Below are 55,700 nucleotides of genomic sequence, written 5' to 3' on the forward strand. Positions count from 1 at the left end.
AGCGCAGCGATGCGTTGAGCTAACCGATACTAATGAACCGTGAGGCTTAACCTTACAACGCCGAAGCTGTTTTGGCGAAGAGACAGACAATCAAATTTCAGCCTGATACAGATTAACAGAATTTGCCTGGCGGCTTTAGCGCGGTGGTCCCACCTGACCCCATGCCGAACTCAGAAGTGAAACGCCGAAGCGCCGATTGTAGTGTGTGGTCTCCCCATGTGAGAGTAGGGAACTGCCAGGCATCAAATTAAGTAGTAAGCCGGTGCATTAATCCGGTGGTTACAGAAGTATTCGGTGGAGCGGTAGTTCAGTCGGTTAGAATACCTGCCTGTCACGCAGGGGGTCGCGGGTTCGAGTCCCGTCCGTTCCGCCACTTATTAAAAGCCCTGAGCTAACGCTCAGGGCTTTTTTCTTTTCTGTCGTTTAACTATTGCGAAATTAGCAAAAATCCTCTGCGTTTTACGATCTTTTTCGACATAACAACCACAGCGATAATCCTCCTCAGTTTACGAACATAACGATTGAGGAATGATATGACTATCCCTGCACTGGGTCTGGGCACTTTTCGCCTGAAGGACGACGTTGTTATCGCATCTGTTAAAACCGCACTCGAGTTGGGCTATCGCGCTATTGATACGGCGCAGATTTATGACAACGAAGCTGTCGTAGGTCAGGCTATCGAGGAGAGCGGCGTACCGCGCCATGAGCTTTTCATCACCACCAAAATCTGGATTGAGAACCTCAGCAAAGACAAGCTGATCCTAAGCCTGAAGGAAAGTCTGAAAAAGCTGCGTACTGATTATGTTGATCTGACGCTGATCCACTGGCCATCACCTGGCGATGCCGTCTCCGTAGAAGAGTTCATGCAGGCGCTGCTGGAAGCAAAAGAGCAGGGCTTGACGCGTGAAATTGGTATCTCGAATTTCACTATCCCATTGATGGAAAAAGCCATTGCCGCAGTGGGTAAAGAGAATATTGCTACTAACCAGATTGAACTCTCTCCTTACCTGCAAAACCGCAAAGTTGTGGACTGGGCGAAACAGCATGGCATTCACATCACCTCGTACATGACGCTGGCATATGGTAAGGCCCTGAAAGATGAAGTGATTGCACGCATCGCTGAAAAACACAAAGCAACAGCTGCACAGGTGATCCTGGCATGGGCGATAGGTGAAGGATATGCCGTGATCCCGTCTTCAACCAAACGTGAAAACCTGGCAAGTAACCTGTTAGCGTGGGATCTCCAGCTCGATGATGAAGATAAAAAAGCGATCGCTGCACTGGAATGCAACGATCGTCTGGTCAGTCCCGAAGGGTTAGCACCTAACTGGGATTAATAAAAACCCTCCCTCTGTACCCTTAAACCCTCACACAGCTCCTCCGGGAGCTGTTTTTATATGTTCGCTAAGGAAGTCGATAAAAGCGCGTATGCGCGTACTTACTGCTCTGTCACTGTAATACACCGCGCTAAAAGGCATCTCTACAGGTAAGCGTTTGTCAGCCATTAGCTCAACTAGCTGGCCCGCAGCTATTTCCTTATCAATCATATAGTCTGATAAACAGGCGATCCCATTTCCTTCAAGACACAGCTGTTTCAGCGTTTCCCCGCTATTAGACGAAAGTCCGCAGGTGATCTCATGAAGTTGTCCGTCATGACAGGCCACGGGCCAGGTGTTCAGCGAGACAGGCTCCGTAAAGCCCAGGCACAGGTGCTGCTTCAGCTCCTCAACGGTCTCAGGTTTGCCATGCTCTGCAATATATTGCGGTGACGCGATAATTTTGCGGTAGCTGGTGAACAGAGGGCGAGCGCGTAAACTTGAATCCGTCAGGGTTCCCGCGCGGATCGCCACATCAACTTTACGCTCAATCAGGTTAATAAACGTCTCAGAAGAGACCAGAGACAGGGTCATCTCCGGGTAGCGTTCGCGGAAGGGTTTAATCAACGGCATCAGGAAATGCAGCACGACCGGCGTCGCCGCATCTATGCGCAGCAGCCCACGCGGCGTGCTGCGTGATTCCATGATTTCCGTTTCTGCTGCCGCCATCTCCTGCAAAACGGACTGCACGCGTCGAAAATAACGTTCACCTTCTTCCGTCAGGCTGAGCTGCCGCGTTGTTCTGTTGAGCAGACTCACCCCGAGCTTCATCTCCAGCTTTTTCACCGAGCGGCTGATGGCGGAGTTCGCCTGTCCGAGCTGTTCGGCAGCACGGCTGAAGCTGCCGCTTTCAACAACGGCAACGAAGACAGTCAGTTCTTCCGATGTGGCTTTCATTATTGCATCACCTGCAAAATTATATTGAGATTCTAACCATTTTTGTTATTTAAACACTGGCGCATACTGCCTGTCATCTTAATCCTGAAGAGACGGAGTATTTTATGCCACTGGCGCTTCTTGCCCTGACGATCAGTGCCTTCGCAATTGGCACGACCGAATTTGTTATTGTAGGACTTGTTCCTACCATTGCTGAACAACTCGCTATCTCGCTGCCTTCTGCCGGGCTGCTGGTATCTATTTACGCGTTAGGCGTCGCTGTTGGGGCGCCTGTGCTGACCGCACTGACTGGACGCTTTCCACGTAAACAACTGTTAGTTGCCCTGATGGTACTCTTCACCGCCGGCAATATTCTGGCGTGGCAGTCACCGGATTACTCCACGCTGGTCATTGCCCGCCTGCTGACAGGCCTCGCGCACGGTGTCTTCTTCTCCATCGGTTCCACGATTGCAACCAGCCTGGTGCCAAAAGAGAAAGCGGCGTCAGCCATTGCGATTATGTTTGGTGGCTTAACCGTCGCGCTGGTCACCGGCGTGCCGTTAGGAACGTTTATCGGACAACATTTTGGCTGGCGTGAAACCTTCCTCGCGGTATCGCTGTTGGGCGTGATTGCTCTGGTAGCCAGCCTGCTGCTGGTGCCCTCCAGTATTCCAGGGCGCGCGAGCGCCAGCCTGAGCGATCAGGTTAAGGTTCTGACACACCCGCGCCTGCTGCTGATCTATGCCGTTACGGCCCTGGGTTATGGAGGTGTGTTCACTGCGTTCACCTTCCTTGCACCGATGATGCAGGAACTGGCTGGTTTTTCTCCGGGCGCGGTGAGCTGGATTTTACTGGGCTACGGTATCTCCGTCGCAATCGGCAATATCTGGGGCGGCAAGCTTGCGGATAAGCATGGTGCGGTACCGGCGCTGAAATTCATCTTCGCCGCCCTGGTTGCCCTGCTGATGATTTTCCAGTTCACCGCATCGATGCAATACGCCGCGCTGGTAACGGTGTTGGTTATGGGGATATTCGCTTTTGGTAACGTGCCGGGATTGCAGGTATATGTTGTGCAGAAAGCCGAACGTTATACGCCTAATGCGGTGGATGTCGCATCTGGGCTGAATATCGCCGCATTTAATATCGGTATCGCACTCGGTTCGGTTATCGGTGGGCAGGTGGTTGAACATGTTGGATTAACCCAAACGCCATGGATTGGTGCGGTAATTGTGCTAATCGCTTTCCTCCTTATTGGTCTCAGTGGACGGCTTGATAAACCCGCTCGCGTTGCACTTGGATAAGTATCAATAAGTGCTTGCTTACAAAACTGGAAAGCGGTTTCTCAGTAATTGCGTTGAAAGTGTGACCTAAAATCCCTATAACATTAGAACCAGTCCGTTTTCCGGGCTGGTTAATGTTACAGAGGCCGTTTCCAAAAGTGCGAAAAAATACCTATGCCATGCGTTATGTTGCCGGAATGCCTGCGGAGAGGATCTTGCCTCCGGGGTCGTTTGCGAGCCTTAGCCAGGCATTACCAGCGGGCACTCCATTAAGCAGTGACGAAAAAATTCGCGTACTGGTGTGGAACATCTTTAAGCAACAGCGTGCGGAGTGGTTATCCGTACTTCAAAATTTTGGTAAAGATGCGCATCTGGTTCTGTTACAGGAGGCGCAAACCACGCCTGAACTGGTCAGGTTTGCAACGACGAACTATCTTGCAGCCGATCAGGTGCCTGCCTTTGTTCTGCCACAGCATCCTTCCGGGGTGATGACCCTTTCAGCCGCACATCCGGTCTATTGCTGCCCGCTGCGTGAACGTGAGCCGATCCTGCGTCTGGCAAAATCAGCGCTGGTCACGGTCTATCCGTTGCCCGACACCCGTCTGCTGATGGTGGTAAACATTCATGCGGTGAACTTCAGCCTGGGTGTTGATGTGTACAGTAAGCAGTTACTTCCCATCGGCGATCAGATTGCTCATCACAGTGGGCCGATCATTATGGCCGGGGACTTCAATGCCTGGAGCCGTCCGCGTATGAACGCGTTGTACCGCTTCGCGCGTGAAATGTCGCTGCGTGAAGTTCGTTTTAACGATGACCAGCGCAAGAAAGCGTTTGGTCGTCCTCTCGATTTTGTCTTCTATCGGGGTTTAAGCGTGCACGACGCCTCCGTTCTGGTGACGCGCGCCTCCGATCATAATCCTCTACTAGTCGAATTCAGTCCCGGCAAACCTGATAAATAATGGTGCGTCAGGTCTGCCGTGGGGCAGGCCTGTGCGGGTGCTGCCCTTTATTTTTTAACCCATAAAAGGACAGCAACATGACAACAACACACTCCCATCATGACAACGTCGAAAAACAGTTTGGTTCTCAGGCAAGTGCCTACCTGAGCAGTGCCGTACATGCCTCTGGCCGCGATCTGGTACGTCTCGGCGAACGGCTCGCCGCGTTTCCTGACGCGCACGTGCTGGACTTAGGCTGCGGGGCGGGGCACGCCAGTTTTACCGCCGCACAGCAGGTTGCTCAGGTGACGGCGTATGACTTATCGAGCCAGATGCTGGATGTGGTTGCTGAAGCGGCGAAAGCGAAAGGGCTGAATAACGTCACGACGCGCCAGGGCTACGCTGAATCTTTACCCTTTGAGGATGCATCCTTTGAGGCTGTGATTAGCCGTTACTCTGCACACCACTGGCATGATGTGGGGCAGGCATTACGGGAAGTGAAACGCGTGCTCAAACCGGGCGGAATATTCATCATCATGGACGTGATGTCTCCCGGGCATCCGGTACGGAATATCTGGCTCCAGACGGTTGAAGCGCTGCGTGATACCTCGCACGTGCAAAACTACTCCAGTGGAGAGTGGCTTACGTTTATCACCGAAGCTGGCTTGATTTCACGCTCATTGATAACCGACCGTTTGCCGCTGGAGTTCACGTCATGGATTGCACGGATGCGCACACCGGAGGCATTAACTCAGGCGATCCGATTGTATCAGGAGAGTGCCTCTGCTGATGTCAAGGCGTACTTTGAATTGCATGACGATGGTTCGTTTACCAGCGACACCATTATGGCTGAAGCGCAAAAAGCGGGATAAACAAAAAAGGCACCGAGGGGAATCGGTGCCTTTTTAATAAGCGATCGTACTATCAGGAATCTGGCGTAGCGCTGTTTTTCACAAACAACGTCAGCTGGTCGCCAGGTTGCAGGTTGTCAGTATCGTTGTTCCAGCGCATCACATCTTTGATGTTTACGCCGTGACGCTTAGCAATACTGGACAGCGAGTCGCCTTTACGTACGCGATAGGTAATGCTATCGCTGTTTTTAGCGAGACGCTGTGCGCTGCTACCTGCACCTACGGTCAGCGTTTGACCCACTTTCAGACCGGATCCGCGCAGATTATTCCACTGCTGGAGATCTTTCGTATTCACGCCAAGACGTGATGCAATACCTGAAAGCGTATCACCTGAACGCACCTTATAGCTGCGGCTGCTTACAGGCGACGTATCAGCAATCAGCGTAGACTGAACGGCTGCAATTTCACCCGAAGCTAAAGACTCACGTAACTGCTCCGCGTGTTTCTGCGGAACCATCACATAGCGCGGGCCGCTTGCACCCAGCGTGGAGCCTTTAACACCTGCATTAAAGGTTTTAAGCTTACTTACCGACATACCCGTCATATCGGCAACCTGTTGAATATCAACAGGGCTGCTGAGGCGGACACGCGCCAGTGCACGACTTTCGTCTGGTGTTGGCAGTTGTACACCGTAACGTTTGCTGTTCTTGAGAATGTCACTCAGTGCCAGCATTTTCGGTACGTAAATCTTTGTTTCCTGTGGCAGTGAGAGCGACCAGAAGTCTGTGGATTTTCCACGCGCTTTATTCGCTTTCATTGCCTTCAGTACACGACCTTCACCACTGTTATACGCCGCGACAGTCAATAACCAGTCGCCGTCAAACATCTTGTTCAGACGTTGCATCATGTCGAGAGCGGCTGTCGTTGAAGCGACAACATCACGACGCGCATCGTAGTTGCGGGTCTGCTTTAAACCATAATTTCGCCCTGTGCTCGGAATGATCTGCCAGATGCCTGCTGCATTGGCGCCAGACGTCGCGTGCGGGTCAAAAGCGCTCTCCACTATGGGTAGTAGTACCAGTTCCATAGGCATGTTACGTTTCTTAACTTGCCCTGCTATCCAGTACATATACGGCTCTGCCCGTAATGTTACATCGTGGAGATAGCTCTTATTTCTCAAATACTTCTGTTTCTGTTCGCGAATCCGGCTGTTTTCCGGAATTCCCATCTTTAGCTCGTCGCCAATAGAGGCCCACAAGTCTTGTTCCTGCGCGAAGGATGTCCCATCGTCCAACCATCGCGCCTGACTCGTAAACTTCCCTGCTTCCCCTTGACCAGCCGCAGAAAGGCTCTGTGCGTGCTGTTGTACGTTGCTGCCGTTTTGTGACTGGCAACCTACAAGCAGGACAGAGGCGAGTAATATCGCTTTTGCCTTCATGTGTGTGTCAATAGTTGCTTAAAAGACGAGCGATGATAACGGCGAAATTTTGAAAAGGCAACCCGCAATTATCTGAAGTTATCTTTCTTTGACCTTAACCATGCAAATCGCGCTTCAGGTTGTAACAAATTTGTTTCTTGATTAATTTTATTAATTAAATCAACGTCATTCGTTCTTAAAAATAAATTTATTTGTCGCTCATTTTTCAGAATTACGGGGAGTGTTTTTTGGTTTTTTGCACGTAACTCCTTCACTTTCTGGTAATAATCCTGAATCGCCCGATCCTCTGGTAGTACGCTTGCAGCAAACTTCATATTCCCTAATGTATACTCATGTGCGCAACAAATTACGGTGTCGGCTGGCAGCGCATTAATTTTTTGTAAAGATTGATACATCTGTTCTGGCGTGCCTTCAAACAGCCTTCCACAGCCGCCGGAAAACAGCGTGTCGCCACAAAAAAGATAAGGTTTGCTGTAGAAACAGAGATGACCGGAAGTGTGACCTGGCGTAGCAAATACGGAAAACTCGCACCCGAGGATGAGGATACTTTCGCCTTCTTCGACAACTTGCGTCGTACCCTTATCCTGTGTCTCTGCTGGTCCGTAGACGGGAATATGGGGATAGCGCGCAAGGAGATCGGGAACACCGCCGACATGATCGTGATGGTGATGGGTAAGTATGATCGCTTCAGGCTGCCAGTCGTTTTCTTCTATCGCGTGCAGGATCGGTACGGATTCGCCGGGATCAACAATGATGCATCTGCGATCGTCATCGACTAAAACCCAGATGTAATTGTCCTGAAAGGCGGAAATACTGATAAGATTCATGCATTACCTCTTATAGCGTGGCGGGTGTTTTGATGAAACCGGCAAGGATACCTCAGACTGTCGCACCACCGGAACGTTGGGCAGAGTTGCCCTGGGGTGAATATTATCGCGAGGCCTTAGAACTTCAGCTTAAACCCTGGCTCGCGAAAATGTATGGTTTTCACCTGCTTAAGATTGGCAATCTGAGCGCAGAAATCAATACCGAAAGCTGCGCTATCTCGCATCAGGTTAGCGTATCGCTTAATGGCTCCCCGGTTCAGGTGAAGGCTGATCCGCTGCATTTGCCGTTTGCGGAAAAATCCATTGATGCCTGTCTGCTCGCCCATACGCTGCCCTGGTGCAGCGATCCCCATCGTCTGCTGCGGGAAGCCGACCGAGTTTTGATTGATGACGGCTGGCTGATCCTGAGCGGTTTTAATCCGCTGAGTCTGATCGGGCTACGTAAACTGACGCCCGTTCTGCGCCGCACGGCGCCATATAACAGCCGGATGTTTACCATGATGCGCCAGCTGGACTGGCTTTCATTGTTAAATTTCGAAGTGCTGAGCTACGGGGGGTTTCAGGTCATCCCCTGGACGCGTAAAGGCGGGGTCTTATTAAGCACCCATTTACCCGCGCTGGGCTGCATGCAATTTATTGTCGCGCGTAAGAGGACGATCCCACTTACGCTCAACCCAATGAAGCAAAGCAAATCAAAAACGCGGATCCGCCAGACCGTGGGTGCCACGCGGCAGTACAAAAAACCGTGATCAGGATTCAGGTTGATAACCTGCATCCTCATGGGTTGGGTTTGATGCCGCCGCGCGAGCCAGCTCGTCACAGCGTTCGTTTTCAGGGTGACCGGCGTGCCCCTTTACCCACTCCCATTTGATTTCGTGCTGACCGAGGGCGGCATCAAGACGCTTCCAGAGATCGACATTCTTGACGGGTTTTTTCTCTGCCGTTTTCCAGCCGCGCTTTTTCCAGTTGTGGATCCATTGGGTAATGCCCTGGCGAACATACTGGCTGTCGGTACTCAGCACCACGTCACAATGTTCTTTTAAGGCTTCCAGCGCCACGATGGCCGCCATCAACTCCATGCGGTTGTTGGTGGTCAGGAAATAGCCTTCACTAAATGTTTTTTCATGCTGGCGATAGCGCATAATGGCGCCATAGCCGCCGGGCCCTGGGTTACCGAGACAAGATCCATCGGTGAAAATTTCTACCTGTTTACGCATCTCTGGTAGACTTCCTGTATTTGAAACGTTCAGTAAAACGATAAGTCTGACATAAATGACCGCTATGAGCACTGCAATTACTCGCCAGATTGTTCTTGATACCGAAACCACCGGTATGAACCAGATTGGCGCCCACTACGAAGGGCACAAAATCATTGAGATTGGTGCCGTTGAAGTGGTGAACCGTCGTCTTACGGGCAACAACTTCCACGTTTACCTCAAACCCGATCGGCTGGTGGATCCGGAAGCGTTCGGCGTTCACGGGATTGCCGATGAGTTTTTGCTGGATAAGCCCACCTTCGCCGATGTCGCGGATGAATTTCTCGACTACATCAGAGGTGCAGAGCTTGTCATTCATAACGCGTCGTTCGATATCGGCTTTATGGACTATGAGTTCAGCAAGCTCAACCGCGATATTCCAAAGACCAATACGTTCTGTAAAGTCACGGATAGCCTGGCGCTGGCAAGGAAGATGTTTCCCGGCAAGCGTAACAGCCTTGATGCCCTGTGCTCTCGCTATGAGATAGACAACACCAAGCGAACCCTGCACGGCGCATTGCTCGATGCCCAGATCCTGGCCGATGTTTACCTGACCATGACCGGCGGGCAAACGTCGATAAAATTCAGTATGGAAAATGAATCCCAGCAGACGCGGGATGAAGGCGGCATTCAGCGTGTCGTGCGCCAGGCTAATCGCCTGCGGGTTGTTTTAGCCAGTGATGAAGAGCTAATGAACCACGAATCTCGCCTCGATTTAGTGCAGAAGAAGGGCGGAAGCTGTCTGTGGCGTGGATGAAAAAAGGCGGAAACGTTTGTTAAATCGCCGTTTGGGTGATTTTTGCAGCAAACGATTCAAAACCTGAGAAAAAGCGTTGACGAGTTCAGAGGCAAACCGTAATATTCGCCTCGTTCCCCAAACGGGAACAGTGGAGCGGTAGTTCAGTCGGTTAGAATACCTGCCTGTCACGCAGGGGGTCGCGGGTTCGAGTCCCGTCCGTTCCGCCACTATTCAGAAAGCCTGAATCAGAAATGATTCAGGCTTTCGTCGTTTTATACCCCCTAAAAACTCACCTATTCTCATTCTATTTTTATTAACAAAAATTTAATAAACAAAGTGCAACTTATTAACAAATGCACATTATTGGTGCGTAATTCGCACTGTTATTGTGCATTATGTCTCCATCTCACCTTCTGCCCTCATGTTGATATGTAATAATTATGTAAAAATAACTCATAAGAAATCATTTAGTTACCTGTCATTCTTCAGAAAACTCATGAACCAATACGCTATTGGTTCGCTTATTGCTTAATCATTAGCACGATAAGTAGTCCGTCATATCAATAACTTATCGTTAATAAAAATAAAGTCATGATGAAAGCGAGCGAACCAATATGGAAAAACCTTCACGGGTTTTAGCAAATTCCAGCACCGCGCTTGACCAGTTGCGCGGGCTTATCAACCAGCACGAGTCAACACCAGGCACTCCGCTGCCCACTGAACGTGAGCTATCGGAAACACTCGGCGTAGGACGACGCGAAGTGCGTCGCGCGCTGGACGTGCTGGAAGAAGAAGGGCGGATCTGGCGCAAGCAGGGCAAAGGTACCTTCATTGGTCCGGCTGCCCCTGTTGAGCCGTTGGCGCTTCAGGGATTGGTTCAGCAAACCAACCTGCTGGAAGTCATGGAAGCTCGACTACAGCTCGAACCCGGGTTAGCCCGACTTGCGGCACTGCGTGCCACCAGGGAAAACCTCGCGCTCATGCAGCGCATGCTGGAACGCATTGACAAGGTCAGCCCGGATGACCGCGATCTTAACGAACTGTGGGATAGCGCCTTTCATCGCGCCATTGCGGAAGCAGCCGGCAACCGCCTCATGCTAGGGCTTTTCGATGCGATAGATGCCGTCCGCCGGGAGCCCGGCTGGCAGTATTTACGCGAGCTTGCCCGCACCCCCGAACGTGTCGACAACTATAACGACCACCATCACAAAATCATGTCAGCGATTATTCATCGCCAGCCTAATGAAGCAGCCGCCGCCATGCGCGAACACCTGCTCAGCCTGCAAACCGCCCTGATTCAGGCTATCCACCTTGAGGACGATTCCACGCTATGACGACGATACCCTTTAAGGACTCCATGCCCGTACTGCGGCTGCAAAACCTCAACGTTAAATTCGCGGGCTCGCCGGTAAGCGTGCTCGAAGACATCTCGCTGACGGTCAGGGCGGGAGAGACGCTGGCGCTGGTGGGCGAGTCCGGCTGCGGTAAAAGCATCACTTCCCTGGCGCTGATGGGGTTATTGCCTGCCAGCGCCAGGATCGTCAGTGGGGAGATGCACTTCCGCCGCCACGATCTGCGCAAGCTCTCGCCGCGCGAGTATGCCAATCTGCGCGGCAGCGAGCTGGCGATGATATTCCAGGAGCCCATGACCTCGCTCAACCCGGCTTTCACGCTTGGCGATCAGCTCAGTGAAGCGGTGATGCGCCATCAAACGATCTCCCGGGCTGAGGCGATGACGGTTGCGCTACAGATCCTGGAGAAGGTGCAGATCCCGGCCGCAGAGATGCGCCTTAAGGCTTACCCGCATCAGCTTTCCGGCGGTATGCGCCAGCGCGTGATGATTGCGATGGCGCTGATAAACCATCCCAAATTACTGATCGCTGACGAACCCACTACCGCTCTGGACGTGACCATTCAGGCGCAAATTCTCGCTCTGCTCAATACCTTAAAAGAAGAAACGGGCACGGCGGTGCTGATGATCACCCACGATTTAGGCGTGGTGGCCGAAGTGGCACAGCAGGTGGCGGTGATGTATGCCGGCCAGGTAGTAGAGCAGGGAAGCGTCGAGGCGATATTTGCCGACCCGCAGCACCCGTACACAATTGGCCTGATGGGCTCGATCCCCTCCCTTGGCGTACGCAAGGGCCAGCTTTCCACCATTCCCGGATCGGTCCCGCTGCCGGAATCTATGCCTCAGGGCTGCCGCTTCGCCACCCGGTGTCCCTTCGCGCAGACGCGCTGTCATGCTGAAAAACCACCGCTCACTATGCTCGGCACGGGTCATCAGGTTGCCTGCTTCCGCGTGCCGCTGGAACAACACATTGCCCTGGGAGAAATTGCATGACCACGCCCATTCTTGAAGCCCGGGATCTGAGCAAGCTTTTCCCCGGCCCGAAAAAACTGTTTACGCCGGCCCGCTTTGTCACAGCTGTTGACCGCGTTTCACTGTCGGTGCTGCCAGGCGAAACGCTGGCTATTGTCGGCGAATCAGGTTCCGGGAAATCCACCCTCGGCCGTCTGCTGCTGCGCCTGCTGGGCGCCAGCGAAGGGCGCGTATTTTATCAGGGTGAGGAGATCACCCACGCCTCAGGCGCACGTCTGAACCAGCTCCGGCGTGAGCTACAGATCATCTTTCAGGATCCCTTCGCCTCGCTGAACCCGCGCATGACGGTAGAACAGATTGTCGGTGAGCCGCTGTGGCTGCACCAGAACATGAAAAAAGCGGATCGCCAGTACCACGTCGCCGAGCTGCTCAGGACGGTCGGCTTGCCCGCGGCCTGGGCCGGACGTTATCCGCAGGAATTTTCCGGCGGGCAGCGTCAGCGTATCGGCATTGCGCGCGCGCTGGCGTCAGGCCCAAAGCTGCTGCTGGGCGATGAACCGGTTTCCGCACTGGATGTTTCCGTCCAGGCACAGGTGGTCAATTTACTGGAAAGCCTGAAGCACCAGTTGGGGCTAACGATGGTGATCGTCGCCCACGGTCTGGCAGTTATCCGTCATATGAGCGACCGCGTGGCGGTGATGTATCTTGGGCAAATCGTCGAGCTGGCCACCGTCGACGATATCTTCGACGCGCCGCTGCATCCTTATACCCAGGCATTAATTGCCTCTGCGCCGCAAATGCAGCCAGGCGTAGCGCGGGATGCGCCGCTGTTGCAGGGTGATTTACCGAACCCGGCTAATCCGCCCTCCGGCTGCCGTTTCCACACCCGTTGCCCCTATGTTAGCGATGAATGTCGTCAGGTTGAGCCGATTCATCAGGTAATCGACGGCGGACGTCAGGTCGCCTGCCACCGCTGGCAGGAGATTAATCGCGATCGCAGTGTTATACAGATCGCACCGCCATCCGCCGCATTTTTGCGCCGCCGCGCGCTGTTTGAACACGCGGCTACTCACTCCTCCCTTCCTTCAAGGAACTCATGATAATGACAATGCGTAATTCTCTTTTGACCGTACTGGGAAGTGTTATGTTGCTTGGTGCGGCGCTGCCCGCCCATTCTGAAAGCGTGCTGCGAATCGGCCTGGGTGCAGATCCGGACATGCTGGACCCGCATCTGGCGCGTACCTATTATGGCCGCTTCGTCTTTGCCTCCCTGTGTGACCGGCTGGTGGACGTGGACGAGCACCTCAAGGTGGTGCCGGGACTGGCGAAATCCTGGGCGTGGAGCGATGACGGCAAAACGCTGACCCTGGATCTCCGTGAAGGCGTGGCCTTCCACGACGGTGAAAAATTCGATGCCGCCGCCGCGAAATACAACCTCGACCGGGCCCTGACGCTAAAAGGCTCTTTGCGTAAAAGTGAACTCTCTTCTGTTGAGTCGGTGGAGGTCACCGGCCCGATGCAGATAGCCCTGCACCTGAAAACGCCGGATGCCGCACTTCTGATGCAGCTCACCGATCGCGCAGGCGCAATGATGGCGCCGGAAGCCGCGAAAAAAGCCGATTTTGCCGCCCATCCGGTCTGCTCCGGCCCGTATAAATTCGACAGCCGCGTGTCGCAGGACCGCATTGTGCTGACCCGCTTCGACAACTACTGGAACAAAGACGCCTACCACTTCGATAAAATTATCTATCTGCCGATCCCGGATGCCTCCGTGCGCCTGGCGAACCTGCGCGCGGGCGATCTCGACCTGACCGAAGGCATTGCCGCCAGCGACGTCAAAACCGTCGAAGCCGACAGCAAGCTGGCGCTGGCGAAGGTGACGGGCCTCGGATACCAGGGTATCACCTTCAATATTAACAATGGCAAAGTCCCGGCGAACGATCCCTTCAAAGATGCCCGCGTGCGTGAAGCATTTTCCCAGGCCATCGATCGCGATGCTTTAAACCAGGTAGTGTTCGAAGGGCTTTACACTCCGGCAAACCAGGCGTTTTCGCCGGTAAGCCCGTATCACGTCAATTTCCCGGTTCCCCCGCGTGACGTCGACAAAGCCAAAGCGCTGCTGAAAGCCGCAGGCGTCACCGCACCGCTGACCGTCAATCTACTGGTGCCGAACAACCCAACCTCGCAGCAGGTGGGCCAGGTATTGCAGGCGATGGTGGCAGAGGCGGGCTTTAACCTGAACCTGCAAATGACCGAGTTCGCCACGCTGCTGGATCGCCAGCAGAGCGGTGACTACCAGTTGAGCTTCTCCGGCTGGTCGGGTCGCCCGGATCCAGATGGCAGCATCTTCGGCTTTATCAACAGCAAAGGCACCCTCAACGACGGCCGCTACAGCAATGCTCAGGTGGATGAATGGCTAACGCAGGCGCGTCAGAGCACCGATCAGGCCGCCCGCCAGCCGCTGTATGACAAGGTTGTGAAGCAGCTTCAGACCGATATGCCGATTGCATACCTTTACTTCGAACCGCGCATTTTTGGCCTGAACAAGCGCGTGCAGGGCTTTAAAGCGTACCCGGACGGCATTGTGCGTCTGGCTGGCTTAACGCTGGCGAAATAAAACTCCTGAGGAGAACCCATGCTGGAACTGATTTGCAAACGTCTGCTGCTGGCTATACCCACTCTGCTGCTGGTGAGCATGATGGTGTTCGGCCTGCAAAAGCTGCTGCCTGGCGATCCGCTGATTGCCATGGCCGGGGAGGAGCGCGATCCGGCGGTGATCGCCCAGCTGCGTGCTGAGCTGAATCTGGACGCGCCGATCCCCGTGCAGTATTTCAACTGGCTGACGCGCGCGCTGCAAGGCGATCTGGGTGTCTCCTTACGCACTCATGAGCCGGTCACGCAACTGATTGCCAGCAAGCTGCCGGTCACGCTGGAACTGTCGCTGCTGGCGATGATTATCGCGCTGGTGTTTGGTATCAGCATGGGGATCCTCGCGGCGGTGAACAAAAACAGCTGGGTCGATCACGGGGCGAACTTTGTGGCGATCTCGGGGATCTCAATACCGCACTTCTGGCTGGGGATCCTGCTGATTCTGGTCTTTTCAGTAAACCTGCAATGGTTGCCTGCGTCCGGTTATGTGCCGTTCAGTGAAGATCCGATCCAGAACATGCGGACATTGCTGCTGCCCGCGTCCGTGCTCGGAACCGGCCTGGCGGCGACGCTTATGCGCCATACCCGCGCGTCGATGATTGCGGTGCTGAAAGCGGATTACATCCGCACCGCGCGCGCTAAGGGGCTGCTGCCGAAAGCGGTGATCCTGAAGCACGCCTTTCGCAATGCGCTGGTGCCGGTGATCACCCTCACCACGCTGCTGTTCGGCGAGCTGCTGGGCGGGGCGGTGCTGACCGAGCAGGTGTTCACCATTCCGGGCTTCGGCAAAATGATCGTCGACTCGGTGTTCAACCGCGACTACGCGGTGGTGCAGGGCGTAGTGCTGATCGTGGCGATCGGTTTCCTGATGCTCAACCTGCTGGCTGACGTGCTCTACGTCCTTATCAACCCGAAAATGCGAGGTTAATCATGGCGGAACTGACGACGCAAACCGTGGCGCCCGCGCTGCCGCGCGCGCAAAACCGGGTGCTGAAAAAATTCCTCGCCAATAAAAGTGCGGTGATTGGCGCGATTGTGGTGGGCTTTTTTGTGCTGGTGGCGCTGCTGGCGCCGTGGATCGCGCCATTTGACCCGGTCAAAGCTAACTTCCTCGCGGTGCGCAAAGCGCCATCGGCGATGTACTGGTTCGGCACCGACGAGCTGGGGCGCGATATCTTGTCCCGCATTATCTGGGGGGCGAGAACCTCGCTGATGGCGGGCTGTATGTCGGTGGCGATCGCGGTTGTCATCGGCGTGCCGCTGGGGCTGGTGGCGGGTTATTTCCAGAAGATGTGGGACGGGGTGATCTCCCGCTTTATTGAGGCACTGCTGGCCTGTCCATTCCTGATCATGGCGATCGCGCTGGGGGCATTCTTAGGCCCAAGCCTGACGAATGCCATGATCGCTATTGGACTCTCGGCAATGCCGATCTTCGCCCGCCTGACGCGCGGCCAGGTGATCGCCATTCGCAACGAAGAGTACATCGACGGCGCGCGGGCGATTGGCCTGCCGGACCGCTGGATCATCATTAAATACGTTCTGCCCAACGTGATGTCACCTATCCTGGTGCAGGCCACGCTGGCCATTGCCTCGGCGATTATCGCCGAAGCCAGCCTTTCGTTTTTAGGGTTAGGCCAACAGCCGCCGAACCCATCCTGGGGCTCCATGCTCAACACCGCAAAAGGGTTTCTCGAACAGGCGCCGTGGATGTCGGTTTTCCCCGGCGTGGCGATTTTCCTTGCCGTTCAGGGCTTTAATTTACTCGGCGACGGGCTGCGCGATGCGCTCGATCCGCGCCACGACTAAGGAGTCATGATGACCAAAGCGCTCGATTTTACAACCGGTTACGATTCACGACGCCCGCCGATGATGGGCCATAACGCCGTTGCCACCTCGCAGCCGCTGGCGGCACAGGCGGGAATGAAGATGCTACAGCTGGGCGGAAATGCCGTTGATGCGGCGATTGCAACCGCCATGGCGCTGACCGTTGTCGAGCCGACCGGCAACGGCATCGGCAGCGATGCTTTTGCCATTGTCTGGGACGGTGAAAAACTTCACGGTCTGAATGCGTCCGGTCGTTCGCCAGCCAGCTGGCATGCGGATCTGTTTGCCGGAAAAACCGCCGTACCGGAAATCGGCTGGGACGCGGTGACCGTGCCGGGTGCGGTGTCGGGCTGGGTGGCGCTGGCTGAACGTTTTGGCACGCTGCCGCTGACCACGCTCGCGCAGCCAGCCATTGATTACGCGCGTAACGGTTTCCCGGTCTCGCCGCTGATCGGCCATCTCTGGCAGCGCGGCTACAACAAGCTGAAAGATCAGCCCGGGTTTAGTGCCTGCTTTGCGCCGGAAGGCCGCGCGCCGCGCGTGGGGGAGATCTTCCGTAACCCGGCGCAGGCGAACTCACTGGAGCTGATCGCCAAAACCAACGGCGACGCGTTTTACCGTGGCGAACTGGCGCAGAAAATTGCCGCCTTCGCCAAAGCACATGGTGCACACCTGACCGAAGCAGACCTGGCGAATCACCGTGTGGACTGGGTGGAACTGCTATCGCGCGACTTCGCGGGCGGTTCGGTGCAGGAATTGCCGCCAAACGGTCAGGGGATCGCCACCCTGATTGCGCTCGGCATTCTGGAGCAGTGCGGCATCGAGAAACATCACCCGGATTCCGTGCAGGGGCTGCACCTCTCTATAGAGGCAATGAAGCTGGCGCTGGCGGATCTCGATCGCTACGTTGCGGATGAAGAGCATATGGAGTTTGCCGCCAAAGCGCTGCTGAGCGACCATTATCTGAAGTCGCGCGCCGCGCTTATCAACCACGATAAAGCCTCTGATTTTGTGTACGGATCGCCGACGCAGAGTGGGACGGTTTACCTCAGCGCAGCGGATTCCAGCGGGATGATGATCTCCTTTATTCAGTCTAATTTTATGGGCTTCGGTTCAGGGATCGTGGTGCCGGATACGGGGATCAGCCTGCAAAACCGCGGCTGCGGCTTTGTACTCGATCCCAAACACCCGAACGCGCTGGCGGGCAGCAAGCGTCCTTTCCACACCATCATTCCGGGCTTTGCGATGGACGGTAACGGCAAACCGCTGATGTCCTTCGGCGTGATGGGCGGCCCGATGCAGGCGCAGGGGCACATGCAGATGGCGCTTCGCATTATGCTGCACGGGCAAAACCCGCAAGCGGCGATTGACGCCCCGCGCTGGCGCGTGGTGCAGGGCAGGGAAGTGGTTGTTGAATCGACCTTCGATCGCAATACCATCGCGGCGCTGCGCGAGCGCGGACACCAGATAGTGGTGGAAGATCCGCTCCAGGATTACAATTTTGGCGGCGCGCAGGTGATTTACCGTATGCCGGAAGGGCACTACGTGGCTGCGACGGAGAGCCGCAAAGACGGGCAGGCGTTGGTGAGTTGATTTGTAGGCCGGGTAAGGCGCAGCCGCCACCCGGCTTTTTCTTATCCAATGCTAAATGGATCTGCATCCTGCCAGGCCGGAAACTTCTCCCGATACTCCTTTAACGCCGTTAACGAGATCTCAGCGTCAATTCGTGTCGCCTGATGCGGCTCGGCGGTGGCAATAATCTCACCCTGCGGACTGATCACCCGGCTGTCACCGCGATAGTGATGCCCGTTGCCGTCCGTTCCTACGCGGTTACAGCCAACGACATAAGCCTGATTTTCAATCGCGCGCGCGGTCAATAAAGCCTGCCAGTGCAGGGAGCGTGGGGCGGGCCAGTTGGCGACGTACAACGCCAGGTCATAATCGTTGCGGTTGCGCGACCACACCGGGAAGCGCAGGTCATAGCAGACCAGCGGCAGAATACGCCAGCCGCGCCATTCAAATACCACGCGTTCGTTTCCGGCTTCATAATGTTGATGTTCATTCGCCATGCGGAACAGGTGGCGCTTATCGTAGAAATGGACGTTTCCTTCCGGCTCGACCAGCAGGAAGCGATTGACCGGCCCGCGCCCGGTCTGGAGCGCGACGCTGCCAGCAATCAGCGCGTTTGTTTCCTGCGCCCTGGCGTGCATCCAGGCCACCACCTCGTCCTGCGGCATGGACTGTTTTGCTGCCTCCATCGCGAAACCTGTGGTGAACATCTCCGGCAGGACAATCACATCGCGTCCGGTAATCTCTTCCAGCTGGCGATCAAAATGGCGAAGGTTGGCGGGGCCGTCCATCCACACTAAAGGTTGCTGCAAAACAGAAATCTTTAAACCAGGCACGATACAGGCTCCTTAATAAACACTTTTTGACACTGTAGCACGTCATTACCAGAAAATGTGGCAATAAAAAACCCCGCGCGGGGCGGGGTTTGTGAGAGCAAAATACCTTATGCCGCTTCAGGTTTGCGGTGCTTCTCTGGCAGCTTTACCGGCTGAGTCGCCAGCTCTTCTGGTTCGAAATCATCCACGTTAATACTGCGCAGACGGCTCTCTTCGGCTTTCACCAGAATCGCAGCTTCGCTGTTGTCGATGATGCCACCCGCCAGCGCCTGTTTTGCCAGCTCATCCAGTCGTGTAAACGGCAGGTTTTTGCCCAGCTGTTTGCAGATCTTCTGGTGAATCGGGTCGGCGGCCATCACGTCAAGCAGCGCTTCTTCCAGCAAACCTACCGGGTTATGCGGGGTAGGTTCCAGGTATTGACCACGGCCAATACGGGAACGGGTTGCGCTTGGTACCTGGAGGATCTTCGCCACTTTATGATCCAGCTTGTCAGACGGTGCCAGATGGTGACGACCGGTCGGGAAGATCACCGCGCGCAGGGCGCCCGCCACGAAGCGGTTCGGGAAGTTTGCCAGCAGGTCGTCAATCGCCTGTTCCGCCTGATACATCGCATCCTGCACGCCCCAGTGCACCAGCGGCAGATCCGCTTCCTGACGGCCTTCATCGTCGTAGCGTTTCAGCACCGCAGAGGCCAGGAAGATCTGGCTCAGCACATCACCCAGACGGGCGGAGATGCGTTCGCGACGCTTCAGGCTTCCGCCCAGAACGGCCATGGAGACGTCAGACAGCAGCGCCAGGTTAGCGCTCAGACGGTTCAGGTGTTGGTAGTAACGTTTGGTTGCATCGCGGGTCGGCGTCGCGCTGGTCAGCCCCCGCGTCAGGCCGAGCCAGAAGCTGCGAACTTCATTGCTGCCAACGTGACCGATATGTTTGAACAGCAGCTTGTCGAAGGCATCCACGTCGTTATTCTGCGCGGCGGCCATCTCTTCCAGCACGTACGGATGGCAACGAATCGCCCCCTGGCCGAAGATCATCATGCTGCGGGTCAGGATGTTTGCCCCTTCCACGGTGATGGCAATCGGTGCGCCCTGATAGCCGCGCGCCAGGAAGTTGCCTTCGCCAAGCATAATGCCTTTACCGCCTGCGATATCCATTGCATCAATAATTGACTGCTGTGCGCGGTGGGTACAGTGGTACTTCACAATCGCCGACAGCACGGCAGGTTTTTCGCCCAGCATAATACCGTAGGTAATCAGCGAGGCTGCGGCGTCCATCACGTAGGCATTGCCCGCAATACGCGCCAGCGGCTCTTCGATACCTTCCATCTTGCCGATGGAGATTTTGAACTGACGGCGGATATGCGCGTAAGCCCCAATCCCCATCGCCACCGATTTCAGACCGCCGGTAGAGTTCGATGGCAGTGTAATGCCGCGGCCCACCGACAGACATTCCACCAGCATACGCCAGCCCTGACCGGCCATTTTAGGTCCACCGATGATGTAGTCAATCGGCACAAAGATATCCTGACCGCGAGTCGGGCCGTTCTGGAACGGTACGTTCAGCGGGAAATGACGACGACCAATTTCAACCCCCGGAGTCGAGGTTGGGATCAGCGCACAGGTAATGCCCAGATCTTCTTCACCACCCAGCAGTTTTTCCGGGTCAGAAAGTTTGAACGCCAGACCGAGTACGGTGGCGATAGGCGCCAGGGTGATATAACGTTTGTTCCAGGTCAGGCGCATGCCCAGCACCTGTTCGCCCTGCCATTCGCCCATGCAGACCACGCCAGTATCCGGGATCGCACCGGCATCAGAACCGGCTTCCGGGCTGGTCAGCGCGAAGCACGGAATTTCCTGACCACGCGCCAGACGCGGCAGATAGTGATCTTTCTGCTCTTCCGTACCGTAATGCTGTAACAGCTCGCCCGGGCCTAAGGAGTTTGGCACGCCAACGGTGATCGCCAGGATCCCGGAAACACCCGCCAGTTTTTGCAGGACGCGAGCCTGAGCGTAAGCGGAGAATTCCAGACCGCCGTACTCTTTCTTAATGATCATCGCGAAGAAGCGATGCTCTTTCAGATATGCCCACAGCTCAGGCGGCAGGTCGGCCATTTCGTGAGTGATGGCAAAATCGTTCGCCATGCGGCAGGCTTCTTCCACCGGGCCGTCAATAAAGGCTTGTTCTTCGGCGGTCAGACGCGGCTGCGGGTAGTTGTGCAGCTTTTTCCAGTCCGGGTTGCCCTGGAACAGATCGCCTTCCCACCAGGTCGTGCCCGCATCAATCGCCTCTTTCTCCGTGCGCGACATCGGCGGCATCACTTTACGGAATCCCTTGAACACCGGCGCGGAGATCATCGACTTACGCATCGGCGTCAGGTTAAACGGCAGCAAAATGATTGCCAGGGGAACAAGTACCCAGATATTCCACAGGCCAACGACGCCAAGTGCAGCCGTCCAGGCCAGAAGAATCAGGCTACTCAGGAATAAACTGACACGGTGATAGAACAACACCCCGAGCAGCACAACGGTTGCGAAAATGCTCAAAATCATCATAAAGAAAAGCTCCCTTGCTTGTAGGAGGTCTGACCACTTGTGATGATATGGTTGTAGTTGATGTCATTTCCTTTAGCAATGTGTTTACAAAATAATTACAACCTGGTTCACATTGTTCGCGTTTTAGCCGGCACAAAAAATCAAAACGCCGGACGATTCGCATGGCTTTAGCTTCTCGCTTTTACTGCTATCCGGTACACTCCACTGTGTTATTTCATCAATACTGAAGGATTATCCTCATGTACCAGGATCTTATTCGTAACGAATTGAACGAAGCGGCGGAAACGCTGGCGAATTTTCTGAAAGATGATGCCAATATTCACGCTATTCAGCGCGCGGCGGTCCTGCTTGCCGACAGTTTCAAAGCCGGCGGTAAAGTGCTCTCCTGCGGTAACGGCGGTTCCCACTGTGACGCCATGCACTTCGCCGAAGAGCTGACCGGACGCTATCGCGAAAACCGTCCGGGCTACCCGGCGATTGCGATTTCCGACGTGAGCCACATCTCCTGTGTAGGCAACGACTTCGGTTACGACCATATCTTTTCCCGCTACGTTGAAGCCGTAGGCCGTGAAGGCGACGTGCTGCTGGGGATCTCCACGTCCGGTAACTCCGCTAACGTGATCAAAGCGATCGCCGCCGCGCGTGAGAAGGGCATGAAAGTGATCACCCTGACCGGGAAAGATGGCGGTAAGATGGACGGTACAGCGGACATTGAAATCCGTGTACCACACTTCGGTTATGCGGATCGCGTTCAGGAAATTCACATCAAAGTGATCCACATCCTGATCCAACTGATCGAAAAAGAGATGGTTAAGTAAGACTTCGCTGGGGGGCGCCGGTGCCCCCCGCAGTTGTGGAGGTGTTCTATGTGCGAACTGCTCGGGATGAGCGCCAATGTGCCAACCGATATCTGCTTTAGTTTCACCGGGCTGGTTCAGCGCGGTGGAGGAACCGGGCCGCATAAAGACGGCTGGGGCATTACCTTCTACGAAGGCAAAGGATGTCGCACGTTTAAAGATCCACAGCCCAGCTTTAACTCACCCATTGCCAGACTGGTGCAGGACTATCCTATTAAATCCTGTTCGGTGATCGCCCATATCCGCCAGGCCAATCGCGGCGAAGTGGCGCTGGAAAATACCCATCCGTTTACCCGTGAACTGTGGGGACGTAACTGGACCTATGCGCACAATGGGCAGCTCTCGGGCTATAAATCACTGGAAACCGGTAATTTTCGTCCTGTCGGTGAAACGGACAGCGAAAAAGCATTTTGCTGGCTGCTGCACAAGCTGACCGAGCGCTACCCCCGTACGCCCGGCAACATGACCGCAGTATTTAAGTACATAGCGTCACTGGCGTCTGAGTTACGCGAGAAGGGCGTGTTTAATATGCTGCTGTCTGACGGACGCTACGTGATGGCATTCTGCTCGACGAATCTGTTCTGGATCACCCGACGTGCGCCGTTTGGCGTCGCCACGCTGCTCGATCAGGATGTGGAAATTGATTTTCAGAAGGAGACCACACCGAACGATGTGGTCACTGTCATTGCAACGCAGCCGCTGACGGGCAACGAAACCTGGCAAAAGATCATGCCAGGCGAGTGGGCGCTATTTTGTCTCGGGGACCGCGTAATTTGACGCCAGCTGAGGCTGAACCACTTCATGGCTGAGCGGTTTACTCACCACGTAACGGCCATTGACGATGGACACCACCGGCGGCTTATGGGTCTGCTCGAAGTAGTCATAACCCGGTTTTAGCTGTTTCCAGAAATCTGTGTAAACAGAGTACTTATGGCGCGCCATGTTGGCATCCGTCATACGGAACGGATAGATGCTGACCTGAACATTCGGCTGGCCGAAGACCAGTGCGCCCGTGACAAACTGGAAGATTTCATCAATGCCGGAATCCGTCATCGCATAACAGCCGACAGACACGCAGGCGCCGTGGATCATCAGGTATTTCCCTTCGTAACCGTGCGCACGGTCGAAGGCATTGGGGAAACCGATGTTAATCGCTTTATAGAAGCGGCTGTCCGGTTTTAGCTGGTTACGCTGAACGTTGTAAAACCCTTCCGGACTTTTGAAGTCACCCTGGCGCTGTTTCGGCCCCAGTCCGCCAGAATAGTTACAGATTTTGTAGCTATCGAGCAGTTGATACGTCTCGCCCATTTTGACAAACAGATCGAGTGTGCGCTCTTCCTTGAAGATTTGAATATAAACAGGGGATCCCATCAACTGCTGTTTATACTCTTTGCTGACCGGCGTCGTTGAACTATTACTGCCAAGCAGCCCGGCAAACGACATGCACGGTATCAGAAGCATCGCAATGAACAATGCGATTTTACGCATACTACTGGTTCCTTGATAAAACAATGACCAACTTGCCAGAACGGCAAAAGACACCCGAAATCAGACTAATCTGGACAGGAGCGCTCACATTAGCACCGATGGAGATTTTCGCAAGAGCCAACCTTTGCGTTTACAAATTAGTTTTACTTTATAACCCATTCATATTGTCCTGACTCCAGGAACTTTGCGCAATAGCTCGCATTTCGGCGCGCCAGACGGCGGATTTACTGCCCTTGGCAGGGCCGAAAATGGTACACTCCGGCCTCTCTGGATTGTTGTTCATGGATACCTGCTAACCACATGTTTAGAATCAGAAAAGGACTCGATCTGCCAATCTCTGGCGTGCCTGAACAGCACGTAACGACCGGCGCCAGTATTCATCATGTCGCTATTGTGGGTGATGATTACGTGGGCATGCGCCCCGCGATGCTGGTACAGGAAGGCGATCGTGTAATAAAAGGCCAGGCACTCTTCGAGGATAAAAAAAATCCTGGCGTTATGTTTACAGCCCCTGCCAGCGGCACCGTTGCCGCCATCCATCGTGGTGAGCGTCGCGTTCTGCAATCGGTAGTTATTCAAATTGAAGGCGATGAGAAACGCGAGTTTGCGCGTTTTGACGCCGCCGATCTCGCTACCCTCAGCCACGACGCGGTGCAGACGCAACTGCTGGAGTCAGGACTGTGGACGGCGCTTCGCACGCGTCCCTATAGCAAAACGCCCGTACCTGGCACTGTGCCAGCCGCTATCTTCGTTACGGCCATCGACACCAACCCGCTCAGCGCGGATCCGCAGCCTCTTATCCTGGCGGAACGCAAAGCTTTCGATGCCGGCCTCACCGTGTTAACGCGCCTGACGCCGGGCAAAGTGCATGTCTGCCAGGCCAGCGGCGGTAAGCTGGGCGGGCATCCTCAAGGGCAGGTCGCCTTTAATGAATTTGCCGGCCCGCATCCGGCCGGACTGGTGGGAACGCATATTCATTTCCTGGAGCCGGTAAGCCTGACGAAACAGGTCTGGCATCTTAATTATCAGGACGTGATCGCTATCGGTAAGCTCTTCACCAGGGGGGAGCTGTGCGCAGAACGCATTATTGCCATCGGCGGCCCTCAGGCAACCCAACCGCGTCTGGTTCGCACGCTGCTTGGGGCAGACCTGACGGCGCTGTTGGCTGGCGAAACGAAAGAGGGTGAGAACCGCATTATTTCCGGCTCGGTGCTGAGCGGCAGACACGCGACAGGCCCGATGGCCTGGCTGGGTCGTTTCCATCTTCAGGTGAGCGTGGTGCTTGAAGGGCGCGAGAAAGAGCTGTTCGGCTGGGTGCTGCCTGGCGCAGAAAAATACTCGGTAACCCGTACCACGCTCGGCCACTTTTTGCGTCGTAAGCTGTTTAACTTCTCCACCAGCACCAACGGCGGTGAGCGCGCCATGGTCCCGATTGGCAACTACGAACGCGTGATGCCGCTGGATATTCTGCCCACTGTGCTGCTGCGCGATCTGCTGGCCGGCGATACCGACGGTGCCCAGGCGCTGGGCTGTCTGGAGCTGGACGAGGAAGATCTGGCGCTGTGTACCTATGTGTGTCCAGGTAAATACGAATATGGACCCGTATTGCGCGAGGTGTTAACCCGCATTGAGCAGGAAGGATAACCATGGGCTTAAAACACCTCTTTGAAAAAATTGAGCCGCACTTTACCGAAGGGAAGCTCAAAAAGTACTACCCGCTGTATGAAGCGACAACGACCATTTTCTACACGCCGGGTCTGGTGACGAAAGGCGCGGCGCACGTTCGCGACGCCATCGACCTCAAGCGAATGATGATTCTGGTCTGGTTTGCGGTCTTCCCGGCCATGTTCTGGGGGATGTATAACGTTGGGTTGCAGACTATTCCGGCGCTGCACCATATGTACGATGCAGAGCAGCTGGCGCAGGTGATTCAGTCTGACTGGCACTATCGTCTGGCGCAGTCGCTGGGGGTGAGCTTTGCGGCAGATGCAGGCTGGATCAGCATGATGACGCTGGGCGCTGTCTTCTTCCTCCCCATCTATATGACTGTCTTTATTGTGGGCGGTTTCTGGGAGGTTCTGTTCGCTATTATTCGCAAACATGAGATAAACGAAGGCTTCTTTGTTACCTCTATTCTGTTTGCGCTGATTGTTCCGCCAACGCTGCCGCTCTGGCAGGCGGCGATGGGGATCAGCTTTGGCGTGGTGATTGCCAAGGAGATCTTCGGCGGGACCGGACGCAACTTCCTCAACCCGGCACTGGCAGGGCGCGCGTTCCTGTTCTTTGCTTATCCGGCGCAAATCTCGGGCGACCTGGTGTGGACGGCAGCAGACGGATTCTCCGGCGCGACGCCACTTTCACAGTGGGCGGCAGGTGGCGGCGAAACGCTGGTTAACAATGCAACCGGACATCCTGTCACCTGGTTTGATGCGTTTATTGGCAATATTCCAGGCTCCATCGGTGAAGTGTCTACCCTGATGATTTTGATCGGCGGAGCCATCATCCTCTTTGGCCGCGTGGCGTCCTGGCGCATTGTCGCTGGCGTCATGCTTGGGATGGTCCTCACCGCCACGCTTTTCAATTTCATTGGTTCAGACACTAACCCGATGTTCTCCATGCCGTGGTACTGGCACCTCGTGCTGGGAGGCTTTGCGTTTGGCATGATGTTCATGGCCACCGATCCCGTCTCGGCTTCGTTTACCGACAGAGGAAAATGGTGCTACGGCGCGCTCATTGGGGTGATGTGTGTACTGATTCGCGTGGTCAACCCGGCCTATCCGGAAGGGATGATGTTGGCCATTCTGTTTGCCAATCTGTTTGCGCCGCTGTTCGACTATCTGGTCGTGCGCGCCAACATTAAGCGGAGGAAGGCGCGTGGCTGAGATCAAAAATAACGACAGTATCAGCAAAACGCTGCTGGTGGTGCTGGTACTGTGTCTGGTCTGTTCCATTGTCGTGGCCGGTTCTGCCGTAGGGTTGAAACCGCTACAGCAGGAGCAACGTGCGCTGGATAAACAGCGTAACATCCTGGCTGTTGCCGGGCTGATGCAGGAAGGCATGACGAAGGATGACGTCGCAGCGGTGTTTGCCGAACGCATTAGCGCACGGCTGGTGGATTTAAAAACCGGGGAGTTAATGGATAAAGACCCGGCGAAATATAACCAGGCGCTGGCGCTAAAAGATCCGCAGATGAGCACCATGCTTGACGCCTCGCAGGATCCGGCAGGCATTAAGCGCCGCAGCAATGTCGCGGAGATTTACCTCGTCCGCGACGAGCAAAAGCGCATCCAGGAAATCGTGTTGCCCATCTATGGCAACGGTTTATGGTCAATGATGTACGCCTTTGTGGCGCTGGATACCGATGGCCGTACGGTCAAAGGCATTACATATTACGATCAGGGCGAAACACCAGGGCTGGGGGGCGAAGTTGAGAACCCTAACTGGCGGGCACAGTTTGTCGGTAAAAAAGTGCTCGATGACAACGGCCAGCCTGCGCTGAAGGTGGTGAAAGGAGGAGCGCGTCCCGGTGATGAATTTGCCGTTGATGGCCTTTCCGGCGCTACGCTCACCTCTAATGGGGTGCAGCACAGCTTTGATTTCTGGATGGGTGAACTGGGCTTTGGTCCCTTCCTGAAGAATGTACGTGAAGGAGCGCTGAACAATGGCTGATACGGGTGAACTGAAAGAAGTTAAAAAGGTGCTGATTGGCCCACTTTTAGCCAATAACCCGATAACGCTTCAGGTGCTGGGCGTATGCTCGGCTCTGGCGGTAACCACTAAGCTGGAAACGGCGGTGGTTATGACGCTGGCGGTAACGCTGGTGACAGCGTTTTCCAGCATGTTTATCTCAATGATCCGCCACCACATACCCAACAGCGTGAGGATCATTGTCCAGATGGCGATCATCGCCTCACTGGTGATCGTGGTTGATCAGCTTCTGCGCGCCTTCGCTTATGAAACCTCGAAGCAGCTTTCGGTGTTTGTCGGCCTGATTATCACCAACTGTATCGTGATGGGGCGCGCTGAAGCCTATGCGATGAAAATGCCGCCACTGGCGAGCTTTATGGACGGTATCGGCAACGGGCTGGGTTATGGCGTGATCCTGTTGACGGTTGGTTTCCTGCGCGAACTTATTGGCAGCGGCAAACTGTTTGGCATTCCGGTGCTGGATACGGTACAGAACGGCGGCTGGTATCTGCCGAACGGTTTGTTCCTGCTGGCACCAAGCGCATTTTTCATTATCGGTTTGCTGATCTGGCTGATTCGTACGCTGAAGCCTGAACAGCAGGAAAAGGAGTAACCGACAATGGCTCATTACCTGAGTTTATTTGTGCGCGCGGTGTTTGTTGAAAACATGGCGCTCGCTTTCTTCCTGGGCATGTGTACGTTCCTTGCTGTTTCTAAGAAGGTATCGACGGCATTCGGTCTGGGTGTGGCGGTCACTGTTGTGCTGGGGCTTTCCGTTCCGATTAACAACCTGGTGTTCAACTTCGTGCTTCGCGATGGCGCGCTGGTGGAGGGCGTTGATCTTAGCTTCCTGAACTTCATCACCTTTATCGGGGTGATTGCGGCGCTTGTTCAGATCCTGGAGATGATCCTCGATAAATACTTCCCGTCGCTGTACAACGCACTGGGGATCTTCCTGCCGCTAATCGCGGTGAACTGCGCCATTTTCGGTGGCGTCTCATTTATGGTTCAGCGCGATTACAACTTCAGTGAATCGGTTGTGTATGGTTTCGGTTCCGGTATCGGCTGGATGCTGGCAATTGTCACCATGGCGGGGATCCGTGAAAAAATGAAATATGCCAACGTACCTGCGGGGCTTCGTGGCTTAGGGATCACCTTTATCACCACCGGCCTGATGGCGTTGGGCTTTATGTCCTTCTCCGGTGTGCAGCTATAAGGGCTAAAAGATGGAAATTATTCTTGGCGTGGTGATGTTCACGCTGATAGTACTGGTGCTGTCAGGGCTGATCCTGGCAGCGCGTGCGAAGCTGGTGAATTCCGGGGATGTGATCATTGATATCAATGACGATCCGCAGAATCAGATCCGTACCCCGGCAGGGGATAAGCTGCTTAACACGCTCTCCGGCAACGGGATTTTTGTCTCGTCTGCCTGTGGCGGCGGTGGCTCCTGTGGACAGTGCCGTGTGACGGTGAAAGAGGGAGGCGGTGATATTCTGCCAACAGAACTGTCGCATATCACGAAGCGTGAAGCGAAAGAGGGCTGCCGTCTGGCGTGTCAGGTCGCTGTGCGCCAGAACATGAAGATTGAGCTGCCGGAGGAGATCTTCGGCGTGAAAAAATGGGAGTGCGAAGTTATCTCTAACGATAATAAAGCCACGTTCATTAAAGAGCTCAAGCTGCGCGTTCCTGAAGGGGAGAGCGTCCCGTTCCGTGCGGGTGGGTATATCCAGATTGATTGTCCGGCACACACCGTGGCGTATGCTGACTTCGACGTGCCCGAGGAGTACCGGGCCGACTGGGATAAATTTAACCTCTTCCGCTTTGTTTCCGAAGTAAACGAGCCCGCGCTTCGCGCTTATTCCATGGCTAACTACCCGGAAGAGAAGGGCATTATTATGCTCAACGTGCGTATCGCCACGCCGCCGCCGAATGTGCCTGATGCACCCCCTGGCGTCATGTCGTCCTATATCTGGTCCCTCAAGCCTGGTGACAAAGTGACGATTTCCGGCCCGTTCGGCGAATTCTTTGCCAAAGACACCGACGCGGAAATGGTCTTTATCGGCGGCGGTGCGGGTATGGCGCCGATGCGTTCACATATCTTTGACCAGCTCAAACGCCTTGGCAGCAAGCGCAAGATCAGCTTCTGGTACGGGGCGCGTTCACTGCGCGAAATGTTCTATGACGATGAGTTTGAACAACTGGCACGTGATAACCCTAACTTTACCTTCCATGTGGCGTTATCCGATCCGCAGCCGGAAGATAACTGGACAGGTTATACGGGCTTCATCCACAACGTGCTGTATGAAAATTACCTCAAACAGCACCCGGCACCGGAAGATTGCGAGTTTTATATGTGTGGCCCGCCAATGATGAACGCTGCCGTGATTAAGATGCTAAAAGATCTTGGCGTGGAAGATGAGAACATCATGCTCGATGATTTCGGAGGTTGATTATGCTGACCTTTCTGGCGACCTTTGCGGTGTTTGTACTGGTGATATTCGGGATGTCCTTAGGCTGGATCATCAAGCGTAAAAGCATTCAGGGCAGCTGTGGAGGTATATCTTCCATCGGAATGGAAAAAGTGTGCGATTGTCCGGAACCGTGCGATGCGCGAAAAAAACGGATGGCTCGCGAGCAGCAACGCATTATTTAGTCTTGTATGTCGGGTAAGGCAACGCCGCCACCCGACAATTCCCACGCATACTTCTCAACCCTCATTTGTTTACTGTATACTTATCCAGTAATGAGTGAGGGCTTACTATGCGCAAAATAATCCATGTCGATATGGACTGCTTTTTTGCCGCAGTGGAGATGCGTGACAACCCGGCGCTGCGGGATATTCCCATCGCCATTGGCGGCAGCCGGGTTCAGCGCGGTGTCATCAGCACCGCCAACTATCCTGCTCGCAAATACGGTGTGCGCAGCGCCATGCCGACAGCGATGGCGCTGAAACTGTGCCCGCATCTCACTCTTTTGCCCGGACGTTTTGATGCCTATAAAGAAGCATCGAGCCACATTCGGGAGATCTTCTCCCGCTACACCTCTCTGATTGAACCGTTATCGCTGGATGAAGCCTATCTGGATGTCACCCACAGCGTGCACTGCCACGGCTCCGCCACCCTGATGGCGCAGGAGATCCGCCAGACTATTTTTAACGAGCTGAACCTGACGGCATCGGCAGGCGTCGCGCCGATAAAATTTCTCGCCAAAATCGCCTCCGATTTAAATAAGCCCAACGGCCAGTACGTCATCACCCCGGAAGAGGTTCCGGCGTTTTTAAAGACGCTGCCGCTCAGCAAAATCCCCGGCGTGGGCAAAGTCTCCGCCGCAAAGCTGGAAAGTATGGGGCTACGCACCTGTGAAGACGTTCAGCGCAGCGATCTGGCGCTGCTGCTTAAGCGTTTTGGTAAGTTTGGCCGCGTACTGTGGGAACGCAGTCAGGGCATTGATGACCGGGATGTGAACAACGAACGGCTGCGTAAATCGGTCGGCGTTGAACGCACGCTGAGCGAAGATATCCATGACTGGACAGAGTGTGAAACCATTATTACGGAACAACTCTATCCTGAGCTTGAACGACGCTTACTGAAGGTCAAACCAGATCTGCTTATTGCCCGGCAGGGCATCAAACTGAAATTTAACGATTTTCAGCAGACGACGCAGGAACACGTCTGGCCACGCCTCAACAAAGAGGATCTTATTGCGACGGCAAAAAAGGCATGGGAAGAGCGGCGGGGCGGACGAGGGGTAAGGCTGGTGGGGCTGCACGTCACATTGCTGGATCCTCAGCTGGAGCGTCAGCTGGTGCTGGGACTGTAGATTAGGCTAATCGTAGGCCCGGTAAGCGAAGCGCCACCGGGCATCAAACGGCTTATTACTTAACAGGGATTGCTTTCAGCAGCTCAGTCAGCAGCGTCCAGTAGTGACCGACGCTTTCAATGTGAACCTGCTCATCCGGGGAGTGTGGCCCCGTGATGGTCGGCCCGATGGAGACCATGTCCATATCCGGATACGGTTTCTTGAACAGACCACATTCCAGACCCGCGTGAATAACCTGAATGTTCGGGGTGCTGTTGAACAGTCTCTGATAAGTTTCACGCACCAGTGCCATGACCGGAGAACTTGCATCCGGCTGCCAGCCAGGGTAGCTGCCTTTTGCAGACGTTTTCGCGCCCGCCAGGGTACCCAGAGATTCCAGCATGCTCACAACGTACTCTTTACCGCTGTCGATCAGGGAACGGATCAGGCAAATGATCTCTGCGCTGTCGTCGCCCATGGTCACTACGCCCACGTTCAGGGAGGTTTCAACCACGCCTTTTGCGACGTCAGAATTGCGGATCACGCCGTTTGGCGTTGCGTTCAGCAACTGGACGAACGTGTCACGAGACTGAGTGGTCAGCGCGGCTTTATCCGTTGTAACGGACTCCAGTACCACCGTCAGGTTTTTCTCTTTCTCAGACAGCTCGTTTTTCAGGGTATCCAGATACAGGCTGGAGAGGTTTTTCAGCTCTTCCGCTTTCGCCGCAGGCACCGCCACGGTCGCGAAGGCTTCGCGAGGGATCGCGTTACGCAGAGTGCCGCCGTTGAAGTCCACCAGACGCAAATCCAGTTCAACTGCATGGCCCGCCAGGAAACGTGCCAGCAGTTTGTTGGCGTTGCCCAGGCCCAGATGGATATCGCCGCCGGAGTGACCGCCTTTCAGCCCTTTCAGCGTCAGCTTAAAGGTTTCGAATCCGGCAGGAATCGCTTCGCGGGACAGCGGCAGGGTAGAGATGAAATCGATCCCGCCCGCGCAGCCCATGTAGATCTCACCTTCTTCTTCGGAGTCGGTGTTGATCAGAATGTCCGCTTGCAGCCAGTTTGCCTGGAGACCGAACGCGCCATCCATGCCCGCTTCTTCAGTCATGGTCAGCAGTACTTCCAGCGGACCGTGTTCAACGCTGTCGTCAGCCAGCACGGCCAGCGCGGAAGCCATACCAATACCGTTATCTGCGCCCAGGGTCGTGCCGCGCGCCTTCACCCACTCACCGTCGATGTACGGCTGAATCGGGTCTTTTGTGAAGTCGTGAACGGTGTCGTTGTTTTTCTGCGGAACCATGTCCAGGTGCGCCTGCAATACAACCGGCTTGCGGTTTTCCATACCTGGGGTGGCAGGTTTGCGGATGAGAATATTGCCAACCTGGTCGCGCTCAGCGTGCAGACCTTTTTCCTTTGCCCAGCCCATAATATGTTCGGCAAGCTGTTCTTCGTGATAGGAAGGGTGCGGAATGGAGCAGATTTTGGCAAAAATATCCCACAGCGGCTGTGGAGATAATTGAGACAGTTCAGACACGATAGGTCTCCTTGTCGTTGCGCTGCAAAACAATGTTGCAGGTCACTGGGTTAGCAGGTTAATCGTTACCACAAGACGGGCTTGCGAGATGCATCTGAGAATACCACTTTCTCCCGTGGCTGGTAGCATTAAGCATGTAAAAACTCAGGCTCATGGCGCGTAACACTGGTTTTTAGTGCGTCAGATCTCTATAATCTCGCGCAACCTGGTTCACCCTCATTTTTTTAAGCCGTATATAAACAGGCTGGGACACTTCACATGAGCGAAAAATACGTCGTCACCTGGGACATGTTGCAGATTCACGCACGCAAACTGGCTGCGCGTCTGATGCCTTCCGAACAGTGGAAAGGCATTATTGCCGTCAGCCGTGGCGGTCTGGTACCGGGGGCGCTGCTGGCACGTGAGCTGGGTATTCGTCATGTCGATACCGTATGTATCTCCAGCTATGACCACGATAACCAGCGTGAGCTGAAAGTGCTGAAGCGCGCGGAAGGCGACGGTGAAGGCTTTATCGTTATCGACGATCTGGTGGACACCGGCGGTACCGCTGTGGCTATCCGCGAAATGTATCCAAAAGCGCACTTCGTCACTATCTTCGCGAAACCAGCGGGTCGTCCCCTGGTTGATGATTACGTCATTGATATCCCGCAGGATACCTGGATTGAACAGCCATGGGATATGGGCGTGGTCTTCGTACCGCCTATCTCTGGCCGTTAATTTCAGTACGTAACTTTACACGCCCGGTTATGCCGGGCGTTGTTCTTTTTGGCCTGCCACGCGTTACAATGGTCTCCAAGTGATGTATCCATGGAGGCAACGCAATGGCGCAGGCGAATCTCACCGAAACTCTTTTCAAACCCCGTTTCAAGCACCCTGAAACCTCGACGCTGGTGCGTCGGTTTAATCCGGGGACCATGCCTGCTGTACAGTCAGCGCTAGATGGTAAAAACGTGCCCCACTGGTATCGCATGATTAATCGCCTGATGTGGATCTGGCGCGGTATCGATCCACGTGAAATCCTCGACGTGCAGGCGCGTATCGTGATGAGCGAGTCTGAGCGCACCGACAGCGATCTCTACGACACGGTAGTGGGCTACCGTGGTGGGAACTGGATCTACGAATGGTCAAAGCAGGCCATGCTCTGGCAGCAAAAAGCGAGCCAGGAAGAAGATGCCACTCTCAGCGGCAAACACTGGCTGCATGCGGCAAACCTTTACAGCATCGCTGCATACCCGCATCTGAAAGGAGACGAACTGGCGGAGCAGGCCCAGGCGCTGGCAAACCGGGCTTATGAAGAGGCCGCCCAGCGGCTGCCTGGCCGGATGCGTGAAATTGAGTTCGCCATTCCCGGCGGTAGCCCGGTGACTGGATTCCTGCATATGCCGGAGGGGGAAGGCCCGTTCCCGACGGTTCTGATGTGCGGCGGCCTGGATTCGTTACAAATTGATTATTACAGCCTGTATGAGCGCTACTTTGCCCCAAACGGGATCGCCATGCTGACGCTCGATATGCCATCAATTGGTTTTTCATCCAAATGGAAACTTACGCAAGACTCCAGCCTGCTGCACCAGCATGCATTAAAAGCGCTGGAGAATATCCCCTGGGTTGACCATACCCGGGTAGGTGCGTTTGGCTTCCGCTTTGGCGCTAACGTCGCGGTACGGCTGGCCTACCTTGAATCTTCCCGCCTGAAGGCCGTCGCCTGTCTTGGTCCGGTAGTGCATGCACTGCTAAGCGAGCCTGCGCGTCAGGGTAGCGTTCCTGAAATGTATCTGGACGTGCTGGCGAGCCGACTTGGCATGCATGATGCTTCAGATGAAGCGTTGCGCATTGAACTTAATCGGTATTCATTAAAAACGCAGGGCTTGCTGGGCCGCCGTTGCCCAACCCCGATGATGTCCGGTTTCTGGAAGAACGATCCATTTAGCCCGGAAGAGGAGTCACGCTTAATCACCTCGTCATCTTCGGATGGCAAATTGCTGGAGGTACCCTTCAGCCCGGTGTACCAGAATTTTGACAAAGCGCTTAAAGAGATCACACGCTGGATCACGCAGAGATTGTGTTAATAGTTTGCTAAATTTCGTTGGTTTGGTAAAACAGTGCTTCACAAAAGGAGATCGCAATGACGTTACCGAGTGGACACCCGAAAAGTAGACTGATTAAGAAGTTCATGGCTCTTGGCCCGTATATTCGAGAAGAGCAGTGTGAAGAGAATCGCTTTTTTTTCGACTGCCTGGCTGTTTGCGTCAACGTGAAGCCTGCACCCGAAAAACGTGAGTTCTGGGGCTGGTGGATGGAAATGGAAGCACAGGAAAACCGTTTTACCTATAGCTATCAGTTTGGCCTGTTTAATAAAGACGGGCACTGGCAGGCGACGAGCATCAAAGATCAGGAAGTGATCGATCGCCTGGAGCATACGCTAAAAGAATTTCACGGCAGAGCTCGCGACCTGCTGGCAACGCTGGATCTGAAGCTGGAGCCTGCGGACGATTTTTCCAGCGAAGCGGTGAAACTGAGAGCCTGATGATGTCACAGCGCCGGGTGGCGGCTACGCCTTACCCGGCCTAAAAACGTATTACTCCCCAGGTCCGGTAAGCACAGCGTCACCGGGCACAAAAAAACCGGCTCAGCGCCGGTTTTTTTATTACCACAACATCAGAACTGGTAGGTCATGCCCAGCGCAACGATATCATCGCTGCTTACGCCCAGTTTATTATCGTCATCGATCTGGTTGATTTTATAATCAACAAACGCAGACATGTTTTTGTTGAAATAATAGGTCGCACCTACATCGATGTATTTCACGATATCTTCATCGCCGATGCCTTCGATATCTTTGCCTTTAGACTGCACGTAACCCAGAGATGGGCGCAGACCAAAGTCAAACTGATATTGCGCAACCACTTCGAAGTTTTGCGCTTTATTTGCAAAGCCACCGGAAATAGGGGCCATATTGCGGGTTTCAGAATAGAGAGTGGCCAGATATATATCGTTGGCATCATATTTCAGACCGGTCGCCCAGCCTTCTGCTTTTTTACCTTCGCCGCGTGCCTGAAGGTTTTGCTCATTGGTGCGATCGGAGCTGGCATACGCACCAATCACAGAGAAATCGCTGCCGCCGAAGTCATAGCTCAGGGAGGTACCGAAGCCGTCACCGTTTTGCTTCTTCACGTCGCGGTTTTCATTTTTACCCTGGTATTGCAGGGTCATATTAAGACCGTCAACCATGCCAAAGAAATCGGTATTACGGTATGTAGCCAGACCGGAAGCGCGTTTCGTCATGAAATTATCGGTCTGCGCCAGGCCGTCACCGCCGAACTCCGGGAACATATCGGTGTATGCGGCGACGTCATACAGCGCACCCAGGTTACGACCGTAATCAAAAGAACCAAAATCTTTCAGTTTAATACCCGCAAATGCCAGGCGCGTTTTTTGAGAAGAGTCGCTTTCTGCTTTGTTACCCGCGAACTCTGCTTCCCAACGTCCGTAGCCCGTCAGCTGATCGTTAATCTGCGTTTCACCCTTAAAGCCAAAACGAACGTAAGTCTGGTCACCATCCTTCGCGTCATCATCACTGAGGTAGTGCATTGCTTTTACTTTGCCGTACACGTCCAGTTTATTACCGTTTTTATTATAAACTTCTGCTGCGTGAACAGATGTGGATGCAACTACGCCCATTACCACTAATGCCAGAGTGCTCTTTTTCATTTTCAATCCTGATTTTATAAAAACGCGCTAATATTCGCTGAGCAATAAGATTCAACTTATTACCCCGTGAAAAACAGGAAGGGTTTTATCGTTAGTGGGTGAACGTTTTATGACAAAGTAAGAATATGTCTAAAAAAGTATGTTTTAATTTTTCGGTAATAAAATTGTCAAAATCTGCCGCTACGCTTCCTGATCCCGCGCAACAAAGTGACGGGTGATGTGCTAAGGCAGTTGGCAACGGGGCTGACACCTGTTAAAACGTCTGACTGACATCATTTTCCCTTATTGTTGAACGGCAGAGAATCATGAGTGACAGCCAGACGCTGGTGGTAAAACTCGGTACCAGTGTGTTAACAGGCGGATCGCGCCGCCTTAATCGTGCCCATATCGTTGAGCTTGTACGTCAGTGCGCTCAGTTGCATGCCGCAGGGCATCGTATTGTGATTGTGACCTCCGGGGCGATTGCCGCCGGGCGTGAACACCTGGGCTACCCCGAACTCCCCGCGACGATCGCCTCCAAACAGCTGCTGGCCGCCGTAGGACAAAGCCGACTCATACAGCTCTGGGAACAACTGTTCTCCATTTATGGCATTCACGTCGGGCAGATGCTGCTGACGCGTGCGGATATGGAAGACAGAGAACGTTTCCTGAACGCCCGCGATACGCTGCGCGCGCTGCTGGATAACCATATCGTTCCGGTCATCAACGAAAACGACGCTGTTGCCACCGCTGAAATCAAAGTAGGCGACAACGATAACCTCTCTGCGCTGGCGGCGATCCTGGCAGGGGCCGATAAGCTGCTGCTTCTGACCGATCAGCAGGGGCTGTTTACCGCTGACCCGCGTTCCAATCCACAGGCAGAACTGATCAAAGACGTTCACGGCATTGACGATGCGCTGCGTGCCATTGCGGGAGACAGCGTTTCTGGTCTTGGGACAGGCGGTATGGGCACCAAGCTCCAGGCTGCGGACGTGGCGTGCCGGGCCGGTATCGACACCATCATTGCCGCGGGCAGCCGTCCGGGCGTGATAGGTGATGTGATGGAAGGCATCTCTGTGGGCACACGCTTCCACGCCCAGGCGTCCCCGCTGGAAAACCGCAAACGCTGGATCTTTGGCGCGCCCCCGGCTGGTGAATTGACCGTGGATGAAGGCGCGACCGCCGCTATTCTGGAAAGAGGAAGCTCGTTGCTTCCAAAAGGAATTAAAAGCGTGACAGGCAACTTCTCGCGTGGTGAAGTGATCCGAATCCGTAACCTTGAAGGTCGCGACATCGCTCATGGCGTAAGCCGTTATAACAGCGACGCGCTGCGTCGGATTGCTGGCCACCATTCCCAGCAGATCGACGCCATCCTGGGCTATGAATATGGCCCGGTTGCCGTGCATCGCGACGACATGATTATTCGTTAAGGAGCCAGAACATGCTGGAACAAATGGGCGCAGCCGCGAAAGCCGCCTCGTATAAACTGGCGCTCCTTTCCAGCCGCGAGAAAAACCGCGTGCTGGAAAAAATCGCTGATTATCTGGAATCCCAGTCGCAGGAAATTTTGCTCGCCAACGAGCAGGATCTGCTGGAAGCGCGTCGCAACGGCTTGAGCGAAGCGATGCTCGACCGTCTGGCATTGACCCCGGCGCGTCTGAAAGGTATCGCCGACGACGTCCGTCAGGTGTGCAACCTCGCCGACCCGGTAGGGCAGGTGATTGACGGTGGGGTGCTCGACAGCGGGTTACGCCTTGAGCGTCGTCGTGTGCCACTCGGCGTCATCGGTGTGATTTACGAAGCGCGTCCAAACGTGACGGTGGATGTTGCCTCCCTGTGCCTGAAAACCGGTAACGCCGCTATCCTGCGTGGCGGGAAAGAGACCTGGCGCACCAACGCCGCCACGGTGAACGTCATTCAGCAGGCGCTGGAAGAGTGCGGCTTACCGGCGGCTGCCGTGCAGGCGATTGAAAGCCCCGATCGTGCGCTGGTGAACGAGATGCTGCGCATGGACAAACACATCGACATGCTCATCCCACGCGGCGGCGCGGGCCTGCACAAGCTGTGCCGTGAGCATTCCACCATTCCGGTCATTACCGGCGGTATTGGCGTATGCCATATCGTGGTGGATGACACCGCGGAGATCGAACCTGCACTGAAGATTATCGTCAACGCTAAAACTCAGCGTCCAAGCACCTGTAATACGGTGGAAACGCTGCTGGTGCATCAGGGCATCGCCAGTACCTTCCTGCCAGCGCTGAGCAAGCAGATGGCGGAAAGTGGCGTTACGCTGCATGCGGACGAGAAGGCTCTCGCCCTGCTGAAAGACGGTCCGGCAAAGGTCGTTCCGGTTAACGCGGAGCAGTACGACGATGAGTATTTGTCGCTGGATCTGAACGTGAAGGTAGTTGCGGATCTCGATGACGCTATTGCGCACATTCGTGAACACGGAACCCAGCATTCTGACGCGATCCTGACGCGCACCCTGCGCAATGCCGATCGTTTTGTGAATGAAGTGGATTCGTCTGCGGTTTACGTGAATGCCTCGACGCGCTTCACCGATGGCAGCCAGTTTGGTCTGGGTGCAGAGGTGGCTGTGAGCACTCAGAAGCTGCATGCCCGCGGTCCGATGGGGCTGGAAGCACTGACCACCTACAAGTGGATCGGCTTCGGTGATGATACCATTCGTGCGTAAATAATCGCGGGTGATGCAAAAATAGCCGTTTGATTCAAAAGGGCATTGACGCATCACCCCGTTAGATCTACTCTTTTGCCCCGTGGTTACGCTCGTAACCGGTCTCTCAGGGCCGATATAGCTCAGTTGGTAGAGCAGCGCATTCGTAATGCGAAGGTCGTAGGTTCGACTCCTATTATCGGCACCATCATTTCATCCAGCATCATCCTCAAATGTCCATTTTTCCTTGTTTTTCGCGGTGTTGGATGTTCTATCTGTCCGCCGTTATCCACCTTTTACCGTTGCAATCCAAATTTAAAACGGGTACATAAACGGGTATCTGAGTTTGAGGCGGGTACCTATGAAACTAAACGCGCGACAGGTCGAGACGGCAAAGCCTGCCGAGAAAGACTATAAGCTGCCGGACGGTAACGGGCTTATCCTGCTGGTGAAAACCAGCGGGGCGAAATACTGGCGCTATCGTTATACCTTCGCCGGTAAAGAAAAGATGCTGGCGCTCGGTGTGTATCCGGTTGTTTCGCTAGCGGCCGCTCGCGAAAAACGAGACGAGGCCAGGCGGAACGTTGCAGCAGGTGTTGACCCGGTGAAGGTCAAAAGCCATGCCGCAGCTGCGGCAGCAAAGACGATCACGTTTAAAGAGATTGCCACAGAATGGCACGAATTCAAGAAGCCGCGCTGGTCGCCTGGCTATGCCTCTGACATTCTCGAAGCGTTCAATAAAGATATCTTTCCAGCAGTTGGACGATTGCCTGTTGCTGAGATCGAACCGGTCCAGATGTTGACGGCGCTGCGTAAAATTGAGAATCGCGGCGCAACCGAGAAAGCAGCCAAAACACGTCGGTGGTGTGGTGAGGTGTTCAGCTATGCAGTTGCGACCGGGCGCGCGAAGTATAACCCCGTCAGCGAACTGAACAGCGCAATGACCGGGCATAAAGGAGAGTCCTTCCCGTTCCTGACGGCTGAAGAACTGCCCGATTTTCTCGCGGCGCTTGAGAGTTACAAGGGGAGCCCGCTCCCCCGGCTGGGGTTGCAGATCATGATGCTGGCAGGGCTGCGTACTTACGAACTGCGGCATTCAAAATGGGAATGGATAGATTTCGATAATCGGCTGTGGGAGATACCCGCCGAATTTATGAAGATGGATCGCCCGCACCTGGTACCGCTCTCCGATCAGCTTGTTGTCTTGCTGAAAGAGCTGCACGGTCTGACAGGTCGATACGTGAATATGTTTCCGGGCAGGAATGATCCGTCAAAGGTCATGAGCGAGAACACAATAAACAGGATGATCCACACGCTGGGTTATAAGGGGAGGGTAGTAGGGCATGGCTTCCGGCATACATTCAGCACTATCCTTAACGATAAAGGATTCAACTCTGACTGGGTTGAACTCCAGATCGCTCACGTGGATAAGAACATTATACGCGGGGTTTATAACCATGCCCTGTATATGGAAGGGCGTCGGGAGATGATGCAGTGGTATGCGGATTATATTGACCAGCTGCGTTTGATTTAAAGAAACTGTTTTTTCCACTCTTCGACCTCGCCGCGTACCCAGCGGGAGGTTCGGCTCCCGAGCTTCTTAGGCTTCGGAAACTCGTTATTACTGATGCGCTCATAAATACTGGATTTTTTCAGGCCAACAGAGCGCTCAACCTCTTTGATGTTAATCAGGTCAGTGTCAGAGATAACCGGTGTCATGCTATACCTCTCTTTTTCATGGCATCGAGCAGGATGTCCTGCACTGTTCGTTTTGAGTTGCGCCGCTCCATCACCATTTCGTCCATAGTGTCGGCAGCGATAATGTGGTGAATAAACACCAGGCGGTTGTGTCCGGCTTGAATCTGCCGGGTGGGCCCGATGCGTTCGATAATTTGCTGGTACTGCTCCAGATCCCACCAGTGCGAGAAAAACACCAGTATGTTCCCGCCGTCCTGCATATTCAGGCCGTGGCCTGCGCTGGCCGGGTGTGCGAACAGGACAGGGATTTTCCCGGCATTCCAGTCGCGTAGCGTCTGTGGATCTTGGTCGAGGTGGCGACCGCGAGGAAATGCTTTAAGCAAACGCTCGAGGTCGTGTTTCCAGTGGTAGGCCACCAGCACCGGTGCGCCAGCCGCTTCGGTGAGAATGCTGTCCAGCGCCTGGAGCTTCGCGTCGTGCAGTTCTGACCAGCTTCCGGCGTCGTCGGTGTACACCGCACCGCTGGCAATTTGCAGACACTTCATCGTCTTTGCCGCGGCGTTTGGTGCTTCGATGCCTTCGCCGTTCAGCTCGAGGAACATTTCCTTTTCCATTTCGCGATACTGCTGGCGGGCTTTCGGCGGCATATCTACGCGGATCACGTTATGGATGGGCTCTTTGATGTCGAACCAGTCGGCGGCATCGAGGGAGATAGTCACGTCGGCCAGCGCCCGCTGTATTTCGCTCTGCGAATGGGCGAACGGCTCCAGTTTCGTACAGCTCTGCCCCGGAAACTGTATTGAGTTGAACCAGCGGGAAGTAAACGCGCCGTAGGTGCGCCCGAGACGCTGCCCCTGATCCACAAACCACGCTTGCCCCCACAAATCTACCAGACCGTTCGGCGCTGGCGTACCGGTGAGATTCATCCACCGCCGGACGTGCTTATGTGCCACCTTGCCTAGCGCCGCCGCGCGCTTACCTCCACCTCGTAGCCGGAAAGATTTCAGCCGGGTGCTTTCGTCGGGGATGACGGTACCGAACGGCCAGCGGCCGCCCAGCTCTTCCACCAGCCATATCAGATTGTCGTAGTTGATGGTAAACACGCTCGCGTTGCTGTTCGCCAGCGCCGCGGCGCGCGCCTTAGCGTTACCAACAATCGGCTGCACCTCGATATTGCGCAGGTGCCCCCATTTCACCGCTTCATCCGGCCATGTGCTGGCTGCCACTCGCAGCGGTGCGAGGACTAGCGCGGGCTGCGTCTCCGCTCCTGCCATGAAGAGATCTTCCAGCGTGGTGAGCGTCGCCACGGTTTTACCCATGCCCATGCCCGCCCAGATGTTGCAGCGCAGAGTATCGATTTCGTGGTTGATGATGAGGTTTTGATAAAGGCGGGGGGTGAAAGTCTTGCTTGATAAGATCACATAGCCTCCTTGTGTTATTATGCAAATTACCATTCCCCATTAGATTGTATTTGCCATGGAAGAATTAAAGAAAGCATTAAAAGGTAATTTCCCATTAGTAGCTATTTTGACATCGGTAGGGTATTTGGTATCTTATTTTTATCAGTTGTCGATAGCTAACTACTATGGATACCCAGAGGAGTATATAGCGTTCGATCTCGATGTTTTATTGCGAACTTTTGCTTATTTCTTTGCTCTTGCGCTTATTATCTTTGCACCTATGCTGCTATACCCTTCATCTATGAGTAAAGGGTGGTTGGTATTAATATTTGGGATTATTTTAATATCATTGTATCTAAGGGTTTTTTCTGCCGTTAACCCCTTTTCTTTCTTCAATGATAAAAAAGCAATCGGCATGAGTACCATATTTGGTTACGCAACAGTACCCATATTGTCTTTTTATATTATTCTTTCCTACTTCGATGATATTAAGCATCCCAAGTCTGGTGTTTTTGTATTGGTTGTTTCTGCTTTTCTTCTTAATACAGGACCTAACCTTATAGGTTCCTTTTCGTCGTACGCTAAATCACAGTACTTTCAATTAAAACAAGATGAAAAATACGTGTTATTAAGCTCAAATGGCGGGCGTATGATCTTTGGTTCTTGCGATTCCTCTGGCGTTAGTTTTTTACTTAAAGACGTTTCGTCAGTAGGTGAGTTGACTTCTATTAAATCAAAAGAACAGTTAAATAAAATTCGTGATTGTTTTTTCAATCGCGATTTCAAATAATTCCCTCCAGATTTTTGCTATCCAGTACTACCACGGTAAAGCCCAGCGCGCGCAGCCTTTCGTGTTCGCGCAGCTGGTCGGAGCGCGGTGATTTGCCTGGTGCTTTGCATTCGACAAAGACGAGACGGCCGCCGGGGAGCAGGACAATACGATCTGGTACCGAGCGGCGACCGGGTGACACGAACTTAAAGGCTACCCCGCCAGCCTTTCTCACTTCGGCGACGAGGTGCTTTTCGATAAGGCTTTCACGTTCATAGGCCATTATTTTTCACCTTCCTGCTTTTTGCGTTTCTTCATGCAGGTAGCGCAGTTCTCAGGGTGTTCATGCCATTCATCAATCCTGATGCCAGTGAACATCCATTTACCACATAGTGATATGGCTTCCCCCGAATTAAAGAAATGCGCTTTTTTCGACAGAGCGGGAAAACCCCACCCCTTATTGTCAATGTTAGGCATCGTCCACCGCCTTACGCTTTTCGCGCATGTTCTGCATCAGGCAAAAATCAGACCGGCGTTCGCTCCAGTCCTGATTAAGTTCGTTACGTGATTCGCGGTTGGCTTTGGACCAGACCTTTGCCGCCCGGTCATATTCGCCGGACTGCTCAAGGCGCAAAGCCTCCCGCGCAGTCCGGTAATAAAGCGGACTGTCCCGATATTTAAATGACATAGGGTTAATCCTTACGGTAGTGATACGCCTCGAAGCCGCCAGCGTTCAGCGGGATGTCGGGCGCCCATTCGGGGTTAGTGGAGAGCAGCGCGGAGAGCGCTTTATCGTTGAAATCGTCAGTGTCCGGCGCTTCGGTGATCACCTCATCGTGTACCGTCAGCACAATGCTGTAACCGGCATCCTCGATCAGCGGCATGTTTCCGGCCAAAACGTCGCGGGCGGCCGCCTGAGTGACGTTTTCCACCAGCTTTCCGCCGTAGGTTTTGAGCCGCTGCCATTTGCGCGAGTAGGAGTTAACGCCCTGGTAGGTGATATTCCCCTTCTCGATGGACGGAGACGGGTAGCACAGTGCGCGCCCGGATGGCAGCTGTATGCGCAGCCATGCACCATCACGGCGGATTTTCAGATAGCCGCAGTACAGCGTCTTTTTGGGTGTAGCGATGGCGGTGCGGACGGTGCGCTCGAGCTCGTACCAGAAATCGCAGGTTGCGGGATGCGCCCGGCGCCACAGGCGCTTGAGCGAGTCACATGCGATAAAAACCCGCTCTGACAGGCCAAAGGTCGATTTACGTTTAACCGATTCGTCGTACCAGCTTTTCGCCTCGCGGATGACATCACGGGGGATATTCGGCAGCGCGGCGTTCGCAAGCTCGTCGAGGTCGAGACCGTAGACCAGGGCGAAGGTAAGAAATGCCGCAACCCCCCCGCCGAAGCCGAGGCCCAGCTCCATCACCTTGCCGATTTGGCGCTGGTATTTATCAACATCGTCCGGCGAGATATTGAAGGCGCGGGCGTAGGCCAGTTTATACAGGTCCGGTCCGGTCCCCTCGTCATACTCCCGGAATGCGTCCAGCTTCCACTGCTCGCCGGCAAGCCAGGCCAGTTTTCGCCCCTCGATATTCGACAGGTCGCTAACCACCAGCTTTTTGCCCGCGGGGGCCATGATGCAGCCGCGCAGCGCCGAGCTGGTCAGCTCCATGATGTTATCGAAAAGCAGATCGGCGCATCCGGCTTTCAGCGCCTCGATACCCTCGTCTATCTGGTCCTGCTCAAGTGAAGGGCGGGGCAGATTCTGGGGCTGGAACAACCGCCCGGCCCAGCGTCCTGTTCGCGATGCGCCGCAGAACTGCAGCGTGCCGCGCAGACGCCCGTCACTGCTCACGCCCTTCATCAGCGCTGTCTATAACGCCTGGCGGTATTACTGTGATCGCCAGTACCGCATTCTGCATCAGTCTGAATCAGACGGAACCGCGTATAAAACCAGCCGTGACACTCAGAACGTCCTGCGTAACCATCCGCTGACCAAAGGCATGCTTCCTGACGGGCAGGGAACCGTTGAGCAATGGTGGGTTAATGGTGCGCTGGATTTACGTAACGGCAGCATGTACGCAAAAGGCATCCTGTCTAACGTAACCTCAGCGCGCGCCAACGAATGCCAGAACGACGACGTAGAGGTACCACGTAATATCCAGACTCCGGAGGCACGCGAAAAGCTGCGCTATCGCCTGGGAGAGCAAACCCACATCCTGATCCCCGGCGGACGCAAACTTTATATCGGTACACCGCACACGCATGATAGCCTTTATGATGAGGTGGAGTCTATGGGCGCCGACTGTCTTACCATCCGGTTATTTGATAAAGAAAAGCGCATTGAAGCGAAAGAGGCCTCGCAGCTGCGCTACGCAGTGCCTTTTCGCCCGGATTATGTTTTTGCTGGCATCCACAAGGCGGCGCGGCTGTTGGTCGAAAACGTGGATTATAAGCTGACCGCCGACGGCGTTGAGTTTGCGGACGCACCGGACACGGTTATCGATTTTTATGCAGACTGCGCCTGGCCTGAACGGTTCACCCGTGAAGAAATGGAGAACCGCCGTAAAGAAACCCGCACGATTAACGAGTGGGATAGCCAGTATCAGCTGCACAGTAAACCCGTCGGAGACGTTCGCCTCGACCCTGACCGCATCCGGGAATACAACATTCATCCACAAATTCGCTATGCGAACCGTACGGCTTCGCTGTGGCTGGGTAACGTGCAAATCGTTGGTGCTGTTGCCTGGTGGGACGTGGCCACTGGCAAGGTTAAAGCTGACGCCTCTGCATTCTCTCTGATGCTTACGGATGCCAGGGGGCATTTGTACTGGCATATCTGCCAGGAGCTTACCGGGGAGCTGGCAGAGTTCGACGATAACGACAAAATCGCCGGCGGGCAGGTAGCGCAGATCAGAGAGCTGGTGCTCAAATATCAGATCCCCGTGGTTTGTGTCGAAGTAAACGGCCCGGGCAGCTTCGCGGGTAAATTACTGCGTCAGGGGCTCAAGGGGACGGGCTGCGGTGTCCGGGAAGAGTTCAGTATCACCAACAAGCAGAAACGCATCCTCGATGCGTTTGAAGCGCCGCTGTCCTCGCGGTTCCTGTGGGCTCACACCGACGTGCTCGACGGTCCTGTCTATGACCAGATGCGCGACTTTAACCCCGCACTGACCAACCAGCCAGATGACTTTATCGACTCCGGCGCGGGAGCAATAAGTCAGACCCCAGTACGCATCGGGAAAGTGGTCGGGATTCCGACCGGACATACGCGCGAAGATTGGCAGTTAAGTGACGGAGATCATCTGGTCGACGTCGATTACTAACTTGCCAGAGGTTTCGCATCATGTCGGTACCGAACCAGACTCCATATATAATTTATAACGCCAACGGCCTGACCACCGTTTTTCCCTTCGAGTTCTATATCATCAACTCCGGTGATATTCAGGTCACAATTAACGGCACCGTTATTACTAGCGGGTACACGGTGTCCGGGGTAGGGAATATCGGCGGCGGGGATGTGATTATTATCACCCCGCCAGCCAGCGGATCGGTTGTGATGCTGGAGAGGGTAGTGCCAACGTACAGGCTGACCGATTATCAGGATAACGGCGACCTCCTGGCCGACACGGTTAATAAGGATTTTGACCGCCTATGGATGGCGATACAGCGTTACGGTATACATCTCGGTCTGGCACTTCGCCGCCCGCTGTTCGGTGGTCCCTTTGATGCAGAGGGTTATCGTATTGAGAAACTGGCAGATCCGGTAAATGCGCAGGACGCAGTGACTAAAAAGTATTTAGAAAGCATATCTTTATCCCGGGTGCTGCGCGTTCCAGAGGAATCCGTTGGGTTAGTACCTTCGCTGGGTCTGCGTCGCAATAAACTGCTGGCATTCAATAATTCAGGTGACCCTATTCCGGTGTTGCCAGAATCAGGGTCTGCCTCAGATGTTTTGATTGAGCTGGCAAAACCTACCGGATCCTCTCTCATTGGTTATAAGTATCCTGTGGATGGCAGTGTACAAAGAACCGTACAGGATAAGCTTGATGATTTCGTATTCCTTGAGGATTTTGGCGGCAAGGTTAATGATATTAATGTAGATAACAGCATTGCATTCACAAAAGCATTTGCGGCATCCCCTAACGTCAGACTTAAATACCCTGGTATCTATTATATGAAGACCCGTGAGGTAGTATTACCCCCAAACTGGAATATTGAGGGGTTAGGTTTTAATACTGAACTCAAGTACCCGGGTACTGATACAACATTCGTCATGTTTACAGCTAACGGAACCGGCCCGGAAGACTTTGAACAAGTTCGTGGAGGGGTATTCCGAAATCTGACAATCGCTGCTGATGTTTCTCTCACTAGCGCGTTTTTATTCCGCCATCTGAAGCACGCACTATGGGATCGCTGTTTCTTCTACAACGCTGGAACAATAATGGACAACTTCCATTACATTGATTACATCTTCTGCCAACGTTGGGGAAGCCCGTTCTATGGTGCAGCTACTACAAATACATATAACCATCTTAGCGAGATGCCACGATGGTTAAACTGTTTTTCTTCTAATTCTCCAATTGATCTGATTGATACTACAGATGCTGTTCTTTCAAACAGTATCTTCTATAACGGGGAATTTGTTGTTCGCCAAAGATACACGGCTCCAGGATTACTACCTGGCGATAAAACATACGGATTCCCTATACATATTAATCATTGTGTTATGGATGCCGTTCGTGGGGCCGCATTAGACCTTGACAGGCTTGCTTATTTTAATATTACAGGGAATCTGATATCTGCTGGTAGGGATTTGGAAAACGACGGAGTTGTGATCACTAACAGCGTTTCAGGAACATTCTCAGATAATGTAATTACTTTTTCTGATGCGTTTGGGCAAAGAGCATATAATCTTTATCAGTGTAATTTTGGTGGGAATATACTCAATGGAAACAAAGCAGGAGGTATTTCCTTAAGTAATAGCAAGCAATGCACAATATCTGGTGGTGCGATGGGGACATCTTACTCCTATGGTGGGTACTACGTACGACCAGTTTGCTTCACTGATCCAGCAAATAGTTGCACCGATATTACCCTAATGGGAATTCAATTTGATGATGACCTTACTGTAAAACTAAATCTTAATACAAATCCACCAACAAATAATAGAATACTTGCATGCAGGGGTACGCCTGATACTTTTTATAGCGGACCTACTTCAGCCAGACCATCCCCTGTCGGAATGGGGTTCACTTATTTCGACACAACGCTAGGGCTTCAAATACAGTGGAACGGCACAACAGGGAGCTGGCAAAGATCAGATGGGACAAACGTATAATAAAAGGGCGTCCATGGACGCCTTTTTTTTACCCAGAAATCTTTTTGGCAATCCTTGCCCCAGCATTGATGAAAGGTTTTTCTATTACGTTGAATATCACATATGCCAAGCAAACAGATATTGTTAAAGATGATATATATAGAGGCAATGATCTAATATTAGTGTTAAGCCCTATTGTCTGACCATAAAGCTCTATGTATTTTATTACTGGAACGTGAATCAAATAAAGCGAGTAAGATATTGTTCCTAATGATATTAGTACTTTGTTAAAAACAAAAACTGAATTTCTTTCAAGAATTATAACGCAAGATACTATCGCAAAAGCAATATATGCAGATTTGGTTAGCCCATGACCTTCTGAAATTCCATTCAGCCAAAACACAAAAGAAAATCCTAGCAAAGCTATGGCAAGGCTGTTAATTACTCCGTTGTTTATTTTGAATTTATTAATGGATGGAAGTACTTGTGCAATTATCATTCCAAGAATGAAATCAAAAACAATTGGGTTTCCTATGAACCCAAAGTGAGATAATAAATATCCACCATTAAAATAATATCTTTGTGCGTCGATGGTAATGTTACCATTGAATATAACAGGCAATAAAATACTTATGCTCACCAGTACAATAGATGCAATCAAAGCTCTGTATTTGATACTAATTGACATTGAGAGTGCAAATACAATATAAAAATACATTTCATAAGCTAAAGACCATGAAACAATTATGGTTCCCCAGCCATAATATGGAGGTAAGGAATTCCAGTCTAGCGGTATAAGGAAGAAAGACTTAATAATGTTTACTGTTGATAAAGTACCATCCTCTGCAACGCCGGTGTAAATGTTCCTATAAAACAGGGCTACATAAACAGCAAGTATTACAAAGTAAACAGGATATATTCTAAATATTCTTTTAACAAGAAATGACGCTGTATTACGCAATGATGGTGAGTTTATGTTTCTTGTGGAATATGAAATAATAAATCCGCTTATTATGAAGAATATTTCAACCCCGAATATTGCATTTGCTGTCAGTCTGTCCATCAATGATCCAAGTTCTATTTGACCAAACATACCACGATTATGACCAATGGCAACAACAAGGGCTGCAATACCTCTAAGCGCCTCAATTCCGTAAAGCTTTTCATTTTTAATACTATTCATAATATAAGTTCTATTTTTTAATTAAAGATATTGTTTTTTTTGTAATCCATTTGTAGCCACATAGCTATCATGACAATCTCTATTAAAATCATAATGCTATTGCCTTCACTATGCCCTTTTATTAATCCTATGACGCTCAGTAGTGCTGCAAATCTCACAAGGTTATTAGAAATTGACTCCATCATAGACATTGCCTTTTCGATGTAATTAACAGTTCGTTGCCTCTTAACAGCTACGATAAACCCAGGTCCATCTAGATTTTTATTGATTCGAGAGAGTTTACCATCTGTGGTTGCTTGAATCGACCTCCACAATATAGTCGGGATCCCGACCGGCTCGCCCGCTTACCCTCAGCCCACTACTATGATTTTCCCCACAAGGGGTGAGGCATGAGGATGAACAACCTTTCAGACGTAGCAGCAGGACTCTCCTACGGCACATCTATTGGCAGCTTTGGGTATTGGCTGTTGCAGCTGCTCGATAAAGTAAGCCCCAGCCAGTGGGCCGCAATCGGCGTCATTGCCAGTATTCTCTTTGGTTTGCTGACATATCTGACCAACCTGTATTTCAAAATCAAAGACGATCGTCGAAAAGAGGCCCGTGATAATGGCTACCAGCAAGACTAAACTCAGCGCCGCAGTTCTGGGGTTAGTGCTCGCCGGCGCACCTGCATCCGTCATCCTCGATCAGTTTCTGAATGAGAAAGAGGGTAACAGCCTGACTGCGTACAAAGACGGCTCCGGCATCTGGACGATTTGCCGGGGCGCCACGATGGTTGATGGTAAACCGGTGGTGCAGGGCATGAAACTGACACAGGCCAAATGCAATCAGGTGAACGCCATCGAACGCAATAAGGCTCTGGTGTGGGTTAACCGAAATATCAATGTGCCGCTGACAGAACCGCAGAAAGCGGGTATTGCTTCATTCTGCCCGTACAACATCGGGCCGAGTAAGTGCTTCCCGTCCACGTTCTATAAGCGCATTAATGCCGGTGACCGTAAAGGTGCATGTGAAGCGATCCGCTGGTGGATTAGAGACGGTGGCCGCGACTGTCGACTGACAAAAGGCCAGAAGAATGGCTGCTATGGTCAGGTTGTGCGCCGGGATCAGGAAAGCGCGTTAACGTGCTGGGAGATAGACCAGTGACCATTAAAGCGAAGCTGTTAGCGCTGGCCGTTCTGCTGGCGCTTTTCGCTGGTACCTTTTACGCGGGTTATCTGAAAGGCTGGTACGCCCATAGCGAGAAGGTAAACAGCGAGCATACAGAAAAAAACAAAAAGGCTGAGAAAACCGTCGCTGCTGGCGAGCAAAAAGCGGCAGCGGCCAGTGCAGAAGGTAAGGTGATTTACCGAACCATTTATCGAGACGTGGTGAAATATGTTAACGACCCGAAGCATATTAAGTGCGATTTTGACGATCACGCTGTGCAGCTGCGGCAGCGAGCCCTCGATGCGGCCAATTCCATCAGCGGATTTGATGCAGGAGCCATGCAAGGGAGCGAGTAAAGCAGGAACAGACAGCGACGAAGATCTGCAAGCAGACATCGAAACAGCGGAATGCCTGCGCCAGTTACGGCTGGATAAATACCGTTGGCAAGCTTGGTACAGGGCTACGGAATAGCCCTGTTTTGTTCCTCAATCGGGAGCGAAATCAAAACGGGTATCAATTCGGGTATCTACGTTATTTGTGAAAATAAATCACAGTAAATACATGGTATTATGTTCTGTGTTTTGCTCCTATTATCGCACCATTTCAACTTCTCCCGCTATCTCTTTTCGGATTCGTTTGGTTGCAATCTGAAGTTCTATTTAAACGCCTAATCATTTTGGTTTGTCTCCCCGCCTGGTTTGCCATCCGTTCTGTTGTGAACAGGTCGAGAATAACGGCAAGATATGCACAGTGTATTCATCTCAGACATACGTTACGTCGTACCGCAAAGTTATGGAGCAGAACCAGTTGACCGTATTCTGGTTTGAACTCTGCCCTGAGATGTGCATATCACCAACGTTAAGATGGTCATCCGAAAATCACCTTATTTCATATTAAACCGATTAAAGGGCTATAAAATTTTATCTTTTTTTCACACAAATAAATAAAGGAAGAGGAACATCGCCAAAAACAAAGGTATTGAGGTATATTCGAACGGTGAGCCTGTTGTTTTCCAGATCAAACATATCGAAAAGCAGCCCAGAGGCCTCTGTCTCGGTCATGCTGTCCCCGGGGTGAGCTGTTGTCTTCATATCACTCAGGTAAAAATCGCTTTTGTTTCTGCTCAGGACCGTGAATGTTATATCCCGATTAACGAGATGCGTATTGATGGGGGAAGGCTGTCTTGCTGATACCGAAGTACCAAAGATACTGATAATACTTTCAGTACCCGGTCGTATCACCACACTGATGGTTCCATTAAAGAGAAACTCTTGATCGCCCGGTGAATTCATTTGTAAGGTTCCAGAGCAGTTAACATTGCCACTTTTAGTCATGTTACTGATAGTGACAAGGATGCCTGAGAAAAACACAAATAAAGTAATTGTTAATAATTTATATTTTTTATTCATGGCTATATACGCTCTTGCAACTGGATAACTTTTTCTTGTTGCCAGCCTGATAACTGCATCTGCTGATGAATAAACGTCCTGCTTCATCAAAAATCAGGCTGTCTTCCTGCTGAGAGATATAAAAGCTTCCTGGGAGGCAAGGTATTGATTCTCTGGCTATCTTTTCAGTTAAGGTGAGTCTCACGGGGAGCAGTTCATGCGCACTTCTGAAAAACATATATACAGGGCAGCTGTCAATCGTACCGACCTGGTATACCCTGGATACTTTCATCTCATTAGTTTTAAGCTGAATATGATAACAAATAAGTAAGAACATGATTAATGACAATGCATTAAGGCCATGAAACCATACTAATCTTTTACTGTTTTTTGTAATGGAAGTCGTACTGTCCTCTTCAGTGCCTGTATCTGTATTAGTCTCTGTAAGAGACATCCCCTGTTCGACCGTGTCAGCTAGAAAATCATCACTGAATGAACGGGTATCCGGAAGCAACAGGTCTTGTTTTTCTGCTCCGGGTTCGATCATTTTCACTTCTACATCTTTGTTCATCACAAAACCGGTACGTGGAATAGTGATGATGATATCGGCTGTTTCACCAAGTAACTGAAAATTTTTTCTAATCAACGATACATATTGTGTAAGTGTATTGTTGGACGCTTTATAACCGTACTCATCCCATACGCAATTGAGGATTTCTTCACGGGTTAAAGTTGACCCCTGATATCTGATAAACAAAGACAGCAACCTTGAGGCCGTTGCTGGAAGAAGGATCGAGTCATAACTCTTACAGTTAGTTAAAGAACACTGAGCGTCATCATAAACAATATTCTCATTGAAAATATAGAGCATAACCCGTCCTTATCCTTCAGGTCTTACCTGCGGCACTTTTACCTGTATGAAATAGTGAAACTGATTTTGGCGCTGAGTTTAGCATATTAAACATATCTGTCACGCGAATATGATAGTGTTTTGTTATTTACAATAAATATCATATCAAAATATAGAATTCTCCTTGCGACATGAATGTTTTATATACATTCTGATGGTTTTTAAAACTCTCTTAATGATGAGCCTTATTTCTATATAAAAGAATAAAAAAATTAATAATGCATATATACTCAGATGAATTGTCTGATATTTATATATTTTGCAATATATTATATAAAAAATTAGAAGTCAGAGTTATGATTGTTTCATTGCAGACGGACACGCTGAAGCAAACGAAAGTAAGGATAAACACTGCGATACTGATAAAAGAAGGGTATGAAACATGCTGATAATGAATGATACACTTGAAAAGAAATGTTCTTACAATTGTGAAATGGATGTTACGCCTTTCCTTCAGCCTGTTATTAATACTTATGATAACTGTATCGTGGGAGCAGAAATCCTCTGTAGAGTAAAAACAAAAAAAGGATACATACTTAATCAGCTGCATATCGAAGAACTTGAGGTGCCTGAGCGTGCAGATTTTTATGCAAGAGAGCTTTTACTGAAAACGGCAGAACTGTTAAGGAAAAATGACGGCGCAGGCGAAATCCCATCGGGCTTTGTTTTTTCTCTGAATATCACCTGTGGTCAGATAAGTTCTCAAACTATCAGAAATGCGGTGGTGAGGTTTAAGAGTTATTTCAAAACAGACGTGGTGATCCTGCTTGAGATAGTGGAAAGAAATATTACTGATGCGACCAGTGATATTCTGAATGCAATCACATTCTATAATTCTATCGGAGTGAAGTTCGCTATTGATGATGCTGGGATAAACACTGCTGCAATGAAATTTTTTGGCGTAAGTAATGTTTCAATTCTAAAACTGGATCGCTCGGTTACGCAGATAAAAGAGAACTTTGAACTAATTTACCGGAAGTTAATTGATGGCATCGTAAAGGTATCTTCGCTGTGCGGGGTGCATATTGTTGCGGAAGGAGTGGAAAATCAACATCAAAAAGAAGCTCTGGAAAAGGCTGGCATCATACATATGCAAGGGTATTTTTTTTCACGACCTTTATCCGTAGCTGCTTTTTGTGATTTTATAAAACACTACCGCTGACAGGACGGATGCCATGACAGTAAAAAAAACAGTTTTTATCATCTCCGATGATTATTTTTACCTTAATGGGTTGGGGTTTTTATTAAAGAATGAAAATAATCTAAATGTTTTTTGTCATTATGTAGATCAAAACCAGCAGGAATGTTTTTCTGATGGTATTCCTTTTGAAAACTATAATGAAAAAAGCATCATTATACTGGCAGTGGATGACTTGAACCTCATCAGGAATTTCGCTGCGCGTTTTAGAACTAATATTGTCTTTTCTCTGAGAACCCTCGGCAAAAGAGAAATGGCGCTTTGTTATAAAGGTTTTCTGGTAATTAACAGATGCCTTTCATCATGGCGGATGTTAGATGTAATTAAGACGTACGGGAGGGTAAGTTTTATGCCTGGCATATCTCTTACCCAAAAAGAGGAACAGGTGATTTTCAACTATTTTAACTTAACCGGTGCCCAGTTTAGTTCCTTTAAGTATAAAACGGGGGTTAAGAAAATTAGTCATTATAAACGTTCTGCTTATCAGAAAATGTTGGTTAATGGTGATGGGGAAGCTCATTTTGTAGTGAAAGCATTAAGTGAAATTAGAACAGGGATGCTATAACCGCTGTCCCATGGTTTACCTCTGTTTGTTTATTGCCAAAATTCATTTGTTTGAACAGATGAAGTGCTTAATACTGAAAATTAATAACTCAACGCTTTATGTTTTTTTGTAGTGCCTGGTGATTTTCACCATTCTAAGTAAGTGGTTTGATAAGGATGTTTTAACATCTCCTTATTACAACTCTATCGTGTATAAATATGATCTAAGGATATAGACATGAAAAAAAGTGCTATTGCGTTAACGCTGTTTGCTGTTCTGGGTGCAACTGTAAGTTCTGCGAATGCTGCATCGACAGGAACCATTACTTTTAATGGTGAACTGACTGCCACAACCTGTGATGCCGTTGTTGATAACCAGGCTGCGAATGCAACGGTTGTCCTGCCAACAGTAGGAACCAACCAGTTGGTAAATCTGGGTGAGACTGCGGGGCGTACGGGCTTTAATATCGCGCTGACTAACTGCCAGGGTACTCTTAAAACCGCGTCTGCGTTCTTTGAAGCGGGTCCGACCGTGGATTTAGCCAGCGGACATCTTCTGAATAAGGGCGGGTCGGCAACGAATGTCAGCCTGCAGCTGCGTGATGAGTCCTCTGCTACTGGAGATGTCATTGTGGCGGGTAACGGCATTCAGGCTGCCAACACAACTTATGTTGATGTTTCATCCGGCAGTGCAAATCTGCCTTATTCAGTTGAGTATTTTGCTGATGCTGCAACCACTGCCGGGACAGTTATCAGCCAGGTGGTTTACTCCATTCAGTACATGTAATTCAACGTACTTTATTAATCAGGGGGCTTCGGCCCCCTTTCAGAGAGGGTGGATTTATGCCTATGCAGCGGAAGCATACCTTTTTTTTTATTCAGACACTGAGTTCACTATGCATACTTTTTCTGGTGCTGCTTAGCGCGCCCGTGAAAGCCAGTATTGTTATTACCGGTACCCGGGTGATTTACTCTCAGGGCGAGCGCTCTGTCAGTGTGAAACTTAATAATAATGGTAAATCCCCCGTACTTATCCAGAGCTGGGTTGATGATGGAGTTATGAGTAAATCTCCGGATACCAGCACTGC

General features: G+C 52.3%; 57 protein-coding genes, 3 tRNA genes, 1 rRNA gene and 1 pseudogene (1 of these 62 running past the window's edge). 43 read left to right on the forward strand and 19 right to left on the reverse strand.

The features are described 5' to 3' along the window. Positions 1-125: 125 nt before the first annotated feature. From rrf to dkgB, 3 genes are all read left to right on the forward strand, one after another. Positions 126-241: ribosomal RNA gene (rrf, locus tag ACOT1A_RS19205) — 5S ribosomal RNA — on the forward strand. A 55-nt stretch (positions 242-296) separates the two neighbouring features. Beyond that, a tRNA-Asp gene (locus ACOT1A_RS19210) sits at positions 297-373 on the forward strand. Between the two features lie 160 nt (positions 374-533). Continuing rightward, entirely contained in the window at positions 534-1,337 is an 804-nt protein-coding gene (gene dkgB / locus ACOT1A_RS19215; protein WP_276170310.1) for a 2,5-didehydrogluconate reductase DkgB, read from the forward strand. 30 nt (positions 1,338-1,367) lie between these two features. Here dkgB and yafC read toward each other — a convergent pair whose 3' ends face one another. Then, positions 1,368-2,273, reverse strand: coding sequence for a DNA-binding transcriptional regulator YafC (yafC, locus tag ACOT1A_RS19220; RefSeq protein WP_022647124.1), 906 nt, complete (start codon positions 2,271-2,273; stop codon positions 1,368-1,370). A gap of 104 nt (positions 2,274-2,377) precedes the next feature. On the opposite strand from yafC, the gene ACOT1A_RS19225 reads away from it, so the two are divergent. From ACOT1A_RS19225 to ACOT1A_RS19235, 3 genes are all read left to right on the forward strand, one after another. Next, positions 2,378-3,553 carry an MFS transporter gene (locus tag ACOT1A_RS19225; RefSeq protein WP_022647125.1) on the forward strand — a complete coding sequence of 392 codons (1,176 nt, stop codon included), beginning with the start codon at positions 2,378-2,380 and terminating at the stop codon, positions 3,551-3,553. Positions 3,554-3,690: 137 nt separating this feature from the next. Then, positions 3,691-4,491: an endonuclease/exonuclease/phosphatase family protein gene (locus ACOT1A_RS19230; RefSeq protein ID WP_032621812.1), complete on the forward strand. Its 801-nt coding sequence runs from the start codon at positions 3,691-3,693 to the stop codon at positions 4,489-4,491. 77 nt (positions 4,492-4,568) lie between these two features. Then, on the forward strand, positions 4,569-5,342 hold the full coding sequence (locus ACOT1A_RS19235; RefSeq protein WP_022647127.1) for a class I SAM-dependent methyltransferase: 774 nt from the start codon (positions 4,569-4,571) through the stop codon (positions 5,340-5,342). Positions 5,343-5,394: 52 nt separating this feature from the next. Here ACOT1A_RS19235 and mltD read toward each other — a convergent pair whose 3' ends face one another. Next, the gene (gene mltD, locus ACOT1A_RS19240; protein ID WP_022647128.1) at positions 5,395-6,759 is read right to left on the reverse strand and encodes a murein transglycosylase D; all 1,365 of its coding nucleotides are present in this window, start codon (positions 6,757-6,759) and stop codon (positions 5,395-5,397) included. 68 nt (positions 6,760-6,827) lie between these two features. Beyond that, positions 6,828-7,586: a hydroxyacylglutathione hydrolase gene (gloB, locus tag ACOT1A_RS19245; RefSeq protein ID WP_276170309.1), complete on the reverse strand. Its 759-nt coding sequence runs from the start codon at positions 7,584-7,586 to the stop codon at positions 6,828-6,830. Between the two features lie 32 nt (positions 7,587-7,618). Between gloB and ACOT1A_RS19250 the strand changes: the two genes are divergently transcribed. Continuing rightward, positions 7,619-8,335 (forward strand): class I SAM-dependent methyltransferase, encoded by a 717-nt coding sequence (locus ACOT1A_RS19250; RefSeq protein ID WP_023299381.1) that lies wholly within the window; start codon positions 7,619-7,621, stop codon positions 8,333-8,335. Here the strand turns inward: ACOT1A_RS19250 and rnhA are convergent, their stop codons facing one another. Beyond that, entirely contained in the window at positions 8,336-8,914 is a 579-nt protein-coding gene (rnhA, locus tag ACOT1A_RS19255; protein WP_160840538.1) for a ribonuclease HI, read from the reverse strand. On the opposite strand from rnhA, the gene dnaQ reads away from it, so the two are divergent. The 9 genes from dnaQ (at position 8,868) to ACOT1A_RS19300 (ending at position 17,970) form a co-directional block, all read left to right on the forward strand. Further along, positions 8,868-9,599, forward strand: coding sequence for a DNA polymerase III subunit epsilon (gene dnaQ, locus ACOT1A_RS19260; RefSeq protein ID WP_072201000.1), 732 nt, complete (start codon positions 8,868-8,870; stop codon positions 9,597-9,599). The two genes, rnhA and dnaQ, sit on opposite strands and share 47 nt — an antisense overlap. A gap of 132 nt (positions 9,600-9,731) precedes the next feature. Then, positions 9,732-9,808, forward strand: a tRNA-Asp gene (locus tag ACOT1A_RS19265). 387 nt (positions 9,809-10,195) lie between these two features. Continuing rightward, on the forward strand, positions 10,196-10,915 hold the full coding sequence (locus ACOT1A_RS19270) for a FadR/GntR family transcriptional regulator (RefSeq protein WP_022647132.1): 720 nt from the start codon (positions 10,196-10,198) through the stop codon (positions 10,913-10,915). Continuing rightward, positions 10,912-11,925: an ABC transporter ATP-binding protein gene (locus ACOT1A_RS19275; RefSeq protein WP_046620616.1), complete on the forward strand. Its 1,014-nt coding sequence runs from the start codon at positions 10,912-10,914 to the stop codon at positions 11,923-11,925. The genes ACOT1A_RS19270 and ACOT1A_RS19275 overlap by 4 nt, the downstream gene beginning before the upstream one ends. Further along, positions 11,922-13,004, forward strand: a complete 1,083-nt coding sequence (locus ACOT1A_RS19280; protein ID WP_105323030.1) for an ABC transporter ATP-binding protein — start codon at positions 11,922-11,924, stop codon at positions 13,002-13,004. The genes ACOT1A_RS19275 and ACOT1A_RS19280 overlap by 4 nt, the downstream gene beginning before the upstream one ends. 2 nt (positions 13,005-13,006) lie before the next feature. Further along, positions 13,007-14,521, forward strand: a complete 1,515-nt coding sequence (locus ACOT1A_RS19285; RefSeq protein WP_176690890.1) for an ABC transporter substrate-binding protein — start codon at positions 13,007-13,009, stop codon at positions 14,519-14,521. Positions 14,522-14,539: 18 nt separating this feature from the next. Then, a complete protein-coding gene (locus tag ACOT1A_RS19290) occupies positions 14,540-15,481 on the forward strand; it encodes an ABC transporter permease (protein WP_058646002.1) in 942 nt (313 codons plus the stop codon). Between the two features lie 2 nt (positions 15,482-15,483). Continuing rightward, positions 15,484-16,359, forward strand: a complete 876-nt coding sequence (locus ACOT1A_RS19295; RefSeq protein WP_022647137.1) for an ABC transporter permease — start codon at positions 15,484-15,486, stop codon at positions 16,357-16,359. 9 nt (positions 16,360-16,368) lie between these two features. Beyond that, a complete protein-coding gene (locus tag ACOT1A_RS19300; protein WP_032624798.1) occupies positions 16,369-17,970 on the forward strand; it encodes a gamma-glutamyltransferase family protein in 1,602 nt (533 codons plus the stop codon). Positions 17,971-18,011: 41 nt separating this feature from the next. Here ACOT1A_RS19300 and ACOT1A_RS19305 read toward each other — a convergent pair whose 3' ends face one another. After that, the gene (locus ACOT1A_RS19305) at positions 18,012-18,782 is read right to left on the reverse strand and encodes an amidohydrolase (RefSeq protein ID WP_105323031.1); all 771 of its coding nucleotides are present in this window, start codon (positions 18,780-18,782) and stop codon (positions 18,012-18,014) included. Positions 18,783-18,889: 107 nt separating this feature from the next. Further along, complete coding sequence (gene fadE, locus ACOT1A_RS19310) at positions 18,890-21,334, reverse strand: acyl-CoA dehydrogenase FadE (protein WP_038415395.1); 2,445 nt, start codon at positions 21,332-21,334, stop codon at positions 18,890-18,892. A 239-nt stretch (positions 21,335-21,573) separates the two neighbouring features. Between fadE and lpcA the strand changes: the two genes are divergently transcribed. Both lpcA and ACOT1A_RS19320 read left to right on the forward strand, forming a co-directional pair. Beyond that, a complete protein-coding gene (lpcA, locus tag ACOT1A_RS19315; RefSeq protein WP_003863232.1) occupies positions 21,574-22,152 on the forward strand; it encodes a D-sedoheptulose 7-phosphate isomerase in 579 nt (192 codons plus the stop codon). A gap of 48 nt (positions 22,153-22,200) precedes the next feature. Continuing rightward, the gene (locus ACOT1A_RS19320) at positions 22,201-22,968 is read left to right on the forward strand and encodes a class II glutamine amidotransferase (RefSeq protein ID WP_017383120.1); all 768 of its coding nucleotides are present in this window, start codon (positions 22,201-22,203) and stop codon (positions 22,966-22,968) included. On the opposite strand, the gene dpaA is transcribed toward ACOT1A_RS19320, so the two are convergent. Further along, positions 22,939-23,679, reverse strand: a complete 741-nt coding sequence (gene dpaA / locus ACOT1A_RS19325; protein ID WP_006810008.1) for a peptidoglycan meso-diaminopimelic acid protein amidase — start codon at positions 23,677-23,679, stop codon at positions 22,939-22,941. The genes ACOT1A_RS19320 and dpaA overlap by 30 nt on opposite strands. 300 nt (positions 23,680-23,979) lie before the next feature. On the opposite strand from dpaA, the gene ACOT1A_RS19330 reads away from it, so the two are divergent. The 8 genes from ACOT1A_RS19330 to dinB all read left to right on the forward strand — a co-directional run bounded on the left by ACOT1A_RS19330 (position 23,980) and on the right by dinB (position 31,185). Continuing rightward, positions 23,980-25,323, forward strand: a complete 1,344-nt coding sequence (locus tag ACOT1A_RS19330; protein WP_045308935.1) for a Na(+)-translocating NADH-quinone reductase subunit A — start codon at positions 23,980-23,982, stop codon at positions 25,321-25,323. A 2-nt stretch (positions 25,324-25,325) separates the two neighbouring features. After that, the gene (locus ACOT1A_RS19335; protein WP_063149356.1) at positions 25,326-26,561 is read left to right on the forward strand and encodes an NADH:ubiquinone reductase (Na(+)-transporting) subunit B; all 1,236 of its coding nucleotides are present in this window, start codon (positions 25,326-25,328) and stop codon (positions 26,559-26,561) included. Further along, positions 26,554-27,348 (forward strand): Na(+)-translocating NADH-quinone reductase subunit C, encoded by a 795-nt coding sequence (locus tag ACOT1A_RS19340; RefSeq protein ID WP_105323032.1) that lies wholly within the window; start codon positions 26,554-26,556, stop codon positions 27,346-27,348. Before ACOT1A_RS19335 ends, ACOT1A_RS19340 begins: the two co-directional genes overlap by 8 nt. Next, complete coding sequence (locus ACOT1A_RS19345; RefSeq protein ID WP_003863219.1) at positions 27,341-27,979, forward strand: NADH:ubiquinone reductase (Na(+)-transporting) subunit D; 639 nt, start codon at positions 27,341-27,343, stop codon at positions 27,977-27,979. The genes ACOT1A_RS19340 and ACOT1A_RS19345 overlap by 8 nt, the downstream gene beginning before the upstream one ends. Positions 27,980-27,985: 6 nt before the next feature. Next, the gene (nqrE, locus tag ACOT1A_RS19350) at positions 27,986-28,582 is read left to right on the forward strand and encodes an NADH:ubiquinone reductase (Na(+)-transporting) subunit E (protein ID WP_003863217.1); all 597 of its coding nucleotides are present in this window, start codon (positions 27,986-27,988) and stop codon (positions 28,580-28,582) included. 10 nt (positions 28,583-28,592) lie between these two features. Next, positions 28,593-29,816: an NADH:ubiquinone reductase (Na(+)-transporting) subunit F gene (gene nqrF / locus ACOT1A_RS19355; protein ID WP_023299390.1), complete on the forward strand. Its 1,224-nt coding sequence runs from the start codon at positions 28,593-28,595 to the stop codon at positions 29,814-29,816. Positions 29,817-29,818: 2 nt separating this feature from the next. Further along, on the forward strand, positions 29,819-30,019 hold the full coding sequence (nqrM, locus tag ACOT1A_RS19360) for a (Na+)-NQR maturation NqrM (protein ID WP_003863212.1): 201 nt from the start codon (positions 29,819-29,821) through the stop codon (positions 30,017-30,019). Positions 30,020-30,126: 107 nt separating this feature from the next. Beyond that, entirely contained in the window at positions 30,127-31,185 is a 1,059-nt protein-coding gene (dinB, locus tag ACOT1A_RS19365; protein WP_032624796.1) for a DNA polymerase IV, read from the forward strand. Positions 31,186-31,240: 55 nt separating this feature from the next. Here dinB and pepD read toward each other — a convergent pair whose 3' ends face one another. Then, positions 31,241-32,698, reverse strand: coding sequence for a cytosol nonspecific dipeptidase (gene pepD, locus ACOT1A_RS19370; RefSeq protein ID WP_063151176.1), 1,458 nt, complete (start codon positions 32,696-32,698; stop codon positions 31,241-31,243). 258 nt (positions 32,699-32,956) lie between these two features. On the opposite strand from pepD, the gene gpt reads away from it, so the two are divergent. The 3 genes from gpt (at position 32,957) to crl (ending at position 35,222) form a co-directional block, all read left to right on the forward strand. Next, positions 32,957-33,415, forward strand: coding sequence for a xanthine phosphoribosyltransferase (gpt, locus tag ACOT1A_RS19375; protein ID WP_003863205.1), 459 nt, complete (start codon positions 32,957-32,959; stop codon positions 33,413-33,415). Between the two features lie 104 nt (positions 33,416-33,519). Beyond that, positions 33,520-34,764 (forward strand): esterase FrsA, encoded by a 1,245-nt coding sequence (gene frsA / locus ACOT1A_RS19380; RefSeq protein WP_023305490.1) that lies wholly within the window; start codon positions 33,520-33,522, stop codon positions 34,762-34,764. 56 nt (positions 34,765-34,820) lie between these two features. Beyond that, a complete protein-coding gene (gene crl, locus ACOT1A_RS19385; RefSeq protein WP_022647149.1) occupies positions 34,821-35,222 on the forward strand; it encodes a sigma factor-binding protein Crl in 402 nt (133 codons plus the stop codon). A 131-nt stretch (positions 35,223-35,353) separates the two neighbouring features. Here the strand turns inward: crl and phoE are convergent, their stop codons facing one another. Further along, positions 35,354-36,406: a phosphoporin PhoE gene (gene phoE / locus ACOT1A_RS19390; RefSeq protein WP_022647150.1), complete on the reverse strand. Its 1,053-nt coding sequence runs from the start codon at positions 36,404-36,406 to the stop codon at positions 35,354-35,356. 305 nt (positions 36,407-36,711) lie between these two features. Here phoE and proB point away from each other — a divergent pair, with 305 nt between their 5' ends. The 4 genes from proB to ACOT1A_RS19410 all read left to right on the forward strand — a co-directional run bounded on the left by proB (position 36,712) and on the right by ACOT1A_RS19410 (position 40,593). Continuing rightward, entirely contained in the window at positions 36,712-37,815 is a 1,104-nt protein-coding gene (proB, locus tag ACOT1A_RS19395; protein WP_015571369.1) for a glutamate 5-kinase, read from the forward strand. An 11-nt stretch (positions 37,816-37,826) separates the two neighbouring features. After that, entirely contained in the window at positions 37,827-39,080 is a 1,254-nt protein-coding gene (gene proA / locus ACOT1A_RS19400; RefSeq protein ID WP_105322437.1) for a glutamate-5-semialdehyde dehydrogenase, read from the forward strand. A 111-nt stretch (positions 39,081-39,191) separates the two neighbouring features. Beyond that, positions 39,192-39,267, forward strand: a tRNA-Thr gene (locus tag ACOT1A_RS19405). A 153-nt stretch (positions 39,268-39,420) separates the two neighbouring features. After that, the gene (locus ACOT1A_RS19410; RefSeq protein WP_063148310.1) at positions 39,421-40,593 is read left to right on the forward strand and encodes a tyrosine-type recombinase/integrase; all 1,173 of its coding nucleotides are present in this window, start codon (positions 39,421-39,423) and stop codon (positions 40,591-40,593) included. Here the strand turns inward: ACOT1A_RS19410 and ACOT1A_RS19415 are convergent. After that, positions 40,590-40,778, reverse strand: coding sequence for a helix-turn-helix transcriptional regulator (locus ACOT1A_RS19415; protein ID WP_000189281.1), 189 nt, complete (start codon positions 40,776-40,778; stop codon positions 40,590-40,592). The two genes, ACOT1A_RS19410 and ACOT1A_RS19415, sit on opposite strands and share 4 nt — an antisense overlap. Then, on the reverse strand, positions 40,775-42,175 hold the full coding sequence (locus tag ACOT1A_RS19420) for a DEAD/DEAH box helicase (protein ID WP_232944554.1): 1,401 nt from the start codon (positions 42,173-42,175) through the stop codon (positions 40,775-40,777). The genes ACOT1A_RS19415 and ACOT1A_RS19420 overlap by 4 nt, the downstream gene beginning before the upstream one ends. A gap of 58 nt (positions 42,176-42,233) precedes the next feature. On the opposite strand from ACOT1A_RS19420, the gene ACOT1A_RS19425 reads away from it, so the two are divergent. Further along, a complete protein-coding gene (locus ACOT1A_RS19425; RefSeq protein WP_063148312.1) occupies positions 42,234-42,947 on the forward strand; it encodes a hypothetical protein in 714 nt (237 codons plus the stop codon). Here ACOT1A_RS19425 and ACOT1A_RS19430 read toward each other — a convergent pair. The 4 genes and pseudogenes from ACOT1A_RS19430 to ACOT1A_RS19445 all read right to left on the reverse strand — a co-directional run. Continuing rightward, positions 42,940-43,209, reverse strand: a complete 270-nt coding sequence (locus tag ACOT1A_RS19430; RefSeq protein WP_105322477.1) for a VRR-NUC domain-containing protein — start codon at positions 43,207-43,209, stop codon at positions 42,940-42,942. The genes ACOT1A_RS19425 and ACOT1A_RS19430 overlap by 8 nt on opposite strands. Continuing rightward, positions 43,209-43,403 (reverse strand): hypothetical protein, encoded by a 195-nt coding sequence (locus ACOT1A_RS19435; RefSeq protein WP_057781064.1) that lies wholly within the window; start codon positions 43,401-43,403, stop codon positions 43,209-43,211. Before ACOT1A_RS19435 ends, ACOT1A_RS19430 begins: the two co-directional genes overlap by 1 nt. Beyond that, positions 43,396-43,614, reverse strand: coding sequence for an ANR family transcriptional regulator (locus ACOT1A_RS19440; protein WP_058685317.1), 219 nt, complete (start codon positions 43,612-43,614; stop codon positions 43,396-43,398). The genes ACOT1A_RS19435 and ACOT1A_RS19440 overlap by 8 nt, the downstream gene beginning before the upstream one ends. A 4-nt stretch (positions 43,615-43,618) precedes the next feature. Continuing rightward, a pseudogene (locus ACOT1A_RS19445) lies at positions 43,619-44,791 on the reverse strand (DNA polymerase); the annotation flags it as partial. Between ACOT1A_RS19445 and terL the strand changes: the two are divergent. Together terL and ACOT1A_RS19455 are read left to right on the forward strand one after the other, a co-directional pair. After that, positions 44,748-46,247, forward strand: coding sequence for a phage terminase large subunit (gene terL, locus ACOT1A_RS19450; RefSeq protein ID WP_256145853.1), 1,500 nt, complete (start codon positions 44,748-44,750; stop codon positions 46,245-46,247). The pseudogene ACOT1A_RS19445 and the gene terL overlap by 44 nt on opposite strands. Before the next feature lie 20 nt (positions 46,248-46,267). Beyond that, entirely contained in the window at positions 46,268-48,262 is a 1,995-nt protein-coding gene (locus ACOT1A_RS19455; protein ID WP_368958436.1) for a phage tail fiber protein, read from the forward strand. A gap of 28 nt (positions 48,263-48,290) precedes the next feature. On the opposite strand, the gene ACOT1A_RS19460 is transcribed toward ACOT1A_RS19455, so the two are convergent. Together ACOT1A_RS19460 and ACOT1A_RS19465 are read right to left on the reverse strand one after the other, a co-directional pair. Further along, a complete protein-coding gene (locus ACOT1A_RS19460) occupies positions 48,291-49,424 on the reverse strand; it encodes an acyltransferase family protein (RefSeq protein WP_256145854.1) in 1,134 nt (377 codons plus the stop codon). A 17-nt stretch (positions 49,425-49,441) separates the two neighbouring features. After that, on the reverse strand, positions 49,442-49,609 hold the full coding sequence (locus tag ACOT1A_RS19465; RefSeq protein WP_176690879.1) for a hypothetical protein: 168 nt from the start codon (positions 49,607-49,609) through the stop codon (positions 49,442-49,444). A 210-nt stretch (positions 49,610-49,819) separates the two neighbouring features. Here ACOT1A_RS19465 and ACOT1A_RS19470 point away from each other — a divergent pair, with 210 nt between their 5' ends. From ACOT1A_RS19470 to ACOT1A_RS19480, 3 genes are read left to right on the forward strand one after another with little or no spacing between them, the layout of a single operon-like run. Then, a complete protein-coding gene (locus ACOT1A_RS19470; RefSeq protein ID WP_105322479.1) occupies positions 49,820-50,050 on the forward strand; it encodes a class II holin family protein in 231 nt (76 codons plus the stop codon). Beyond that, positions 50,031-50,570 (forward strand): lysozyme, encoded by a 540-nt coding sequence (locus tag ACOT1A_RS19475; protein ID WP_105322480.1) that lies wholly within the window; start codon positions 50,031-50,033, stop codon positions 50,568-50,570. Before ACOT1A_RS19470 ends, ACOT1A_RS19475 begins: the two co-directional genes overlap by 20 nt. Beyond that, entirely contained in the window at positions 50,567-50,929 is a 363-nt protein-coding gene (locus tag ACOT1A_RS19480) for a hypothetical protein (protein WP_105322481.1), read from the forward strand. The genes ACOT1A_RS19475 and ACOT1A_RS19480 overlap by 4 nt, the downstream gene beginning before the upstream one ends. Before the next feature lie 564 nt (positions 50,930-51,493). Here ACOT1A_RS19480 and ACOT1A_RS19485 read toward each other — a convergent pair. Next, the gene (locus tag ACOT1A_RS19485; RefSeq protein WP_368958437.1) at positions 51,494-51,982 is read right to left on the reverse strand and encodes a hypothetical protein; all 489 of its coding nucleotides are present in this window, start codon (positions 51,980-51,982) and stop codon (positions 51,494-51,496) included. Beyond that, positions 51,975-52,832: a winged helix-turn-helix domain-containing protein gene (locus ACOT1A_RS19490; protein ID WP_022647175.1), complete on the reverse strand. Its 858-nt coding sequence runs from the start codon at positions 52,830-52,832 to the stop codon at positions 51,975-51,977. Before ACOT1A_RS19490 ends, ACOT1A_RS19485 begins: the two co-directional genes overlap by 8 nt. Positions 52,833-53,253: 421 nt before the next feature. Between ACOT1A_RS19490 and ACOT1A_RS19495 the strand changes: the two genes are divergently transcribed. From ACOT1A_RS19495 to ACOT1A_RS19510, 4 genes are all read left to right on the forward strand, one after another. Further along, positions 53,254-54,033 carry an EAL domain-containing protein gene (locus ACOT1A_RS19495; protein WP_045622414.1) on the forward strand — a complete coding sequence of 260 codons (780 nt, stop codon included), beginning with the start codon at positions 53,254-53,256 and terminating at the stop codon, positions 54,031-54,033. Positions 54,034-54,046: 13 nt separating this feature from the next. Continuing rightward, positions 54,047-54,634, forward strand: coding sequence for a hypothetical protein (locus ACOT1A_RS19500; RefSeq protein WP_105322482.1), 588 nt, complete (start codon positions 54,047-54,049; stop codon positions 54,632-54,634). Between the two features lie 216 nt (positions 54,635-54,850). Further along, positions 54,851-55,399, forward strand: coding sequence for a fimbrial protein (locus tag ACOT1A_RS19505; protein ID WP_063152655.1), 549 nt, complete (start codon positions 54,851-54,853; stop codon positions 55,397-55,399). 62 nt (positions 55,400-55,461) lie between these two features. After that, a protein-coding gene (locus ACOT1A_RS19510) for a fimbrial biogenesis chaperone (RefSeq protein ID WP_058677403.1) crosses the window boundary here: on the forward strand, positions 55,462-55,700 show its beginning. The gene runs 475 nt beyond the window's last position; only the first 239 of its 714 coding nucleotides appear in the window; it begins with the start codon at positions 55,462-55,464; its stop codon lies beyond the right edge, outside the window.

This window comes from Enterobacter cloacae complex sp. SYL003 (assembly GCF_049236925.1).
In the GTDB taxonomy this organism is placed as follows: Bacteria; Pseudomonadota; Gammaproteobacteria; order Enterobacterales; family Enterobacteriaceae; genus Enterobacter; species Enterobacter intestinihominis.

Excerpts from the sequence above, each read along its gene's own strand:
- ACOT1A_RS19285 (WP_176690890.1), top strand. The coding sequence starts at position 13,007 with ATGACAATGCGTAATTCTCTTTTGACCGTACTGGGAAGTGTTATGTTG.
- ACOT1A_RS19335 (WP_063149356.1), top strand. The coding sequence starts at position 25,326 with ATGGGCTTAAAACACCTCTTTGAAAAAATTGAGCCGCACTTTACCGAA.
- ACOT1A_RS19500 (WP_105322482.1), top strand. The coding sequence starts at position 54,047 with ATGACAGTAAAAAAAACAGTTTTTATCATCTCCGATGATTATTTTTAC.
- ACOT1A_RS19225 (WP_022647125.1), top strand. The coding sequence starts at position 2,378 with ATGCCACTGGCGCTTCTTGCCCTGACGATCAGTGCCTTCGCAATTGGC.
- ACOT1A_RS19345 (WP_003863219.1), top strand. The coding sequence starts at position 27,341 with ATGGCTGATACGGGTGAACTGAAAGAAGTTAAAAAGGTGCTGATTGGC.
- ACOT1A_RS19280 (WP_105323030.1), top strand. The coding sequence starts at position 11,922 with ATGACCACGCCCATTCTTGAAGCCCGGGATCTGAGCAAGCTTTTCCCC.
- ACOT1A_RS19290 (WP_058646002.1), top strand. The coding sequence starts at position 14,540 with ATGCTGGAACTGATTTGCAAACGTCTGCTGCTGGCTATACCCACTCTG.
- dkgB (WP_276170310.1), top strand. The coding sequence starts at position 534 with ATGACTATCCCTGCACTGGGTCTGGGCACTTTTCGCCTGAAGGACGAC.
- gpt (WP_003863205.1), top strand. The coding sequence starts at position 32,957 with ATGAGCGAAAAATACGTCGTCACCTGGGACATGTTGCAGATTCACGCA.
- ACOT1A_RS19320 (WP_017383120.1), top strand. The coding sequence starts at position 22,201 with ATGTGCGAACTGCTCGGGATGAGCGCCAATGTGCCAACCGATATCTGC.
- ACOT1A_RS19460 (WP_256145854.1), bottom strand. The coding sequence starts at position 49,424 with ATGAATAGTATTAAAAATGAAAAGCTTTACGGAATTGAGGCGCTTAGA.
- ACOT1A_RS19275 (WP_046620616.1), top strand. The coding sequence starts at position 10,912 with ATGACGACGATACCCTTTAAGGACTCCATGCCCGTACTGCGGCTGCAA.
- ACOT1A_RS19470 (WP_105322479.1), top strand. The coding sequence starts at position 49,820 with ATGAACAACCTTTCAGACGTAGCAGCAGGACTCTCCTACGGCACATCT.
- nqrE (WP_003863217.1), top strand. The coding sequence starts at position 27,986 with ATGGCTCATTACCTGAGTTTATTTGTGCGCGCGGTGTTTGTTGAAAAC.
- ACOT1A_RS19490 (WP_022647175.1), bottom strand. The coding sequence starts at position 52,832 with ATGCTCTATATTTTCAATGAGAATATTGTTTATGATGACGCTCAGTGT.
- proA (WP_105322437.1), top strand. The coding sequence starts at position 37,827 with ATGCTGGAACAAATGGGCGCAGCCGCGAAAGCCGCCTCGTATAAACTG.
- ACOT1A_RS19250 (WP_023299381.1), top strand. The coding sequence starts at position 7,619 with ATGAAACCGGCAAGGATACCTCAGACTGTCGCACCACCGGAACGTTGG.
- frsA (WP_023305490.1), top strand. The coding sequence starts at position 33,520 with ATGGCGCAGGCGAATCTCACCGAAACTCTTTTCAAACCCCGTTTCAAG.
- phoE (WP_022647150.1), bottom strand. The coding sequence starts at position 36,406 with ATGAAAAAGAGCACTCTGGCATTAGTGGTAATGGGCGTAGTTGCATCC.
- ACOT1A_RS19415 (WP_000189281.1), bottom strand. The coding sequence starts at position 40,778 with ATGACACCGGTTATCTCTGACACTGACCTGATTAACATCAAAGAGGTT.
- ACOT1A_RS19410 (WP_063148310.1), top strand. The coding sequence starts at position 39,421 with ATGAAACTAAACGCGCGACAGGTCGAGACGGCAAAGCCTGCCGAGAAA.
- ACOT1A_RS19440 (WP_058685317.1), bottom strand. The coding sequence starts at position 43,614 with ATGTCATTTAAATATCGGGACAGTCCGCTTTATTACCGGACTGCGCGG.
- yafC (WP_022647124.1), bottom strand. The coding sequence starts at position 2,273 with ATGAAAGCCACATCGGAAGAACTGACTGTCTTCGTTGCCGTTGTTGAA.
- dpaA (WP_006810008.1), bottom strand. The coding sequence starts at position 23,679 with ATGCGTAAAATCGCATTGTTCATTGCGATGCTTCTGATACCGTGCATG.
- dnaQ (WP_072201000.1), top strand. The coding sequence starts at position 8,868 with ATGAGCACTGCAATTACTCGCCAGATTGTTCTTGATACCGAAACCACC.
- ACOT1A_RS19295 (WP_022647137.1), top strand. The coding sequence starts at position 15,484 with ATGGCGGAACTGACGACGCAAACCGTGGCGCCCGCGCTGCCGCGCGCG.
- ACOT1A_RS19270 (WP_022647132.1), top strand. The coding sequence starts at position 10,196 with ATGGAAAAACCTTCACGGGTTTTAGCAAATTCCAGCACCGCGCTTGAC.
- nqrM (WP_003863212.1), top strand. The coding sequence starts at position 29,819 with ATGCTGACCTTTCTGGCGACCTTTGCGGTGTTTGTACTGGTGATATTC.
- ACOT1A_RS19495 (WP_045622414.1), top strand. The coding sequence starts at position 53,254 with ATGCTGATAATGAATGATACACTTGAAAAGAAATGTTCTTACAATTGT.
- ACOT1A_RS19330 (WP_045308935.1), top strand. The coding sequence starts at position 23,980 with ATGTTTAGAATCAGAAAAGGACTCGATCTGCCAATCTCTGGCGTGCCT.
- mltD (WP_022647128.1), bottom strand. The coding sequence starts at position 6,759 with ATGAAGGCAAAAGCGATATTACTCGCCTCTGTCCTGCTTGTAGGTTGC.
- ACOT1A_RS19425 (WP_063148312.1), top strand. The coding sequence starts at position 42,234 with ATGGAAGAATTAAAGAAAGCATTAAAAGGTAATTTCCCATTAGTAGCT.
- ACOT1A_RS19475 (WP_105322480.1), top strand. The coding sequence starts at position 50,031 with ATGGCTACCAGCAAGACTAAACTCAGCGCCGCAGTTCTGGGGTTAGTG.
- ACOT1A_RS19465 (WP_176690879.1), bottom strand. The coding sequence starts at position 49,609 with ATGATGGAGTCAATTTCTAATAACCTTGTGAGATTTGCAGCACTACTG.
- ACOT1A_RS19435 (WP_057781064.1), bottom strand. The coding sequence starts at position 43,403 with ATGCCTAACATTGACAATAAGGGGTGGGGTTTTCCCGCTCTGTCGAAA.
- proB (WP_015571369.1), top strand. The coding sequence starts at position 36,712 with ATGAGTGACAGCCAGACGCTGGTGGTAAAACTCGGTACCAGTGTGTTA.
- ACOT1A_RS19300 (WP_032624798.1), top strand. The coding sequence starts at position 16,369 with ATGACCAAAGCGCTCGATTTTACAACCGGTTACGATTCACGACGCCCG.
- fadE (WP_038415395.1), bottom strand. The coding sequence starts at position 21,334 with ATGATGATTTTGAGCATTTTCGCAACCGTTGTGCTGCTCGGGGTGTTG.
- ACOT1A_RS19505 (WP_063152655.1), top strand. The coding sequence starts at position 54,851 with ATGAAAAAAAGTGCTATTGCGTTAACGCTGTTTGCTGTTCTGGGTGCA.
- ACOT1A_RS19430 (WP_105322477.1), bottom strand. The coding sequence starts at position 43,209 with ATGGCCTATGAACGTGAAAGCCTTATCGAAAAGCACCTCGTCGCCGAA.
- ACOT1A_RS19235 (WP_022647127.1), top strand. The coding sequence starts at position 4,569 with ATGACAACAACACACTCCCATCATGACAACGTCGAAAAACAGTTTGGT.
- crl (WP_022647149.1), top strand. The coding sequence starts at position 34,821 with ATGACGTTACCGAGTGGACACCCGAAAAGTAGACTGATTAAGAAGTTC.
- nqrF (WP_023299390.1), top strand. The coding sequence starts at position 28,593 with ATGGAAATTATTCTTGGCGTGGTGATGTTCACGCTGATAGTACTGGTG.
- dinB (WP_032624796.1), top strand. The coding sequence starts at position 30,127 with ATGCGCAAAATAATCCATGTCGATATGGACTGCTTTTTTGCCGCAGTG.
- gloB (WP_276170309.1), bottom strand. The coding sequence starts at position 7,586 with ATGAATCTTATCAGTATTTCCGCCTTTCAGGACAATTACATCTGGGTT.
- ACOT1A_RS19485 (WP_368958437.1), bottom strand. The coding sequence starts at position 51,982 with ATGAATAAAAAATATAAATTATTAACAATTACTTTATTTGTGTTTTTC.
- lpcA (WP_003863232.1), top strand. The coding sequence starts at position 21,574 with ATGTACCAGGATCTTATTCGTAACGAATTGAACGAAGCGGCGGAAACG.
- ACOT1A_RS19455 (WP_368958436.1), top strand. The coding sequence starts at position 46,268 with ATGTCGGTACCGAACCAGACTCCATATATAATTTATAACGCCAACGGC.